General features: G+C 38.5%; 55 protein-coding genes, 2 tRNA genes, 3 pseudogenes and 1 other annotated feature (1 of these 61 only partly in view). Of the genes and pseudogenes, 40 read left to right on the top strand and 20 right to left on the bottom strand.

Translation table 11 applies throughout. From position 1 onward, the window contains the following. The 26 genes and pseudogenes from HMPREF0851_RS11160 to trpA all read left to right on the top strand — a co-directional run. Positions 1–428, top strand: the 3' portion of a protein-coding gene (locus tag HMPREF0851_RS11160) for a DUF3290 family protein (RefSeq protein ID WP_000675328.1). 28 nt of this gene lie to the left of the window's left edge; only the last 428 of its 456 coding nucleotides appear in the window; its start codon lies off the left edge, out of view; the stop codon is at positions 426–428. Further along, positions 425–1,060, top strand: a complete 636-nt coding sequence (locus HMPREF0851_RS11155) for a DUF421 domain-containing protein (protein WP_000174447.1) — start codon at positions 425–427, stop codon at positions 1,058–1,060. Before HMPREF0851_RS11160 ends, HMPREF0851_RS11155 begins: the two co-directional genes overlap by 4 nt. 206 nt (positions 1,061–1,266) lie before the next feature. Continuing rightward, positions 1,267–3,012: an ABC transporter ATP-binding protein gene (locus HMPREF0851_RS11150; RefSeq protein ID WP_000022580.1), complete on the top strand. Its 1,746-nt coding sequence runs from the start codon at positions 1,267–1,269 to the stop codon at positions 3,010–3,012. Further along, positions 3,002–4,744 (top strand): ABC transporter ATP-binding protein, encoded by a 1,743-nt coding sequence (locus HMPREF0851_RS11145; RefSeq protein WP_001180034.1) that lies wholly within the window; start codon positions 3,002–3,004, stop codon positions 4,742–4,744. The genes HMPREF0851_RS11150 and HMPREF0851_RS11145 overlap by 11 nt, the downstream gene beginning before the upstream one ends. Before the next feature lie 130 nt (positions 4,745–4,874). Then, positions 4,875–5,567, top strand: coding sequence for a sugar transferase (locus HMPREF0851_RS11140; protein ID WP_000922202.1), 693 nt, complete (start codon positions 4,875–4,877; stop codon positions 5,565–5,567). 42 nt (positions 5,568–5,609) lie between these two features. Then, a complete protein-coding gene (locus HMPREF0851_RS11135; protein ID WP_001134531.1) occupies positions 5,610–6,836 on the top strand; it encodes a DegT/DnrJ/EryC1/StrS family aminotransferase in 1,227 nt (408 codons plus the stop codon). 921 nt (positions 6,837–7,757) lie between these two features. Continuing rightward, a complete protein-coding gene (locus tag HMPREF0851_RS11130) occupies positions 7,758–9,836 on the top strand; it encodes a glycosyl hydrolase family 28-related protein (protein ID WP_000834745.1) in 2,079 nt (692 codons plus the stop codon). Then, the gene (locus HMPREF0851_RS15840; RefSeq protein WP_000239033.1) at positions 9,820–10,566 is read left to right on the top strand and encodes a protein phosphatase 2C domain-containing protein; all 747 of its coding nucleotides are present in this window, start codon (positions 9,820–9,822) and stop codon (positions 10,564–10,566) included. Before HMPREF0851_RS11130 ends, HMPREF0851_RS15840 begins: the two co-directional genes overlap by 17 nt. A 57-nt stretch (positions 10,567–10,623) precedes the next feature. Continuing rightward, positions 10,624–11,265 carry a phosphate signaling complex PhoU family protein gene (locus tag HMPREF0851_RS11125; RefSeq protein WP_000945320.1) on the top strand — a complete coding sequence of 214 codons (642 nt, stop codon included), beginning with the start codon at positions 10,624–10,626 and terminating at the stop codon, positions 11,263–11,265. A gap of 12 nt (positions 11,266–11,277) precedes the next feature. Continuing rightward, positions 11,278–12,753, top strand: a complete 1,476-nt coding sequence (galT, locus tag HMPREF0851_RS11120; protein WP_000848805.1) for a UDP-glucose--hexose-1-phosphate uridylyltransferase — start codon at positions 11,278–11,280, stop codon at positions 12,751–12,753. 12 nt (positions 12,754–12,765) lie between these two features. Then, positions 12,766–13,777: pseudogene (gene galE / locus HMPREF0851_RS11115) on the top strand (UDP-glucose 4-epimerase GalE). Between the two features lie 184 nt (positions 13,778–13,961). Next, a complete protein-coding gene (locus HMPREF0851_RS11110) occupies positions 13,962–14,621 on the top strand; it encodes a DUF1868 domain-containing protein (RefSeq protein WP_000793803.1) in 660 nt (219 codons plus the stop codon). Positions 14,622–14,645: 24 nt separating this feature from the next. Next, positions 14,646–15,713 carry an extracellular solute-binding protein gene (locus tag HMPREF0851_RS11105; protein ID WP_000738376.1) on the top strand — a complete coding sequence of 356 codons (1,068 nt, stop codon included), beginning with the start codon at positions 14,646–14,648 and terminating at the stop codon, positions 15,711–15,713. Between the two features lie 102 nt (positions 15,714–15,815). Beyond that, positions 15,816–16,826: an ABC transporter ATP-binding protein gene (locus HMPREF0851_RS11100; protein WP_000589131.1), complete on the top strand. Its 1,011-nt coding sequence runs from the start codon at positions 15,816–15,818 to the stop codon at positions 16,824–16,826. A gap of 11 nt (positions 16,827–16,837) precedes the next feature. Next, the gene (locus tag HMPREF0851_RS11095; RefSeq protein WP_001216174.1) at positions 16,838–18,529 is read left to right on the top strand and encodes an ABC transporter permease; all 1,692 of its coding nucleotides are present in this window, start codon (positions 16,838–16,840) and stop codon (positions 18,527–18,529) included. Between the two features lie 2 nt (positions 18,530–18,531). After that, positions 18,532–19,242 carry an MgtC/SapB family protein gene (locus HMPREF0851_RS11090; protein ID WP_001149044.1) on the top strand — a complete coding sequence of 237 codons (711 nt, stop codon included), beginning with the start codon at positions 18,532–18,534 and terminating at the stop codon, positions 19,240–19,242. Positions 19,243–19,402: 160 nt separating this feature from the next. Continuing rightward, positions 19,403–19,804 carry a hypothetical protein gene (locus tag HMPREF0851_RS11085; protein WP_000022332.1) on the top strand — a complete coding sequence of 134 codons (402 nt, stop codon included), beginning with the start codon at positions 19,403–19,405 and terminating at the stop codon, positions 19,802–19,804. A gap of 124 nt (positions 19,805–19,928) precedes the next feature. Then, positions 19,929–20,924 (top strand): LacI family DNA-binding transcriptional regulator, encoded by a 996-nt coding sequence (locus tag HMPREF0851_RS11080; protein ID WP_000410752.1) that lies wholly within the window; start codon positions 19,929–19,931, stop codon positions 20,922–20,924. A gap of 510 nt (positions 20,925–21,434) precedes the next feature. Beyond that, positions 21,435–22,613 carry a tryptophan synthase subunit beta gene (gene trpB, locus HMPREF0851_RS11075; RefSeq protein ID WP_000208447.1) on the top strand — a complete coding sequence of 393 codons (1,179 nt, stop codon included), beginning with the start codon at positions 21,435–21,437 and terminating at the stop codon, positions 22,611–22,613. Further along, positions 22,604–22,835 (top strand) — a binding site (T-box leader). It overlaps the preceding gene by 10 nt. A gap of 375 nt (positions 22,836–23,210) precedes the next feature. After that, on the top strand, positions 23,211–24,572 hold the full coding sequence (gene trpE / locus HMPREF0851_RS11065; RefSeq protein WP_000439612.1) for an anthranilate synthase component I: 1,362 nt from the start codon (positions 23,211–23,213) through the stop codon (positions 24,570–24,572). After that, positions 24,569–25,135, top strand: a complete 567-nt coding sequence (locus HMPREF0851_RS11060) for an aminodeoxychorismate/anthranilate synthase component II (RefSeq protein ID WP_000601915.1) — start codon at positions 24,569–24,571, stop codon at positions 25,133–25,135. The genes trpE and HMPREF0851_RS11060 overlap by 4 nt, the downstream gene beginning before the upstream one ends. A 10-nt stretch (positions 25,136–25,145) precedes the next feature. Further along, positions 25,146–26,150, top strand: coding sequence for an anthranilate phosphoribosyltransferase (trpD, locus tag HMPREF0851_RS11055; RefSeq protein ID WP_000658707.1), 1,005 nt, complete (start codon positions 25,146–25,148; stop codon positions 26,148–26,150). Next, positions 26,147–26,914 carry an indole-3-glycerol phosphate synthase TrpC gene (gene trpC / locus HMPREF0851_RS11050; RefSeq protein ID WP_000076526.1) on the top strand — a complete coding sequence of 256 codons (768 nt, stop codon included), beginning with the start codon at positions 26,147–26,149 and terminating at the stop codon, positions 26,912–26,914. The genes trpD and trpC overlap by 4 nt, the downstream gene beginning before the upstream one ends. After that, a complete protein-coding gene (locus tag HMPREF0851_RS11045) occupies positions 26,901–27,500 on the top strand; it encodes a phosphoribosylanthranilate isomerase (protein ID WP_000169866.1) in 600 nt (199 codons plus the stop codon). The genes trpC and HMPREF0851_RS11045 overlap by 14 nt, the downstream gene beginning before the upstream one ends. Beyond that, entirely contained in the window at positions 27,478–28,701 is a 1,224-nt protein-coding gene (gene trpB, locus HMPREF0851_RS11040; RefSeq protein ID WP_000331301.1) for a tryptophan synthase subunit beta, read from the top strand. Before HMPREF0851_RS11045 ends, trpB (HMPREF0851_RS11040) begins: the two co-directional genes overlap by 23 nt. After that, a complete protein-coding gene (gene trpA, locus HMPREF0851_RS11035; protein WP_001127019.1) occupies positions 28,694–29,470 on the top strand; it encodes a tryptophan synthase subunit alpha in 777 nt (258 codons plus the stop codon). Before trpB (HMPREF0851_RS11040) ends, trpA begins: the two co-directional genes overlap by 8 nt. On the opposite strand, the gene HMPREF0851_RS11030 is transcribed toward trpA, so the two are convergent. Next, the gene (locus tag HMPREF0851_RS11030; protein ID WP_000608384.1) at positions 29,442–30,101 is read right to left on the bottom strand and encodes a prepilin peptidase; all 660 of its coding nucleotides are present in this window, start codon (positions 30,099–30,101) and stop codon (positions 29,442–29,444) included. The genes trpA and HMPREF0851_RS11030 overlap by 29 nt on opposite strands. Positions 30,102–30,170: 69 nt before the next feature. Between HMPREF0851_RS11030 and HMPREF0851_RS11025 the strand changes: the two genes are divergently transcribed. Continuing rightward, entirely contained in the window at positions 30,171–30,626 is a 456-nt protein-coding gene (locus HMPREF0851_RS11025; RefSeq protein WP_000155396.1) for a GNAT family N-acetyltransferase, read from the top strand. Positions 30,627–31,047: 421 nt separating this feature from the next. Here the strand turns inward: HMPREF0851_RS11025 and HMPREF0851_RS11020 are convergent, their stop codons facing one another. From HMPREF0851_RS11020 to HMPREF0851_RS11000, 5 genes are all read right to left on the bottom strand, one after another. Then, positions 31,048–31,251 (bottom strand): CsbD family protein, encoded by a 204-nt coding sequence (locus HMPREF0851_RS11020; RefSeq protein ID WP_000109959.1) that lies wholly within the window; start codon positions 31,249–31,251, stop codon positions 31,048–31,050. Positions 31,252–31,281: 30 nt separating this feature from the next. Further along, positions 31,282–31,878 carry an Asp23/Gls24 family envelope stress response protein gene (locus HMPREF0851_RS11015; protein WP_000064108.1) on the bottom strand — a complete coding sequence of 199 codons (597 nt, stop codon included), beginning with the start codon at positions 31,876–31,878 and terminating at the stop codon, positions 31,282–31,284. A gap of 30 nt (positions 31,879–31,908) precedes the next feature. Further along, positions 31,909–32,079 (bottom strand): DUF2273 domain-containing protein, encoded by a 171-nt coding sequence (locus HMPREF0851_RS11010; RefSeq protein WP_000455064.1) that lies wholly within the window; start codon positions 32,077–32,079, stop codon positions 31,909–31,911. Between the two features lie 11 nt (positions 32,080–32,090). After that, positions 32,091–32,663, bottom strand: a complete 573-nt coding sequence (gene amaP / locus HMPREF0851_RS11005) for an alkaline shock response membrane anchor protein AmaP (protein WP_000030220.1) — start codon at positions 32,661–32,663, stop codon at positions 32,091–32,093. Between the two features lie 78 nt (positions 32,664–32,741). Further along, positions 32,742–32,966, bottom strand: coding sequence for a GlsB/YeaQ/YmgE family stress response membrane protein (locus HMPREF0851_RS11000; RefSeq protein WP_229294599.1), 225 nt, complete (start codon positions 32,964–32,966; stop codon positions 32,742–32,744). Positions 32,967–33,353: 387 nt separating this feature from the next. Here HMPREF0851_RS11000 and mgaSpn point away from each other — a divergent pair. Next, positions 33,354–34,823 (top strand): annotated as a pseudogene (mgaSpn, locus tag HMPREF0851_RS10995) (virulence factor transcriptional regulator MgaSpn). A gap of 525 nt (positions 34,824–35,348) precedes the next feature. Here mgaSpn and HMPREF0851_RS10990 read toward each other — a convergent pair. Beyond that, positions 35,349–36,494 (bottom strand): low temperature requirement protein A, encoded by a 1,146-nt coding sequence (locus tag HMPREF0851_RS10990; protein ID WP_000209243.1) that lies wholly within the window; start codon positions 36,492–36,494, stop codon positions 35,349–35,351. A gap of 805 nt (positions 36,495–37,299) precedes the next feature. On the opposite strand from HMPREF0851_RS10990, the gene HMPREF0851_RS10985 reads away from it, so the two are divergent. Together HMPREF0851_RS10985 and HMPREF0851_RS10980 are read left to right on the top strand one after the other, a co-directional pair. After that, a complete protein-coding gene (locus tag HMPREF0851_RS10985; RefSeq protein WP_001062781.1) occupies positions 37,300–38,589 on the top strand; it encodes a membrane protein in 1,290 nt (429 codons plus the stop codon). 9 nt (positions 38,590–38,598) lie between these two features. Beyond that, positions 38,599–39,687: an AI-2E family transporter gene (locus tag HMPREF0851_RS10980; RefSeq protein WP_001055024.1), complete on the top strand. Its 1,089-nt coding sequence runs from the start codon at positions 38,599–38,601 to the stop codon at positions 39,685–39,687. 140 nt (positions 39,688–39,827) lie between these two features. On the opposite strand, the gene HMPREF0851_RS10975 is transcribed toward HMPREF0851_RS10980, so the two are convergent. From HMPREF0851_RS10975 to HMPREF0851_RS10960, 4 genes are all read right to left on the bottom strand, one after another. Beyond that, positions 39,828–39,900, bottom strand: a tRNA-Lys gene (locus HMPREF0851_RS10975). A 62-nt stretch (positions 39,901–39,962) separates the two neighbouring features. Next, positions 39,963–40,478, bottom strand: a complete 516-nt coding sequence (locus HMPREF0851_RS10970; RefSeq protein WP_000672744.1) for a DUF308 domain-containing protein — start codon at positions 40,476–40,478, stop codon at positions 39,963–39,965. Between the two features lie 354 nt (positions 40,479–40,832). Further along, positions 40,833–40,905: transfer RNA gene (locus HMPREF0851_RS10965), tRNA-Lys, on the bottom strand. 264 nt (positions 40,906–41,169) lie between these two features. Further along, positions 41,170–42,441 carry a replication-associated recombination protein A gene (locus tag HMPREF0851_RS10960; protein WP_001113233.1) on the bottom strand — a complete coding sequence of 424 codons (1,272 nt, stop codon included), beginning with the start codon at positions 42,439–42,441 and terminating at the stop codon, positions 41,170–41,172. A 115-nt stretch (positions 42,442–42,556) separates the two neighbouring features. Here HMPREF0851_RS10960 and HMPREF0851_RS10955 point away from each other — a divergent pair, with 115 nt between their 5' ends. From HMPREF0851_RS10955 to HMPREF0851_RS10920, 8 genes are all read left to right on the top strand, one after another. Beyond that, positions 42,557–43,027, top strand: coding sequence for a DUF3013 family protein (locus HMPREF0851_RS10955; RefSeq protein ID WP_000257122.1), 471 nt, complete (start codon positions 42,557–42,559; stop codon positions 43,025–43,027). 18 nt (positions 43,028–43,045) lie between these two features. Further along, positions 43,046–44,113, top strand: coding sequence for a M50 family metallopeptidase (locus tag HMPREF0851_RS10950; protein ID WP_000719485.1), 1,068 nt, complete (start codon positions 43,046–43,048; stop codon positions 44,111–44,113). Between the two features lies 1 nt (position 44,114). Beyond that, positions 44,115–44,543 (top strand): NUDIX hydrolase, encoded by a 429-nt coding sequence (locus HMPREF0851_RS10945; protein WP_000401995.1) that lies wholly within the window; start codon positions 44,115–44,117, stop codon positions 44,541–44,543. Between the two features lie 137 nt (positions 44,544–44,680). Next, the gene (gene prmA, locus HMPREF0851_RS10940; protein WP_000451144.1) at positions 44,681–45,631 is read left to right on the top strand and encodes a 50S ribosomal protein L11 methyltransferase; all 951 of its coding nucleotides are present in this window, start codon (positions 44,681–44,683) and stop codon (positions 45,629–45,631) included. Between the two features lies 1 nt (position 45,632). Beyond that, a complete protein-coding gene (locus tag HMPREF0851_RS10935; protein ID WP_001188187.1) occupies positions 45,633–46,376 on the top strand; it encodes a 16S rRNA (uracil(1498)-N(3))-methyltransferase in 744 nt (247 codons plus the stop codon). 10 nt (positions 46,377–46,386) lie between these two features. After that, the gene (gene pepF / locus HMPREF0851_RS10930; protein WP_000435573.1) at positions 46,387–48,183 is read left to right on the top strand and encodes an oligoendopeptidase F; all 1,797 of its coding nucleotides are present in this window, start codon (positions 46,387–46,389) and stop codon (positions 48,181–48,183) included. A gap of 246 nt (positions 48,184–48,429) precedes the next feature. Continuing rightward, entirely contained in the window at positions 48,430–49,221 is a 792-nt protein-coding gene (locus HMPREF0851_RS10925; protein WP_000284159.1) for a DUF2785 domain-containing protein, read from the top strand. Positions 49,222–49,332: 111 nt separating this feature from the next. After that, positions 49,333–50,001 carry an MIP/aquaporin family protein gene (locus tag HMPREF0851_RS10920; RefSeq protein WP_000714854.1) on the top strand — a complete coding sequence of 223 codons (669 nt, stop codon included), beginning with the start codon at positions 49,333–49,335 and terminating at the stop codon, positions 49,999–50,001. A 56-nt stretch (positions 50,002–50,057) separates the two neighbouring features. Here the strand turns inward: HMPREF0851_RS10920 and queF are convergent, their stop codons facing one another. The 7 genes from queF to HMPREF0851_RS10890 all read right to left on the bottom strand — a co-directional run bounded on the left by queF (position 50,058) and on the right by HMPREF0851_RS10890 (position 53,606). Then, the gene (queF, locus tag HMPREF0851_RS10915) at positions 50,058–50,549 is read right to left on the bottom strand and encodes a preQ(1) synthase (RefSeq protein WP_000082586.1); all 492 of its coding nucleotides are present in this window, start codon (positions 50,547–50,549) and stop codon (positions 50,058–50,060) included. Positions 50,550–50,567: 18 nt separating this feature from the next. Next, positions 50,568–51,284 (bottom strand): 7-carboxy-7-deazaguanine synthase QueE, encoded by a 717-nt coding sequence (gene queE, locus HMPREF0851_RS10910; protein ID WP_000196462.1) that lies wholly within the window; start codon positions 51,282–51,284, stop codon positions 50,568–50,570. Then, positions 51,277–51,720: a 6-carboxytetrahydropterin synthase QueD gene (gene queD / locus HMPREF0851_RS10905; protein ID WP_000464578.1), complete on the bottom strand. Its 444-nt coding sequence runs from the start codon at positions 51,718–51,720 to the stop codon at positions 51,277–51,279. Before queD ends, queE begins: the two co-directional genes overlap by 8 nt. After that, positions 51,720–52,373, bottom strand: coding sequence for a 7-cyano-7-deazaguanine synthase QueC (queC, locus tag HMPREF0851_RS10900; RefSeq protein WP_000828772.1), 654 nt, complete (start codon positions 52,371–52,373; stop codon positions 51,720–51,722). Before queC ends, queD begins: the two co-directional genes overlap by 1 nt. A gap of 201 nt (positions 52,374–52,574) precedes the next feature. Continuing rightward, the gene (gene trxA / locus HMPREF0851_RS10895) at positions 52,575–52,889 is read right to left on the bottom strand and encodes a thioredoxin (protein ID WP_001029581.1); all 315 of its coding nucleotides are present in this window, start codon (positions 52,887–52,889) and stop codon (positions 52,575–52,577) included. Between the two features lie 15 nt (positions 52,890–52,904). Then, entirely contained in the window at positions 52,905–53,126 is a 222-nt protein-coding gene (locus tag HMPREF0851_RS0104125; RefSeq protein ID WP_000570246.1) for a DUF4649 family protein, read from the bottom strand. Positions 53,127–53,225: 99 nt separating this feature from the next. After that, complete coding sequence (locus HMPREF0851_RS10890; RefSeq protein WP_000221626.1) at positions 53,226–53,606, bottom strand: MarR family winged helix-turn-helix transcriptional regulator; 381 nt, start codon at positions 53,604–53,606, stop codon at positions 53,226–53,228. A gap of 280 nt (positions 53,607–53,886) precedes the next feature. On the opposite strand from HMPREF0851_RS10890, the gene HMPREF0851_RS10885 reads away from it, so the two are divergent. Together HMPREF0851_RS10885 and HMPREF0851_RS10880 are read left to right on the top strand one after the other, a co-directional pair. Next, positions 53,887–54,261, top strand: a complete 375-nt coding sequence (locus HMPREF0851_RS10885) for a CidA/LrgA family protein (protein WP_000781325.1) — start codon at positions 53,887–53,889, stop codon at positions 54,259–54,261. Further along, positions 54,258–54,953 (top strand): LrgB family protein, encoded by a 696-nt coding sequence (locus HMPREF0851_RS10880; protein WP_001288942.1) that lies wholly within the window; start codon positions 54,258–54,260, stop codon positions 54,951–54,953. Before HMPREF0851_RS10885 ends, HMPREF0851_RS10880 begins: the two co-directional genes overlap by 4 nt. Positions 54,954–55,154: 201 nt before the next feature. On the opposite strand, the gene HMPREF0851_RS10875 is transcribed toward HMPREF0851_RS10880, so the two are convergent. Beyond that, the gene (locus tag HMPREF0851_RS10875; protein WP_000946123.1) at positions 55,155–56,702 is read right to left on the bottom strand and encodes an ATP-binding cassette domain-containing protein; all 1,548 of its coding nucleotides are present in this window, start codon (positions 56,700–56,702) and stop codon (positions 55,155–55,157) included. Positions 56,703–56,983: 281 nt separating this feature from the next. After that, positions 56,984–57,671: pseudogene (locus HMPREF0851_RS15820) on the bottom strand (tyrosine-type recombinase/integrase); the annotation flags it as partial.

Below are 57,671 nucleotides of genomic sequence, written 5' to 3'. Positions count from 1 at the left end.
TTAGCCAAATCAGTCAGCAAAATGGCATCATGATTGGCTTTGGGATTGTGCTCCTAGCTATCACAGGATTTTTTGCTTTTAAGGCTTATCGTGATAAAAAGGGAACTAAGTTTCGTGAATTGGTCATGATTTTGGCCTTGACTTTGGTAGCCATGCTTTTGGTAACAATCTCAAAATACCAGACCAATCAAGCCTCTAACAATCAATTTCAAACCTCCCTTCATTTCATAGAGGTCATTTCTAAAGACTTGGGAGTGGATAAATCAGAAGTTTATGTCAATACTTCAGCTGCCACTGATGGAGCACTTATCAAGGTAGGTTCAAATTTCTATCGTGCCATGAACGGGAGCCAACCAGACAAGTATCTTTTAGAGAAATTAGAATTGCATCAAACAGACGCTATTGAATTGGTGGAGGTAAACAAATGACACTCAACTACATGGAAATTTTAATCAAACTGGCCTTGGGTCTTTTCTCGCTTGTTTTTGTTATCAATGTGACAGGAAAGGGGAATCTAGCACCTAACTCTGCTACAGACCAAATTCAGAACTATGTTCTCGGTGGTATCATTGGTGGGGTGATTTACAATAGTTCTATCAGCATTCTCCAGTATGCAGTGATTTTGATGATGTGGACGATTTTGGTCTTGACCCTCAAATGGCTCAATAACAATGTTCGTTTTGTGAAACGCTTGATTGATGGTAAACCGACTCTGCTCATCAAAAATGGGCAGATTGACCCAGAAGCCTGTCGTTCAGTTGGTTTGTCTGCGGCAGATGTTGCTCTCAAACTTCGTAGCCAAGGAATTTTCCAGATGAAGCAAGTTAAACGAGCTGTGCAAGAGCAAAATGGCCAACTCATCGTGGTCCAAATGGGAGATGAAAATCCTAAGTATCCAGTTGTGACTGACGGTGTGATCCAAGTAGATGTTTTGGAATCGATTGGTCGTAGCGAAGAGTGGTTGCTTGATAACCTCAACAAGCAAGGACATGACAATGTAGCTAATATCTTTATCGCTGAGTATGACAAGGGTGCCGTTACAGTCGTAACCTATGAATAAGAAAAACCTGGGGTCTTGTACTCTTCAAAAATCAAATTCAAACTGCGTCAACGTCGCCTTGCCGTATGTAGGTTACTGACTTCGTCAGTTCTATCTACAACCTCAAAGCAGTGCTTTGAGCAGCCTGCGGCTAGTTTCCTAGTTTGCTCTTTGATTTTCATTGAGTATTGGCCTCAGGTTTCCATTTGCCATCAGAAAGGGATTTTATGTCCATTATTCAAAAACTTTGGTGGTTTTTCAAGTTAGAAAAACGTCGTTATCTAGTCGGAATTGTGGCCTTGGTCTTGGTTTCCGTCCTCAATCTCATTCCCCCCATGGTCATGGGGCGGGTCATCGATGCCATTACTTCGGAGCAATTAACCCAGCGGGACCTCCTTCTTGACCTATTTTACTTGCTACTTGCGGCCTTTGGGATGTACTATCTGCGCTATGTTTGGCGGATGTATATCCTTGGGACTTCCTACCGTCTGGGACAGATTATGCGGTCTCGCTTGTTTGAGCATTTTACAAAAATGTCTCCAGCCTTTTATCAAACCTATCGGACGGGGGATCTGATGGCGCACGCCACCAACGATATCAATGCCTTGACTCGTCTCGCAGGTGGCGGTGTTATGTCTGCGGTGGATGCCTCTATCACGGCGCTGGTGACCTTGCTGACCATGCTCTTTAGCATTTCGTGGCAGATGACCTTGGTTGCCATTCTTCCCCTGCCTTTTATGGCTTATGCCACCAGTCGTTTAGGGAGAAAGACCCACAAGGCCTTTGGCGAATCACAAGCCGCCTTTTCCGAACTCAATAACAAGGTGCAGGAGTCCGTATCAGGTATCAAAGTGACCAAGTCTTTCGGTTATCAGGCGGACGAGCTCAAGTCTTTCCAGGCAGTCAATGAATTGACCTTCCAAAAGAACCTGCAAACCATGAAATACGATAGTCTCTTTGACCCTATGGTTCTCTTATTTGTTGGTTCATCCTATGTGTTAACCCTCTTGGTCGGCTCCTTGATGGTTCAGAAAGGGCAAATCACGGTTGGGAATCTAGTTACCTTTATCAGCTACTTGGATATGCTGGTTTGGCCTCTTATGGCCATCGGCTTCCTCTTTAATATTACTCAGCGAGGGAAAGTTTCCTACCAGCGGATTGAGGAACTTTTGTCTCAGGAATCACCTGTACAAGACCCTGAGTTTCCTCTAGACAGTATTGAAAATGGGCGCTTGCAGTATGCCATTGATAGTTTTGCATTTGAAAATGAGGAAACACTGACAAATGTTCACTTTAGTTTGGAAAAAGGGCAAACATTGGGATTAGTTGGTCAGACAGGCTCTGGGAAAACGTCCTTGATTAAACTCCTCTTGCGTGAATACGATGTGGATAAGGGAGCCATTTATCTAAACGGTCACGACATTCGTGACTATCGTCTGACAGACCTTCGCAGTCTCATGGGCTATGTCCCTCAGGACCAATTTCTCTTTGCGAGCTCTATCTTAGACAATATCCGCTTTGGAAATCCGAACTTACCTCTTTCAGCAATCGAGGAGGCAACGAAGTTAGCCCAAGTTTATCAAGATATTGTAGCCATGCCTCAAGAATTTGATACGTTGATTGGTGAAAAGGGAGTCAGTCTCTCAGGTGGTCAAAAGCAACGTCTGGCCATGAGTCGGGCTATGATTTTAGACCCTGATATCTTGATTTTGGATGATTCTTTGTCAGCCGTGGATGCCAAGACAGAGTATGCGATTATCGACAACCTCAAGGAGACGCGAAAGGACAAGACAACCATTATCACGGCTCATCGACTCAGTGCAGTTGTCCATGCAGATTTGATTTTGGTTCTGCAAAATGGTCAAATTATCGAACGTGGTAGGCACGAAGACCTGCTAGCCATGGATGGCTGGTATGCCCAAACCTACCAGTCTCAGCAACTGGAAATGAAGGGAGAAGAAGATGCAGAATAAGAAAGAACAATGGGCTGTATTGAAGCGCTTGGTGTCCTATCTTAAGCCCTATGGACTCCTGACCTTTTTGGCACTCAGTTTTCTCCTCGCGACTACGGTCATTAAAAGCGTCATTCCTCTGGTTGCCTCCCACTTTATAGACCAGTATCTCAGCAATCTCAACCAACTCGCTGTGACCGTTTTGCTGGTCTACTATGGCCTTTATATCCTACAAACTGTAGTTCAGTATGTCGGTAATCTTCTCTTTGCACGTGTGTCCTATAGTATTGTTAGGGATATTCGTCGCGATGCCTTTTCCAATATGGAGAAGCTGGGCATGTCTTATTTTGACAAGACGCCAGCAGGCTCCATTGTCTCTCGTTTGACAAATGACACCGAGACTATCAGTGATATGTTTTCGGGGATTTTATCTAGCTTTATCTCAGCAGTTTTTATCTTTCTGACAACGCTTTATACTATGTTGGTGTTGGATTTTCGTTTAACAGTTTTAGTCTTGCTCTTTCTCCCCTTGATTTTCCTTTTGGTCAATCTCTATCGGAAAAAATCAGTGAAAATCATTGAGAAAACCAGAAGTCTCTTGTCAGATATCAATAGCAAGCTGGCTGAAAACATCGAGGGAATCAGGATTATCCAGGCCTTTAATCAAGAGAAGCGCCTGCAGGCAGAATTTGATGAAATCAACCAAGAACACTTGGTCTATGCCAACCGTTCTGTAGCCTTGGATGCCCTCTTTTTGCGCCCTGCCATGAGTTTGCTGAAACTCCTAGGATATGCAGTTTTAATGGCCTATTTTGGCTATCGTGGCCTTTATCTGGGAATAACAGCAGGGACCATGTATGCCTTTATTCAGTATATCAACCGCCTTTTTGACCCCTTGATTGAAGTGACGCAAAATTTTTCGACCCTTCAAACGTCTATGGTGTCTGCAGGTCGTGTCTTTGCCTTGATTGATGAGAGGACCTATGAGCCTCTTCAAGAAAATGGACAGGCCGAGATCAAAGAAGGCAATATCCGTTTTGAACATGTATGTTTCTCTTATGATGGCAAACATCCGATTCTGGATGACATTTCTTTCTCTGTTAACAGGGGTGAAACCATTGCTTTTGTGGGTCATACAGGTTCAGGGAAATCGTCTATTATCAATGTTCTCATGCGCTTTTATGAATTTCAGTCAGGGCGAGTTCTCTTGGATGATGTGGATATCCGGGACTACAGTCAGGAAGAGCTGAGAAAAAACATCGGTCTAGTCTTGCAGGATCCCTTCCTCTATCATGGGACCATTAAGTCCAATATCGCCATGTACCAAGAAATCAGTGATGAGCAGGTACAGGCTGCAGCTAGCTTCGTGGATGCAGATTCCTTTATTCAAGATCTTCCTCAGGGGTATAACTCCCCTGTGTCTGAGCGTGGTTCGAGCTTCTCTACTGGTCAACGCCAGCTTCTTGCCTTTGCTAGAACAGTCGCCAGTCAGCCTAAAATTCTGATTTTGGATGAAGCGACAGCCAATATTGACTCTGAAACAGAAAGTCTGGTTCAAGCTTCTCTGGCTAAGATGAGACAGGGACGGACAACCATTGCCATCGCCCACCGTCTTTCTACCATCCAAGATGCCAACTGCATCTATGTCTTGGACAAGGGGCGCATTATCGAGAGTGGAACCCATGAGGAACTCTTGGCTCTAGGAGGAACCTATCACAAGATGTATAGCTTGCAAGCAGGGGCCATGGTCTAATACTCGTTGATTTTCATTGAGCATAAGAAGGAAATCCTTCAAATTACAGATTTCTTTCACCGCCTTTTCCATTTTGTGGTATAATGAAAAATGTTGACAAATAGTATAGTAAAAACAAAGGAGAAACAGCATGCTGAAATGGGAAGACTTGCCCGTGGAAATGAAATCAAGCGAGGTTGAGTCTTACTACCAGCTTGTCTCTAAAAGGAAGGGTTCGCTGATTTTTAAGCGTTGCTTGGACTGGGTTCTGGCCTTGGTCTTGCTGGTTCTGACCTCTCCCATCTTTCTCATCTTGAGCATTTGGATCAAGTTGGATAGCAAGGGGCCAGTGATTTACAAGCAAGAGCGCGTGACCCAGTACAACCGTCGGTTCAAGATTTGGAAGTTCCGTACCATGGTGACGGATGCGGATAAAAAAGGAAGTCTGGTGACTTCTGCTAACGATAGCCGTATTACCAAGGTTGGGAATTTTATCCGCCGTGTGCGCTTGGATGAACTGCCTCAGCTGGTCAATGTCCTTAAAGGCGAAATGTCCTTTGTCGGTACACGACCTGAAGTGCCACGCTACACAGAGCAGTATAGCCCTGAAATGATGGCGACCTTGCTCTTGCCAGCAGGAATTACCTCTCCAGCCAGCATTCACTACAAGGATGAGGATACTATCATCAGTCAAATGACGGAGAAAGGTTTGTCAGTTGACCAGGCCTATGTCGAACACGTCCTGCCTGAAAAGATGCGCTATAACCTTGCCTATCTCCGAGAGTTTAGTTTCCTTGGAGACATCAAAATCATGTTTCAAACCGTGTTTGAAGTGCTAAAATAAAGTAGTCATGAGAAAATGAGTACAGATAAAAGGAGCAAATCAATGCCAAATTACAATATTCCATTTTCACCACCCGATATTACGGAAGCAGAAATTGCTGAAGTAGCGGATACCCTGCGTTCTGGTTGGATTACAACAGGTCCTAAGACCAAAGAACTGGAGCGTCGCTTGTCTCAATACACACAGACACCCAAGACTGTCTGCCTAAATTCTGCGACTGCCGCTCTTGAGTTGATTTTGCGCGTCTTGGAAGTGGGACCTGGTGATGAAGTCATCGTTCCAGCCATGACTTATACAGCTTCATGTAGTGTCATCACTCACGTAGGAGCGACCCCTGTCATGGTGGATATCCAAGCAGATACTTTTGAGATGGATTATGACCTGCTGGAGCAAGCTATCACTGAAAAGACCAAGGTGATCATCCCAGTAGAGCTCGCAGGGATTGTTTGCGACTACGGCCGTTTGTTCCATGTAGTGGAGAAGAAACGTGATCTCTTTACCGCTTCAAGCAAGTGGCAAAAAGCCTTTAACCGTATTGTCATTGTTTCTGATAGTGCCCATGCTTTGGGATCTACATATAAAGGACAACCAGCTGGTTCTATCGCTGACTTTACTTCTTTCTCATTCCATGCTGTTAAGAATTTTACAACAGCCGAGGGAGGAAGTGCTACTTGGAAAGCCAATCCAGCGATTGATGACGAAGAAATGTACAAGGAATTCCAAATTCTTTCCCTTCATGGACAAACTAAGGATGCTTTAGCTAAGATGCAACTGGGTTCTTGGGAATACGATATTGTCACACCAGCCTACAAGTGCAATATGACCGATATCATGGCTTCGCTTGGTTTGGTACAATTGGATCGTTACGCTGGTTTGCTAGAACGTCGTAAGGACATTGTGGACCGCTATGATTGTGGTTTTGCAGGTTCTCGTATCCATCCATTGGCACACAAGACTGATACAGTTGAATCATGCCGCCACCTCTACATCACCCATGTAGAAGGAGCAAGCTTAGAAGAACGCAATCTTATCATCCAAGAATTGGCTAAAGCAGGAATTGCAAGTAATGTGCACTACAAACCGCTTCCTCTGTTGACCGCCTACAAGAATCTTGGCTTTGATATAGCCAACTATCCTAAGGCCTATGCCTTCTTTGAAAATGAAATTACGCTCCCTCTTCACACTAAATTAAGCGATGAAGAAGTAGACTATATCATTGAGACTTTCAAAACAGTTTCTGAAAAAGTACTAGTTTCATCAAAAAAATGACAAACTACAGTCAAGTAATAGTGATTCTGTTTCTAAAAAGTCTAATTGAGTGTAAAACTGTTGTTTTCAATTGAAAGTCCTATAGTAAAATGAAATAAAAACAGGACAAATCAATCAGGATAGTCAAATTAATTTCTAGCAATATTTTAGAAGCAAAGGTGTACTCTTATAGTTTCAATATACTGTATGGTTTGAAATGAGATGTGAGCAATTTGGTGTAGCATTTAGAATTTTTATTAGGCATCATTTAGAAAATGTAGTGTCTTGTTCTAGTTTTCAATTCACCCTATTTTTTGAAAGACGCGAGTTTCCACGAATGAGGTTGTGGAAACTCGCGTCTTTCTTTTTTGTTTTCAGAATATTGTTCAAAGTTTTGAGACTATTTTTCATGTTCTAGTCATTCTTTTGAAATAATCTATAAAACACGTGTCTGCAATGATTTATATGTCCTATTCCAGTATTTTAGAAGAACTGCGTCTATTTTTATAGAGCTTGAATCTAGCTTTTATAGAAAATCTATTTAAGAAATATATTGTATTGTTTTGATTTCAATCCGCTATATGAACGATATTCATGTAAATATACCTGGCGAATGCTTGCATGACAAGATATTTGTTCTTGTATTTATAAATTAGTATTTTACGAGATGTCAACATGCTTTAAATACAGTGAATAGGATATTTTTATGTTCAAGCTAAGAAAGATAGTAATCACTTTTGAATGGAAGGTTAAAGAATTATTAGAAGTATGGTTAGATATATAAATGGTCACGCTTTCACAATTTTGATATTTTATTGTGTTATTCCTTGACAATTTTGATTTAAAAATATATTATAAAGAAAATGACAGCGGTGTCATTTTCTGGTATGGAATTTATATGAATATTAAATTAGGACATAATATTTTTAATTGGAGGCTAATATGAAATCTTTTCAACAAAATGAGGTTTTCTCTATTCGTAAGTCTAAGGTGGGAGTTTGCTCAGTTCTCTTAGCGGTTTTATTTATTGGAACACAAAGTGTTTTAGCTAATGAAGTAGTTGGTGAAACTTCTTCGTCTAAAGATAATATGCAAATGAACTCTTTGTTGAGTAGCACATCTACATCATTATCTGCGGAACCCCATTCTGATACTCTCAGTCTTGATAACAATTCAAGTTTAAGTACTGATAATAATGGAGGAGTGAGTATTAATCAAAATAAACCTGATATAACAAATGATACTATGATTGGTAACATCTCTGGGATGGAAGTGAATACTATTTTAAGTACTAATCTGAACGAACACGTAGCTTTGAATGTTAAAGATTATGGAGCAATAGGTGACGGAGTTAATGATGATCGTCAAGCAATTCAAGATACAATAGATGCTGCAGCTAAAGGACTAGGTGGAGGAAATGTATATTTTCCTGAAGGAACTTATTTAGTAAAAGAAATTGTTTTTTTAAAAAGTCATACACACTTAGAATTGAATGAGAAAGCTACAATTCTAAATGGTATAAATATTAAGAATCACCCTTCCATTGTTTTTATGACAGGTTTATTTACGGATGATGGTGCGCAAGTAGAATGGGGCCCAACAGAAGATATTAGTTATTCTGGTGGTACTATTGATATGAACGGTGCTTTGAATGAAGAAGGAACTAAAACAAAAAATCTACCACTTATAAATTCTTCAGGTGCATTTGCTATTGGGAATTCAAATAACGTAACTATAAAAAATGTAACATTCAAGGATAGTTATCAAGGGCATGCTATTCAAATTGCAGGTTCGAAAAATGTATTAGTTGATAATTCTCGTTTTCTTGGGCAAGCCTTACCCAAAACGATGAAGGATGGGCAAATCATAAGTAAGGAGAGCATTCAGATTGAACCATTAACTAGAAAAGGTTTTCCTTATGCCTTGAATGATGATGGGAAAAAATCTGAAAATGTGACTATTCAAAATTCCTATTTTGGCAAAAGTGATAAATCTGGGGAATTAGTAACAGCAATTGGCACACACTATCAAACATTGTCGACACAGAACCCCTCTAATATTAAAATTTTAAATAATCATTTTGATAACATGATGTATGCAGGTGTACGTTTTACAGGATTCACTGATGTATTAATCAAAGGAAATCGCTTTGATAAGAAAGTTAAAGGAGAGAGTGTACATTATCGAGAAAGCGGAGCAGCTTTAGTAAATGCTTATAGCTATAAAAACACTAAAGACCTATTAGATTTAAATAAACAGGTGGTTATCGCCGAAAATATATTTAATATTGCCGATCCTAAAACAAAAGCGATACGAGTTGCAAAAGATAGTGCAGAATATTTAGGAAAAGTATCAGATATTACTGTAACAAAAAATGTAATTAATAATAATTCTAAGGAAACAGAACAACCAAATATTGAATTATTACGAGTTAGTGATAATTTAGTAGTCTCAGAGAATAGTATATTCGGTGGTAAAGAAGGAATTGTTATTGAGGATTCAAAGGGTAAAATAACCGTTTTAAATAACCAATTTTATAATTTATCCGGTAAGTATATATCATTCATCAAATCTAATGCAAATGAGAAAGAACCTGTTATACGTGATAGCGATGGTAATTTCAATATTGTAACGGAGAATGGGCTTTACAAAATTGTAACAAATAATTTAAGTGATAAAAACGAAAAAGAAAAAAACAAAGAGGAAAAACAATCTAATTCAAATAATGTAATTGATAGTAACCAGAAGAACGGAGAGTTTAACTCAAGTAAAGATAATAGACAAATGAATGACAAGATCGACAATAAACAAGATAATAAGACAGAAGAAGTAAACTATAAAATAGTTGGAGATGGCAGAGAAACTGAAAATCATATTAATAAATCTAAAGAAATAGTAGATGTAAAACAAAAATTACCAAAGACTGGTTCGAACAAGATTATGGAACTATTCTTAACAGTGACAGGAATTGGTTTACTTTTGACACTAAAAGGGTTGAAGTATTATGGTAAAGATAAATAAAATTTGTTCGATACAAGGAAGTTCTGTAGAAAATGAGGATACTGTAGGTTCACAAAATCAGTATTTTTGGATTATCGATGGAGCTACAGATTTATATAATTCTAAAGAGGAGATAGGTTATTCAGTCTCAGAAGTTGTACATATTTTATCAGAAAGTTTGTCGGTTAATTGTAAAGAATCAAAAACTCTTAAACAAATATTTGAAACTGCTTTACTCGAGGTTAAAGATGAAATCGGTTTAAACTCATATGAATTAACAGAGTATTATCGCTTACCAACATTTGCTTTTATATTTGCTAAACTTTCAGAAAAAAAGTTGGAGTATATGATGCTAGGTGACTGCGTCATGTTAGTAAACGAAATGGAAATAACTGATCATAGAGTAGATAACTTATTTGAAAAAGGAAAAAATGAGATAAAAGATTCAATTGGTACAAATAGTGCTTTAAATAAAAAAATTATTTTACAAAAAATCAGAAAATTATCTAATCAACCGAGTGGGTACTGGATAGATTCGTTGGATGAGAGATTTTTAGACCATGCTATTATTAATCAAATAGATGTTACTAGTGAACAAATTGTTTTAATGAGCGATGGCTTTTATGAATTCTATCAAAATAATCAAAATAAGACTTTTGAAGAGTTAATTAAGATGAGATTTAATTCTTCTGCTATTGATCCAATCTATGGAAAGAAGGATGATGCAAGTATTCTAGTTATTGATGTTTGATATATTGTTTAAAATATTAATTGTTACTATTGAACTTTGTTAAGAAGAGGTACCTAAATGTTAAGGTTATATTTAGAAAATGAAATTATAGAATTATCAAATAATTTAGAGACCATTTGGGTATCTGTGCTTGATAAATACGAGAAGTTATTTGAATATTTACCAAATGAAGAACGAGTAGAATTGATTAAAGAAGATTTAATCATAAATGAGTCAGTTCTAAATATTGATAAAAAAGGATATGAGTTAATTTGTTTACAACATCCTGTTTCATATGACTTAAGAAGAATTATTAGTGTAATAAAAATATCAACTGACATTGAACGTATTGGGGATAGAATTGTTGAAATTTTAAAAAATCTACAGATTATTCAAAATAATGAAATTTTGAAGAAAATTATTTCAGAAATAAAAATACTTCATGAAGTTATCGGACTGCATATGAATAGGGCTATATCTTGTTATAGAGAGGAACAATCTGGATGTTTAGATATGGTTGTTATACAAAAACAGAATGAGATAGAAGAGCTTAGTATAAATATTGAAAAGAAAATAATGAATTACATATTTGAAGATGATGGGAACGTTTCTGAAGTAATTGGTGCTTTAGATATTATTCATCACCTTGATAAAATTGCTCATACTACGCAATCAATTTATAAATGGATAATGTATAGAAAATATGGGAACATAAATTAGAAAGAAAAATATATGAAAACAATTATTGATAATTTTGTTGATAGAGTAATTGAATACGGAATGTATAATGAAATTGACAAAATATATGTGAAAAATAGAGTACTAGCGTTAATAGGTGAGGAGGGAACTGATCGCATTTCCGATGAAAATGACCTAAAACAAATAAAAGATTACTTAGTGGAAATCGCCTTAAAAAACGGTAAAATTAAAGATTTAATCGAGGAAAAGGAATGTTTAGGAGCAGAGTTAATGAATTTCATAGTTCCTTTACCTAGTCGATTAAATGATATTTTTTGGAGTTCATATGATATATCACCTCAAGAAGCAGTTGAAGAGTTTTATAAGTTAAGTAAAGATAGTGATTATATAAAAACTTCTGCTATTGCTAAGAATATTGAGTTTAGAGCATCAACTAAATATGGAGAGCTAGAGATTACGATAAATTTGTCAAAACCCGAAAAAGATCCAAAAACAATTGCTGCTGAAAAATTAGTAAAAGCAACTAATTATCCTAAATGTTTACTATGTATGGAAAATGAAGGATATCAGGGGCGAATAAATTATCCAGCACGTTCGAATCATAGAATTATTCGGTTGAAACTTGGTGACGAAGTATGGGGATTCCAGTATTCTCCTTACTCATACTTTAATGAGCATGCGATATTTTTGAATAGTCAACATGTACCAATGGCTATTACCTCTAAAACATTTGAACAATTATTGGAGATTGTTGATATTTTGCCAGGATATTTTGCTGGTTCAAATTCTGATCTTCCTATCTCAGGAGGCTCCATTCTTAGTCATAACCACTACCAGGGAGGGAAATATATTTTCCCAATGGAAAAAGCAAAATTTGAGAGTGAATTTTGTTTTAAAGACTTTGAGGATGTTAATGCTGGTATTGTAAAATGGCCAATGTCAGTAATTAGGTTACAAAGTGAAAATAAAAATCGCTTGTTAGATTTAGCTACTAAAATTCTAAACAAGTGGAGAGAATATTCAGATTTAGAAGTAGACATCATTGCAATGACTGCAGATGTCCCACACCATACGGTGACTCCTATTGCTCGTAAAGTGGACGGAAGATATGAATTAGATATTGTTCTAAGAGATAATCATACTACTGAACAATACCCAGATGGTGTTTTCCATCCTCATCAAGATGTACAACATATTAAAAAGGAAAATATTGGGTTAATCGAAGTGATGGGACTTGCGATTTTGCCACCTCGTTTGAAAACAGAGTTAGAGGAAGTTGAGAAATATCTTTTAGGAAAAGATAACGCAATTGCGGATTATCATTTAGAATGGGCCGTTCAATTGAAAGAAAAATATCCTGGACTTAAAGAGGAGGAGGTTCATAGCGTAGTTCAACATGAAGTAGGGCAAGTATTTGCGAGAGTTCTCGAAGATGCAGGTGTTTATAAGAATACTCAAACCGGACATGAAGCATTTATGAGATTTGTTAAATCGGTTGGAATTAATTAGGAGGAAGTAAAAATGGCAATATTGGTAACAGGCGGAGCTGGTTATATTGGTAGCCATACCGTAGTAGAATTACTAAATTTAGGTAAGGAAGTCGTTATTGTCGACAACCTTTCAAACTCAAGCATTTTAGTATTAGATCGTATTGAAGCAATTACAGGAATACGTCCCGTGTTTTACGAATTAGATGTTTGTGATAAACAAGCATTGAGAAAGGTATTTGAACAAGAATCGATTGATGCTGCAATTCATTTTGCAGGTTATAAAGCTGTCGGAGAATCCGTGCAAAAGCCTGTGATGTACTACAAAAATAATATTATGAGTACATTGGCACTTGTTGAAGTGATGTCAGAATTTAATGTTAAAAAGATTGTCTTTTCTTCAAGTGCGACTGTATATGGAATTAACAATCAGTCACCTCTAATTGAGACGATGCAAACAAGTGCGACAAATCCTTATGGGTATACGAAAGTGATGCTTGAGCAAATTTTAAAAGATGTTCATGTGGCAGATTCAGAATGGAGTATTGCGTTGCTTCGTTATTTCAATCCAATTGGTGCTCATGAGTCTGGTTTGATTGGGGAAGATCCCTCAGGAATTCCTAACAACTTGATGCCCTATATTGCACAAGTAGCGGTAGGTAAGCTGTCAGAGCTAAGTGTGTTCGGAAATGATTATGATACGCTTGACGGTACTGGTGTGCGTGATTATATCCATGTAGTAGATTTAGCAATAGGACATATAAAAGCTTTAGAAAAAGTATCTGAAAAAACAGATGTTTATATCTATAACCTAGGTTCGGGAGAAGGCACTAGTGTATTACAACTTGTAAATACATTTGAAAGTGTTAATAAGATCCCTATTCCTTATAAAATAGTTCCAAGACGTTCAGGAGACGTTGCAACTTGTTATGCAAATGCAGACAAAGCATATAAGGAATTAAATTGGAGGACAACAAAATCGATTGAAGACATGTGTAGAGATACATGGAATTGGCAATCAAAAAAATCTCAATGGCTATAATTGATGATACTGTCTATATGAGTGCTGTATTTTGGAAAAATCACTTAACCTTTTAATGAAATGCATATTTAATGAAAGATAAATTTTTAAAAAAAAATTTTTGAAAGCGCTTGACAAAGTAAACGGTTTCGTTATATAATATAAGCATGAATGACACCGGTGTCAAATATAAAAAAGAGGGTCTTTATATGAAAAACCTAACAAAAATTAAGTTCAAAGAAAATGGAGAATTTAATCATTTTCCAGGAAATACTGTTGTAGCAAATCTTTATAATAAACAAGATTTGATGGAAGTTGTTGATATTATTCAATCACGTTATAGAGAATTACCATTTATCGATAAGTTCACTTTAACTCCAAGGAATTCTATTCACATGACTGTAATTGAATTGTTGTGCCATGAAAATCGTGAAACGGAGTTTTGGAGCAGTAATCTTCCTTTAGATACACCTTTACAGAAAATACATGATTACTTTGCTAAACAACTTGAAATTTTTCCATTGTTAAATGAAGAAATTCTTATGCGTGTAACGGAAATGGGAAAACAAAACATACTAGTTGAACCTGCAGATGAAGCTTCTGCTAAGAGATTAGAAGAAATTCGTACTTATGTCTCAGAAAAAGCAGGTGTTCGTTTCCCTAATCATGATAGATATCAATTCCATATTTCAATTGGGTATCTTCGGATTCCTCTAACCGAAGAGGAGGAAGAAGAGTTTACTAAAGTTAGAGCGGAATTAACTGAAATTTTATTAGAGAAGATTCCAACTATTACTGTAAACCGTATTGACTATACTGTATTTGAAGATATGAGACAATTTGTTCCATATCACGAAAAATTTAAATAAAATAATAAAAAAGGAGAACTTATCATGAAAAAAATGAAAGTTTGGTCTACTGTACTTGCAACGGGAGTTGCTCTTACTACACTTGCTGCTTGCTCTGGAGGTTCAAATTCTACGACTGCTTCTTCATCTGAAGAAAAAGCTGATAAAAGTCAAGAATTAGTAATCTATTCGAACTCAGTCTCAAATGGTCGTGGTGATTGGTTAACTGCTAAAGCAAAAGAAGCTGGTTTTAATATAAAAATGGTTGATATTCCTGGCGCTCAATTAGCAGACCGTGTTATTGCCGAGAAGAATAATGCAGTTGCAGATATGGTATTTGGAATTGGTGCTGTTGATTCAAATAAAATTAGAGATCAAAAATTACTAGTCCAGTACAAGCCTAAATGGTTAGATAAAATTGATCAATCTTTATCAGATAAAGATAATTATTATAATCCTGTGATTGTTCAACCATTAGTTTTAATTGGAGCGCCTGATGTAAAAGAAATGCCTAAAGATTGGACTGAATTAGGTAGTAAGTATAAAGGTAAATATTCAATTTCTGGTCTTCAAGGTGGTACAGGACGGGCAATTCTAGCAAGTATCTTAGTTCGATACCTTGATGATAAAGGTGAATTAGGTGTTTCCGAAAAAGGTTGGGAAGCAGCAAAAGAATATTTGAAAAATGCATACACTCTTCAAAAGGGAGAAAGTTCAATTGTTAAGATGTTAGACAAAGAAGATCCAATACAATATGGAATGATGTGGGGTTCTGGTGCATTAGTTGGACAAAAAGAACAAAATGTTGTTTTCAAAGTTATGACTCCTGAGATTGGTGTACCATTTGTAACTGAACAAACTATGGTTTTAAGCACTAGTAAAAAACAAGCGTTAGCTAAAGAATTTATTGATTGGTTTGGTCAATCAGAAATTCAAGTAGAATATAGTAAGAACTTTGGATCTATTCCTGCAAATAAAGATGCCCTAACAGAGTTACCTGAAGATACGAAAAAATTTGTTGATCAAGTGAAACCACAAAATATTGACTGGGAAGCTGTTGGAAAACATTTGGATGAATGGGTAGAAAAAGCTGAATTAGAATACGTACAATAAGAAATAAGAGTTAATTTTTATGTCCAAGTCTCTCTATTATTTCTAAATTTATAGAAGAAATAAAGAGAGGCTTTTGGTTTAGTAATAGAGGGAGTTAGTGAGATGATTAAATTTGATAATATTCAAATTAAATATGGTGATTTTGTTGCAATTGATAATCTAAATTTAGATATAGATGAAGGGGAATTCTTTACATTTCTTGGGCCTTCAGGATGTGGTAAATCAACTACTTTGAGAGCATTGGTAGGTTTTCTAGATCCATCATCAGGAAGTATTGAAGTTAATGGAACAAATGTCACTCATTTGGAACCTGAAAAGCGTGGAATTGGTATTGTATTTCAATCTTATGCGCTATTTCCAACTATGACTGTTTTTGATAATATTGCATTTGGTTTAAAAGTTAAGAAGGTAGCTCCAGATGTTATTAAAGCTAAAGTATCAGCAGTAGCAGCAAAAATTAAGATCTCTGATCAACAGTTACAGCGTAATGTATCAGAATTATCTGGGGGTCAACAACAAAGGGTAGCATTGGCTCGTGCTCTGGTTCTTGAACCTAAAATTCTTTGTCTAGATGAACCATTGTCAAACCTTGACGCAAAATTACGTGTAGATTTGAGAAAAGAGTTGAAAAGACTTCAAAAAGAGTTAGGTATTACTACTTTATATGTTACTCATGATCAAGAGGAAGCCTTGACTTTATCTGATAGAATTGCAGTCTTTAACAATGGATACATCGAACAGGTCGGTACACCAGTAGAAATTTATCATAATTCTCAAACTGAATTTGTATGTGATTTTATTGGAGATATTAATGTTTTGACCGATGAAACAGTCCACGAAGTATTACTGAAAAATGCAAGCGTTTTCTTAGAAGATAAAAAAGGATACATTCGATTAGAGAAAGTTCGATTCAATCGTGAAACTGAACAAGATTTCATTCTAAAAGGGACAATTATTGATGTTGAGTTTTCTGGAGTTACAATTCACTATACAATAAAAGTTTCTGAAAGTCAGATTCTTAATGTAACAAGTATTGATAGTCAGGCTGCTATTAGATCTGTCGGAGAAAGTGTGGAATTATTTATCACACCATCAGACGTTCTGCAATTTTAAGGAGGTGCAGTATGCGTCATAAATTAAATTTAAAAGATTGGCTTATTCGTTTAGGGTTAATCTGGTTCTTAGTAACATTTATTATTTATCCAAACTTTGATCTAGTAGTGAATGTATTTGTAAAAGGAGGAGAATTTTCCCTTGATGCTGTACATCGTGTTCTAAAATCTCAGAGGGCACTTCAGAGTATTATGAACAGTTTTAAGTTGGCATTTTCACTCATTATTACAGTTAATGTCGTAGGTATTCTTTGTGTTCTATTTACAGAATACTTTGATATTAAAGGTGCTAAAATTTTAAAATTAGGTTATATGACCTCTTTAATTTATGGAGGAGTGGTTTTAGCGACTGGATATAAATTTGTCTATGGTCCTTATGGATTGATTACAAAATTTTTACAAAATATTATCCCTTCTTTAGACCCTAACTGGTTTATTGGGTATGGTGCAGTCTTATTCATTATGACATTTTCAGGAACTGCTAATCATACATTGTTTTTAACAAATACAATTCGAAGCGTTGACTATCACACTATTGAGGCTGCTCGAAATATGGGAGCAAAACCATTTACTGTTTTCCGAAAAGTAGTGTTACCAACCTTAATTCCAACTCTATTTGCACTTACTATTATGGTTTTTCTTAGTGGTTTATCTGCAGTAGCAGCACCCATGATTGTTGGTGGTAAAGAATTTCAAACTATAAATCCAATGATTATTACATTTGCAGGGATGGGGAATTCTCGTGATTTAGCTGCCCTACTTGCAATTATTTTAGGTATTGCAACTACAATTTTGCTTACTATCATGAATAAGATAGAAAAAGGTGGAAATTATATTTCTATCTCTAAGACTAAAGCGCCTCTTAAAAAACAAAAAATTGCGTCTAAGCCTTGGAATATCATTGCTCACATTGTAGCATATGGATTGTTCACAGTTTTCATGCTTCCACTAATTTTTATAGTATTATACTCATTTACAGATCCAGTTGCCATTCAAACAGGTAACTTAACATTATCAAACTTTACTTTAGAAAATTATCGCTTATTCTTTAGTAATAGTGCGGCATTCTCTCCATTCTTGGTCAGCTTTATTTATTCTATTATTGCTGCGACAACAGCAACAATTCTCGCAGTTGTATTTGCTCGTGTTGTCAGAAAACATAAATCTCGTTTTGATTTCTTATTTGAATATGGTGCTCTACTTCCTTGGTTACTACCAAGCACACTTTTAGCAGTAAGTTTATTATTTACTTTTAATCAGCCACAATTTCTTGTCTTGAATCAGATTTTGGTAGGTAGTTTGGTAATTCTACTTATTGCATATATAGTTGTAAAAATCCCATTTTCTTATAGAATGGTACGTGCTATTTTATTTAGTGTTGATGATGAGATGGAAGATGCAGCAAGAAGTATGGGTGCTTCACCTTTTTATACTATGATGAAGGTTATCATTCCATTTATTTTACCGGTTGTTCTCTCTGTTATTGCTTTAAACTTTAACTCTTTATTAACTGACTTCGACTTATCTGTATTTCTTTACCATCCATTAGCTCAACCACTGGGTATAACTATTCGTTCAGCAGGTGATGAAACAGCAACTTCAAATGCTCAAGCACTTGTATTCGTTTATACTATTGTATTAATGATAATTTCTGGTTCTGTTTTATACTTTACTCAGAGACCAGTTAGTAGAAAAAGGAAATAATAATGCAAGCAACAAGCTTAGGACTATCATATATCGAAATTGTATTAAGAATTGTACTTTCATTAGTTATTGGTGGTGTAATTGGTTTAGAGAGAGGAAGTAAATCTCAACCAGCAGGTATTCGTACACATAGTATTGTTTGTCTGGCTGCATGTTTAATTATGATGACTAATGAGTATGTATCTTATAAATTTGGTACAGGAGATCCTACACGCTTAGGTGCGCAAGTTATATCAGGTGTTGGTTTTCTTGGGGCTGGAACAATACTTATTACAGATAAAAAGAAAATAACTGGTTTAACAACTGCAGCCGGAATATGGGCTTCAGCTGGAATCGGTCTAGCTATTGGTGTTGGTTTTTATGAAGGAGCCATACTAGGAGCAATGTCTGTTTGGAGTGTTATAACTATGTTCCAACCTTTAAAAAAATATCTTCAAAGTCGTTCAAAGATAATCGAATTGTATATCGTTGTTAGATCTACAGAGGCATATAATCGGGTACTAGTATACTGTGCTGAGAATGGCATTAGAATGACTGATTCTAGAACTGCATTTGGAGATGTTAATTCAGAAAGAATTGAATATTTTGATGTTCCAGACAAAAAAATCGCGTCATTTATTACTCTGGAATTATCAGGTAGATTTGAGCACCTTAAACTAATGGAAGAAATTGCTAATATTGTTGGTGTGATTTATGTTGAGGAAATCAGCTAATCTAGGGATAAACAAAGGGACGGATTATTCTAGTCCTTTTGTTTTCTTTAAATAATAAGAAATATAAGGGCACATCTAAAAACTCAATTTCAATACTTTTAAACATTGATGTATCAACGTTTTCTGAGCAATAAAAATAGAAAATCGGTAGTTTTTAGAGGTGTCCATAATAATTTTTGAAGAAAAGGATCTAACTAATTTGAGAGTATATAAAGTGGATTTTGATGCAGGAAAAATAACTTATTTTGATGACTATAATCTCATACAGGTATACCACTTCCATTCATTTTATGATGTTTGTGAGATGGTGTTCGCTTGTCATTTACCATTTGAAGAAATGCTTAGAAATGTTATTGTTAAGGAGAAAGCTGTTCCCATATTAGAGTGTTATATTGAACAGATAATGAATACATTTCTAAATACAGAAGGATTTACTGAAAATGATTCCTTGGAATTTTCAGGTAGTGTATTTTCTTATCCGGTGATTTGTAATGCAGTTTACAAAATAGTACAAAACAGTGAATTGAATTGTAAAATTTATGTTACTAGTACTGAAAGTTAATGTAGATTTGGTGAAGTATTTCCTCCAGATGTAAACTAGATTAAAAGATTAGAATGTAATTTTCTTGTTAAAATAATTTAAATATTGTATAGTTATAGTGAAGGTTTATGACAGGAGTATTTTAATGGAAAAAGGGAAAAAGGTAACGATATATGATATTGCACGTTTGTCTGGTTTTTCTCCAAAGACAGTTTCACGTGTAATAAATGGAGGGAATAGAGTAAAACCTGAGACTTATAATGCCATAAAAAAAGTCATCGATGAGTTATCCTATATTCCAAATGCCTATGCTCAGAATTTAACGAAGAAAGAAACCACGAATATTTTAATATCTGTGAAGAAGATTGATTCTTTTCCTTTAATCTGGTTTCAAACACTTTTAGATAAAGTTTTACAAACTTGTAGACAATTTGGAGTAAATGCTATTGTTGAATATTTTGGAGAGGAAGATTCGATTAGTAATTCAATTATTTCAAGTATTGGTAGCCTTGTAGATGGAGTGATTGTCTTTTATGAGGGGGAGAATGATATTCGAATCCAATATTTAAAGAAAAATAATATGCCTTTCATTGTCTTTGGAGAGTCTCAAACACCTGGAGTAGTTTACGTATCTAACAATAACTTTCAAGCTACTTATGATATGATGAAAGTAGTTTTGGAAAAGAATTTTAAAGATATGTGGTTACTTATGGGAGGTGAGTCTTATGTAAATAAGGATCGAGAGAGAGGAGTGAGAACTTTTTTAAAGGATAATAATTATTCTATGGATTTGAAGGTAGTTTATGGTTTAACTACAATAGAGTCAGTTTATTCCTTTGCTGTGAATGATTTGTCTTTTGGAAATTATCCAGATATTATATTTGTTTCAGGCGATGAAAAAGTTCAGGGACTAATTCGTGCGTGTTACGAAAAAGGAATAGCGATTCCGGATAATATATCCGTTGTTGGATTTGATAATATTCCAATCTCACAGTATTACACTCCTGCTTTATCTACAATTTCTCCTAATTATGTTAAATTAGCTCAAGAAATGATTGAAGGGGTATTAGCAATTATAAAGGGGGAAAGTGTCACATCTGTTGAAGTTTCTACTAAACTTGTTAGGAGACAGAGTTTCTAGTATTGTTTAATTCTTGAAAATCCTAATGGAAAAGATGGAGTGTTCTAAAGTAAGTTCTGTTTAGCCTCCATTCAGTTTCTATTGAGTTGGATCCAATTTCTAACAAGTGGGACATTTTCACGTTCGATTTACTAAAGACATTATCACATTCGAATCACACATCTTTCAAAAAAATTGTAAAAAAGTCTTGACAAAGAAAAAACAAAGTATTAAAATAAGTTCAACAAATCAGAAAAGTAACTATTTTTGATCTTCAGGGAGCCTGTGGTGATTGTGAACAGGTGGTTGGAAGTAGTGAAAGTGGGCTGATTTTAAAAATGAATTTGAAACAATGAAAATTCGGTGCGCACACCTTACAGTGCAACTTGTTGTTAGACAAGGCAGAGATGTAAAGGGATAGTCCCTTTATAATTGAGGTGGCACCGCGTTACCAACGCCCTCACATGGAAGTATATTCTGTGTGTGGGCTTTTTTCATATCTTGAAATCAATACTGAAAGAGGAAAATTTTATGACAACTAAAGGTTATTTTGGACAATTTGGTGGTAGTTTTGTACCGGAGCCGATTCAGGCTTTGTTGGATGAGTTGGAAGTGACATTTGACAAATACAAGGATGATCCAGAATTTTTGGCAGAATTTCGCCATTACTTGAAGGATTATTCAGGTCGCGAAACACCGCTCTATTTTGCAGAAAGTTTGACAGAGCATCTAGGTGGTGCTAAGATTTATCTCAAACGTGAAGATCTTAACCACCTTGGCTCTCACAAACTCAATAACGTTTTAGGACAAATTCTTTTGGCTAAACGCATGGGCAAAAAACGAGTAATCGCAGAAACAGGAGCTGGTCAGCACGGGGTTGCGACAGCAGCGGCTGCAGCCAAGTTTGGTATGGCCTGTGATGTCTACATGGGAGCAGAGGATGTGGAACGTCAACGTCTCAATGTTTTCCGTATGGAGATGATGGGAGCAACTGTTCATGCAGTTGAAACAGGGACTCGTACCCTCAAAGATGCTGTTGATGCAGCCTTTGGAGCATGGATGAATGACTTGGAAGCCTTCTATGTTCTGGGATCTGCTGTGGGACCTCACCCATATCCAACCATTGTTCATGAGTTCCAAAAGGTCATCAGTGAAGAATCTCGCCGTCAAATCTTAGAAAAAGAAGGATGCTTACCAGACTACGTTATTGCTTGTGTAGGTGGTGGTTCCAATGCCATCGGTGCTTTTTCTCAGTATGTGGCTGATGAAGAAGTTAAATTGGTTGGGGTTGAAGCTGCTGGTCACGGACTTGATACAGACAAGCACGCAGCTACTATGACAAAAGGTAGTATCGGAATTGTCGACGGCATGAAGACTTATGCAGTCTTTAAGGAAGATGGAGAGCTAGCTCCAGTTTACTCTATCTCAGCTGGATTGGACTATCCAGGGGTTGGCCCAGAACACGCCTACTTTAAAGATTCAGGTCGCGTGGAATATGTGGCTGCGACAGACGAAGAAGCTGTTCAGGCTCTCCTCCTTCTCAGCAAGACTGAAGGGATTATCCCAGCGATTGAAAGTTCGCATGCTATCGCAGAAGCAGTTAAACGTGCACCGAAACTAAGTAAAGACGATATTATCATCATCAATGTCTCTGGTCGTGGAGACAAGGACGTAGCTGCGATTGCAGACTACCTAGAAGCTAAAAAATAATAGATGGAAAAATTACAGTTTTTTCTCTCACAGAGAGCTTGTGGTTGCTGGAAACAAGCAGAGAAAGCTGTAAGGTTGGGTCCATTTGAAACAAGAGAAAAAAACATAATTCTCAAGGGAGTGCCCTTTATCGCACAGCCTGTTACAGGAGGTATCTGAGACAGGAATGAGAGATAGGAGAAATCCTATAATTGAGGTGGCACCGCGAATTTCGTCCTCACGCAAGTTATTTTGCGTGGGGATTTTTATATGTCTATTATAGGTTCAGCTGTTTAGTTTTAAATTATTGTTCATTATTAAATAGATTGCTACAAAAAATTTGCGAACGAAGTGAGCTTTTAAAAGATATTTCCCGCCATAGTGGTATCCTATAGAAGCAAATATGCTTCTATAGGACGGAATTTTTGAGAGTAAAATAGTTCGGGGAACTATTTTAGCCTGAGCCTAGAAATGAATGAGCGAGGAGCTCAAAATTAGGTCTTTCATTTCCTGGATTGCTAAAATCATCCACTGGATAATTTTACCTCCCGTCCGCACTATTTAAGGGAAATAGAAAAAGATAAAAAATTAAAAAAAGGAACTGAAAGGGAAATTACAATGGAACGAATCATTCATGGAGATGTCTTATCACCAATCTTGGCTTATATGCGCCTAAAGGGGCAACACAAGGTTATCTTAGAGAGTATTCCGAGAGACAAGGAAACAGCTCGTTTTTCTATCCTAGCTTATAATCCAGTTTTTGAGATTAAGTTTGAAAATGGAGTCCTTTATCAAAATGGTCAAGCGATTGATCGTGATCCCTTGGATTTTCTTTATGAAGTAACTCATAAGAGCCAGCACCATTCAGACCTCCCTTTTGGTGGGGGAGCCATTGGTTTTGTTGGTTACGATATGATTTCGCTTTATGAAGAAATTGGTCAAATCCCTCAAGATACAATTGGAACGCCAGACATGCATTTCTTCGTCTATGAGAGTTACATTGTCTTTGATCACAAGAAGGAGAAAATCCATGTCATCGAGGATGCTCTCTATAGCGAGCGTAGTCAAGAAGATTTGGAAAAAGCCTTGAACCAAGTGCTTGAGGAATTACGCATTCCTGCTCTAAATGAATTTGAAGACTTGGATCTATCTCCGTTAGACTTCAAACCGCATATCGCTCCTCAGAAGTTTGAGGAAATGGTGGAAACTGCTCGTGACTTGATTCGTAATGGCGATATGTTCCAATGTGTACTTAGTCAACGCTTCTCAGCAGAGGTTACTGGAAATCCATTTGACTTCTACAGAAATCTCCGCGTGACCAATCCATCTAATTACCTTTATTTCTATGACTTTGGGGATTATCAAATCATCGGAGCAAGTCCAGAAAGTTTGGTTTCTGTCAAAAATGGCATCGTGACAACCAATCCGATTGCAGGTACGCGACCAAGAGGAGCTACGGATGAAGAAGACAAGGCTTTGGCGACAGACCTGCTTTCGGATGAGAAGGAAACAGCAGAGCATCGGATGTTAGTAGACTTGGGTCGTAATGATATTGGTCGCATCTCTGAAACGGCCAGTGTCCAAGTCACTAAGTATATGGAAGTGGAGCTCTTCCGTTATGTCATGCATTTGACCAGCGTGGTCAAGGGGCGTTTGCTTCCAGAACTCACTGCCATGGATGCTTTGAAATCTACACTTCCAGCTGGAACAGTGTCAGGAGCGCCAAAGATTCGGGCTATGAGACGCATCTATGAACTGGAAACGGAAAAACGTGGCGTATATGCAGGAGCAATCGGTTACTTGTCTGCGACGGGTGATATGGATTTCGCCATCGCCATCCGAACTATGATTCTCAAAAATCAAACAGCCTATGTGCAGGCTGGGGCAGGGATTGTCTATGACTCTATCGCCCAAAACGAATACCAAGAAACCATTAACAAGGCTAAATCTATGACTAGAATTGGAGAACTAAGACCATGATTTTATTGATTGACAACTATGATTCTTTTACCTATAACTTGGCGCAGTACATTGGGAATTTTGCAGAAGTTCAGGTTTTGAGAAATGATGATCCCAAGCTGTATGAAGAAGCTGGAAAAGCAGATGGTCTGGTCTTTTCTCCTGGTCCCGGTTGGCCTGTTGATGCTGGTAAGATGGAAGACATGATTCGTGATTTTGCTGGCAAGAAGCCGATTCTTGGGATTTGTTTGGGTCACCAAGCCATTGCAGAAGTCTTTGGTGGTAAGTTAGGTTTGGCTCCAAAAGTCATGCATGGGAAACAGAGCAATATCAGCTTTGAAGCACCATCTGTTTTGTATCAAGGTATCGAGGATGGCCGTGCGGTCATGCGTTACCACAGTATTTTAATTGAAGAAATGCCAGAAAACTTTGAAGTGACAGCTCGTTCAACTGATGACCAAGCTATTATGGGAATTCAACATAAAAACCTACCGATTTATGGCTTCCAGTACCATCCAGAGAGCATTGGAACGCCAGATGGCTTGTCTTCTATTCGGAATTTTATTGAGAAGGTTGTAAAGTGAGGAAACTAGGATGAAAGAGATTATTGAAAAACTAGCAAAATTTGAAAATTTATCAGGTGTGGAAATGACGGATGTCATTGAGCGTATCGTAACTGGCCGTGTAACGGAGGCGCAGATTGCTTCTCTCCTTTTGGCTCTTAAGATGAAGGGGGAAACACCTGAAGAACGCACAGCCATTGCCCAAGTCATGAGAGGGCATGCCCAACATATTCCAACTGAAATTCATGATGCCATGGACAACTGTGGTACAGGTGGGGACAAGTCTTTCAGCTTTAACATCTCCACAACTGCAGCCTTTGTCTTGGCTGGTGGCGGTGTTCATATGGCAAAACATGGTAATCGCTCGATTTCTTCTAAATCTGGTTCTGCAGATGTCCTCGAAGCCTTAGGCATCAATCTTGATCTCAAACCAGCTGAACTAGGTAAGGTCTTTGATAAAACTGGCATCGTCTTTCTCTTCGCTAAAAATATGCACCCAGCTATGAAATACATCATGCCAGCTCGTTTGGAACTAGGAATTCCAACAATCATGAACTTGACTGGTCCACTGATTCATCCAATGGCTTTGGAAACACAGCTTCTTGGAATTAGTCGTCCAGAACTTCTAGAAAGTACAGCTCAGGTTTTGAAAAATATGGGGCGCAAACGTGCTATCGTAGTTGCTGGACCAGAAGGCTTGGATGAAGCCGGCTTGAACGGAACAACCAAGATTGCTCTTCTTGAAAATGGCGAAATCACCTTGTCAAGCTTTACTCCAGAGGATTTGGGGATGGAGCGCTACGCTATCGAAGATATCCGTGGAGGCAATGCTCAGGAAAATGCAGAAATTTTGCTTAGTGTTCTTCAAAACGAACCAAGTCCATTCTTGGAAACTACAGTTTTAAATGCTGGTCTTGGTTTCTATGCTAATGGTAAGGTAGCTAGTATCAAGGAAGGAGTTGCCTTGGCTCGTCAAGTGATTGCTAGTGGCAAGGCCCTTGAAAAACTCAGACTGTTACAGGAGTACCAAAAATGAGTCAGGAATTTTTAGCACGAATCTTAGAGCAGAAGGCGCGTGAGGTCGAGCAGATGGAGCTGGAGGAAATCCAGACCCTGCGCCAGACCTATCGCCTGGCTGAATTTTTGAAGAATCACCAGGACCGTTTGCAAGTAATCGCTGAGGTCAAGAAGGCTAGCCCTAGTCTGGGAGATATCAATCTGGATGTAGATATTGTGCAACAGGCCCAGACTTATGAAGCGAATGGCGCAGTGATGATTTCGGTTTTGACAGATGAAGTTTTCTTTAAAGGGCATTTGGATTATCTGCGGGAGATTTCCAGTCAGGTAGAGATTCCGACGCTCAACAAGGATTTTATCATCGATGAAAAGCAAATCATCCGTGCTCGCAATGCAGGTGCGACAGTTATCTTGCTCATTGTGGCAGCCTTGTCAGAAGAACGTCTCAAGGAACTGTACGACTACGCGACAGAGCTTGGTCTAGAAGTCTTGGTGGAGACTCACAATCTATCTGAACTAGAAGTGGCCCACAGGCTTGGTGCTGAGATTATTGGGGTTAATAACCGCAACTTGACCACCTTTGAAGTCGACTTGCAGACTAGTGTAGACTTGGCCCAGCACTTTAAGGAAGGTCGCTATTACATTTCTGAATCTGCCATTTTCACAGGGCAGGATGCGGAACGACTAGCACCCTACTTTAACGGAATTTTGGTTGGGACAGCTCTCATGCAGGCAGAGGATGTGGCTCAGAGAATCAAGGAGTTACAGATTGACAAAGGTTAAAATTTGCGGATTATTGACCAAGGAAGCGGTGGTAACAGCCGTTTCAGCAGGGGCAGACTACATCGGTTTTGTCTTGGCACCTAGTAAGAGACAGGTGACCTTGGATCAGGCTGCTGAGCTGGCAAAGCTTATTCCTGCAGATGTCAAAAAGGTTGGTGTATTTGTTTCACCAAGTCGGGCAGAACTGCTAGAAGTCATTGACAAAGTTGGCTTGGACTTGGTTCAAGTTCACGGTCAGGTGGCAGATGATTTGTTTGAGAATTTGCCTTGTGCCAGTATTCAGGCTGTGCAGGTGGATGGAGAGGGTCATGTGCCCAATTCTCAGGCAGATTATCTACTCTTTGATGCCCCTGTGGCAGGAAGTGGCCAGCCCTTTGACTGGGCTCAACTGGATACGATTGGACTAACTCAGCCCTTCTTTATCGCAGGTGGGCTTAATGAAGACAATGTAGTAAAAGCAATTCAACACTTTACTCCCTATGCAGTAGATGTATCAAGCGGAGTGGAGACAGATGGACAAAAAGATCATGAAAAGATTAGAAGATTTATAGAGAGGGTAAAGAATGGCATATCAGGAACCAAATAAAGATGGATTTTACGGAAAATTCGGTGGACGTTTCGTCCCAGAAACATTGATGACAGCAGTTTTGGAGTTGGAGAAGGCTTATCGTGAAAGTCAGGCAGACCCAAGTTTCCAAGAGGAATTAAACCAACTCTTGCGCCAGTATGTGGGGCGTGAAACTCCTCTTTACTACGCAAAAAACTTGACCCAGTATATTGGCGGAGCCAAGATTTATCTTAAACGTGAAGACCTTAACCATACAGGGGCCCACAAGATTAACAATGCCTTAGGACAAGTTTTGCTTGCCAAACGCATGGGTAAAAAGAAAATTATTGCTGAAACAGGTGCTGGTCAGCACGGTGTGGCAACTGCAACAGCTGCAGCCCTCTTTAACATGGAATGTACCATCTACATGGGTGAGGAAGATGTCAAACGCCAAGCTCTCAATGTCTTCCGCATGGAGCTTTTGGGAGCCAAGGTTGAGGCTGTGACAGATGGTTCGCGCGTGCTCAAGGATGCGGTCAATGCAGCCCTTCGTTCATGGGTGGCAAATATCGATGATACCCACTATATCCTTGGTTCTGCCTTGGGGCCTCATCCTTTCCCAGAAATCGTTCGTGACTTCCAAAGTGTCATCGGTAGGGAAGCCAAACAACAGTATCGCGATATGACAGGTCAAGACTTACCAGATGCCCTAGTAGCCTGTGTTGGTGGTGGGTCGAATGCTATCGGGCTCTTCCATCCATTTGTAGAAGATGAGTCGGTAGCCATGTATGGGGCTGAAGCGGCTGGACTTGGTGTGGATACGGAGCACCACGCAGCTACCTTGACCAAGGGTCGTCCTGGTGTCCTTCACGGTTCCCTCATGGATGTGCTCCAAGATGCTCATGGTCAAATTCTTGAAGCCTTCTCTATCTCAGCAGGTTTGGACTACCCTGGTATCGGTCCAGAACATTCTCATTATAACGACATCAAGCGTGCCAGCTATGTTCCTGTGACTGACGAGGAAGCCTTGGAAGGATTCCAACTCTTGTCTCGTGTGGAAGGGATTATCCCAGCCTTGGAATCTAGCCATGCAATCGCCTTTGCGGTGAAATTGGCCAAAGAACTCGGACCAGACAAGTCCATGATTGTCTGTCTATCAGGTCGTGGTGACAAGGATGTGGTTCAAGTCAAAGACCGCTTGGAAGCAGATGCAGCAAAGAAGGGAGAAGCTCATGCCTAAGACATTAACAGAAAAATTGAACGCTATAAAAGCAGCTGGAAAAGGAATTTTTGTTCCCTATATCATGGCTGGAGACCACGAGAAAGGTTTGGATGGTCTCGGTGAAACAATCCACTTTTTAGAAAATTTGGGTGTCTCTGCTATTGAAGTAGGCATTCCTTTTTCAGATCCTGTTGCAGATGGACCTGTTATCGAAGAAGCAGGCTTGCGCAGTCTAGCCCACGGGACTTCGACAGAAGCTTTGGTTGAAACCTTGAAAACCATTGAAACAGAGATTCCACTGGTCATTATGACCTACTTCAACCCCCTCTTTCAGTACGGTGTGGAGAACTTTGTCAAAAATTTGGCAGATACAGCGGTTAAGGGTTTGATTATCCCAGACCTGCCTCATGAGCATGCTAACTTTGTAGAGCCTTTTTTGGTAGACACAGACATTGCTTTGATTCCTTTAGTAAGCTTGACCACAGGGATTGAGCGTCAGAAAGAGTTGATTGAAGGGGCAGAAGGATTCGTCTATGCAGTTGCCATCAATGGGGTAACAGGGAAATCTGGCAATTATCGTGCAGATTTGGACAAGCACTTGGCACAATTGCATCAAGTGGCTGACATTCCAGTCTTGACAGGATTTGGCGTATCTAGTCAAGCCGATGTAGAACGCTTCAATGCGGTATCAGATGGCGTTATCGTTGGTTCGAAAATTGTAAAAGCTCTCCATGAAGGAGAGCCAATTCAGGACTTTATCAAACAAGCAGTAGCTTACCAAAAATAATCACACAAGTAGCGAGTAAGAGGAAAGGCACAAAAGGAAGTCTTTCCTTTTTCTTTTTCAGGAGAAAGGCTAGAATCCCCGTCGCAGAAGCAAACTGAATCAAGATAAGTAATTCGGTTACGCTAAAGACGAGAGCGCAAGAAGCTAAAAAGAGAAAATCCCCTGCGCCCATGCGAATATCGATAAAATGAGCTAAAATTCCAAGAGCAAGGAAGAAGACCATGACCAGATTCCAGCCAGAGGAAGCCATGAGGATTAGGTGGAAAGTCATCCAGACCAGTAAGGGATATTCCTGATGGTGAAAGTCGTAGATGCCCAAGGTCAAACCAGCAGTGATTAGGATGACTTGACTCAAGGAAAGCAATTCCCAAGACCAAGCCAGAAAGAGGAGCCCTAAGCCTAGTTCCAAAAGGGCATACCAGACGGGATAAGGAGCCTTGCAGTAGCGACAGCGAAAGCGATTGAGCACCTGCGAGAGAATCGGAATCAAATCTAAGGGGCGCAAGCGAGCCTGACAGGAATCGCAGTGACTGGCTGGGCTGATAATGGATTGCTCTGGGAAACGGTCAATAACCAAACCAAGAAAGGAAGCGAGAATGCTCCCGACAAGAAAAAAATAAATATTAATCATACTTATCTATTCGTAAAAAATAGGAGAAGTAGTATAATGGAGAAACATAGATAAGATGGTGAGGCAAAGATGACAATTCGTTTTGAAGAAAAGTTAAGCGTAGAAAATGCTCAGCGCGTATGCCAATGGTCCAACTCCCTTGGCAAATCCTTTCAAGAACAATGGATGGGAACAATAATTCCTTTTCCCTTGACAATTCAAGTTTTGCAAGATTTGGATGGAATCTTTTCTATATTTGATGGACAAGAGTTTGTGGGGCTTATCCAGAAAATCAGGCAAGAAGACAGCAATCTTCATATTGGAAGATTTTTTATCAATCCCCAGAAACAGGGGCAAGGCTTAGGTAGCCAGGCTTTAAGGAAATTTGTTAGTTTGGCATTTGAAAATGAAGACATAGATACTATTTCTCTAAATGTCTACGAGGCAAATCAAACAGCTCAGAATCTTTACCAAAAAGAAGGATTTGAAATCGTTCAAATGGTTGAAACACCTATACGAAAATACATCATGAAAAAGAGGAGGTAGAAATCAAACAGCCTTGAAATCAATGTTGACTGCAATTGTGAACCTGAATCAGCCCCTCAAAAGGGACTGTATATAAATGAACGTTACCAGTGTTTAAAAACTAAAAAATATCAGGCACTTTTATCTTCCAAGGGTAGATAAATTTTCGCTAAACGTAAGATTGATATGAAATCTGTCTTTGGGCAGATAAAGGTTTGTTTGGGTTATAAGAGATGTTAGCTGAGAGGTGAGCGTAAAGTGAGAATTGACATGGGATTCGTACTCATGGTCAACAACCTGCTGAAATATAATAAGAGAAAGAGGCAAAATTAAAAAGCTAGAGTTCCGCAATTGGAAATCTCTAGCTTTTTGTTTTCTGAGAATCATCTTGACTCAGACTCTTTTGACTAATGTTACTAAAAAGATAAAGTAACTTTTAGCCTTATTTATTGTCGCCACTCAATATGTTTTTAACACCATCGATAGCGCCTTCTACAGCGTCTTTGGCATCTTCAGCAACTTCTTTTACTTTAGAAACAACTTTTTCAGCTGTTCCTTCTTTTTCCATTTTTTCATCACCGATGGCTTTACCAACACCTTCTTTAATAGAACCCTTAGCTTGATTTAATTTTTCTTCTACTGACATGATAATTTCTCCTGTTATATTTATTTTATCTTAGTTTACACGAGTTTTTTCGTGAGATACTACACCAGTTGCTGCACCTTTAACAGCTTCTACACCTTCGCTAACTTTTTCTTGAACAGTTGAGAAACCAGATTTAGCTTTTTCGAATTGTTCTGAAGCGAATTCTCCTGTTGATTCAGCAACGTCAGATACGCGATCTTGAAGGCTTACTGAGTCTGCTTCATGTTGTTCTTTAGTTTTGATGTCGACAACGTTTACGTTGATTTCAACAACTTCCAAGTCAGTCATTTTAGCAACTTCTGAAGATACGATTTCTCTGATTTCTGAATATAAAGCTGGAACATTTTTTTGGTACTCAGCAATAATGTTTAAGTCAACTGCGACTTGTGTTTTACCAACTTCTACGTTAACACCACTTGTTACGTCATCGCTGTTAACGATTTTTTCTTTAAGATTTGAGAAGAAACCACCGTCGATTCCCAAAAGACCTGAAACGTTTTCTAGTGACAGACCAATGATTTTTTGGATAACTTTATCTTCGTAAGTAAGTTCCCCTTTGATTTCGTGAGCTACAGCAGTAGCATCTTTCTTTTCTACGTTAGTGTTAATGTTTTTTTCGTTTGACATATGAAACTCCTTTAATTAAATTAGTAATTTTTATTTATCTATATAGTTTTTTTCGATATATAATCCAGCTGCAACTCCCAGTGCTCCTAAAATCAATACAAATATTGTTTTGAAGAAGCCAAAGGAGATAATCAAACAAGCGAGAAATACGCCTATGAGACCTGCGATTATTGGATATCGATATTGTTTAAGCCATTCCATTTTTTACTTCCTTACTTCACACGACTAACAGTCTTTTTGTTTTGAGGTTTTGGTTTAGGCTGGTAGTCTTTTACTAGAACTTCTAGTTTAACCTGACGCTCAATACCAAAAAATTGCTTCAATCCATTAGTTATTTCATTTTGAATTAGTTGGCATCTGTCAGCGATGTTGTCCGAAGGAAGAATTTTACCTTCTACATGAACGAAACATTTATTTTTTCGTAAATTTACATGAACAGTTGGGTTCTTGATCAATCCATGATCACTTACCAAACTTCTAACAAAACCTTCGATTGCAGAATTCTTTAATTTTAATGTATCGTTTTTAGTTTCAAGTTGAATTTCCAAATAACGTCTGGGATAAAACAACACAACTAACATCGATAACAAAACTAAAGTTGATAGAGCCACTATCCCCCAGAATATATATCTAGAGAGATAAAATTCAACGAAATGATTCTGTCTCCAGCTAAATAGCTGAATGCCTAGATCACTAACTTGATGATAATCTATCAAAACAGGAAGGAAAATTGTCAAGATTAAAATACAGAAAATAATGAAACATATTTTCTTTGCTTTTGACATATACAATCCTTTCGATTTAACATTTAAACTATTTTTACCCGTCTAATCTATTTAAAAATAGTTTATTACTACAAGTAATTATTTTTTACCTGTAAAGAATGATACTACAGTAACAACAATTGCTGCTCCTGCAATAGATGGGATCAAAGCCATTCCAGCGATGGATGGGCCCCAACTACCTAAAAGGGATTGTCCTACAGATGACCCGACTAAACCAGCGAATACATTTGCGACGATTCCCATAGAACTACCTTTTTTAGTGATTCTACCTGCTACAAGTCCAATAAGACCTCCAGCAATGATAGATCACAACATTGCTTACCCTCCTTTTCTATTTTAATATTAAAAAATAAATCAATTACTTTGATTATCGCTATTATATAATTTTAATATAAAAAATCAATTATTTTGATTATTATATAATTTTAATATAAAAAAATCAAATTCTTTGATTGTTGCTATCATATAAATTTTTAAAAATAAAAATATAATCTTTCGACTTGAATTTGATTCTGTATTCACGCCCTCAATAGACGGTAAAATAAGAAAATTGTTTATATATTGCCTCCGTAGTATTATTATACGAAATAAAGGATTTTAGTAAAAGTCGTTATATCATGCTATACCTATTCTTTGTGGTATAATTGCAAGAGGTGAAATCCGATAATTTATAAAGAGAGAAAGACATTCATGAGAGATTTATTATCTAAAAAAGTCATAGGCAATTAGAATTATTATTTGAACATAAACGTTAGTTTCATCGTTCTGAACTAGCAGAGTTATTAAATTGTACAGAACGTGTAGTCAAAGATGATCTATCCCATGTTAAATCTGCTTTTCCTGACTTGATTTTTCATTCTTCGACTAATGGTATACGCATTATTAATACCGATGATAGTGATATTGAAATGGTTTACCATCATTTCTTTAAGCATTCAACTCATTTTTCGATTTTAAAATTTATCTTCTTTAATGAAGGTTGTCAAGCTGAAAGTATTTGTAAAGAATTCTATATCAGTTCATCTTCGCTCTATCGTATTATTAGCCAAATCAATAAAGTGATTAAAAAGCAATTTCAATTTGAAATCAGTCTGACCCCTGTTCAAATCATTGGAAATGAGAGAGACATTCGTTACTTTTTTTGCACAATATTTTTCAGAAAAATATTATTTCCTAGAATGGCCATTTGAAAATTTTTCATCAGAGCCCCTATCTCAATTGTTAGAATTGGTTTATAAGGAAACAAGCTTTCCAATGAATTTGTCAACTCATAGAATGCTAAAGCTGCTCCTGGTTATTAATCTATATCGAATAAAGTTTGGTCATTTTATGGAAATAGAGAAAGATTCTTTTAACGACCAAAGTTTGGATTTTTTAATGCAGGTAGAAGGAATAGAAGGTGTTGCTAAGAATTTTGAATTAGAATACAATATCTCTTTAGATGAAGAAGTTGTTTGCCAATTATTTGTGTCTTACTTTCAAAAAATGTTTTTCATAGATGAAAGTCTCTTTTTGAAATGCGTAAAAAAGGATAGCTATGTTGAAAAATCTTACCATCTATTGAGTGATTTTATTGATCAGATTTCAGTCAAGTATCAGATTGAGATTGAGAATAAGGATAATCTGATTTGGCATCTGCATAATACTGCACATCTGTATCGTCAGGAGTTGTCCACTGAGTTTATTTTATTTGATCAAAAAGGGAATACAATCAGGAATTTTCAAAATATTTTCCCTAAATTTGTTTCAGATGTAAAAAAAGAGCTTTCTCATTATTTAGAGACTCTTGAAGTTTGTTCTAGTTCAATGATGGTAAATCATCTATCTTATACCTTCATCACTCATACCAAACATTTGGTGCTTAATCTACTACAAAATCAGCCAAAGCTGAAGGTTCTGGTTATGAGTAATTTTGATCAGTATCATGCAAAATCCGTTGCAGAGACACTTTCTTATTATTGCAGCAACAATTTTGAACTTGAAGTTTGGACTGAATTAGAATTATCAAAGGAATCTTTAGAAGAATCGCCTTATGATATCATCATTTCTAATTTTATTATTCCTCCGATTGAAAATAAGAGACTGATCTATTCAAATAATATAAACACGGTCTCACTCATATCTTTGTTAAATGCCATGATGTTTATTCGATTAGATTAGTAACCTAAAATAAAAAATGCTATTTCGCGTTTTGAACTGTACCTCAAAAGTTAGACAGAAAAAATCTAATTTTTGGGGTGTTTTTATTAAGAAAAGACCTTCAGTCATTTAAGTAAAATGTACATCTAGAGTCATAGTCCTCTAAAACTCTTGCTTTTTTTGTAGAAGATACGAAAAAAACCTTGATTCCAAGGCTTTTCCTGTTGTATGTAGATGCCCCCTACATGGATTTGTAAGAACTTTTCATATTGAAAATAAACAAAAATGTTGAAATATAGCTGATTTTAGGGAAATACTTTTAGGTGTTTTCAATGTCAGGATTTAAAAATGGGGCAAAAGTGGGGCAAAAACGAATGACTCGTATTTGGTTTGAAAACCTATAATACCTAATGATTATGCTATTCTAGATATATAGTTTTGTTATAAATAAATGTCAGTGCGAGATCAAATTGGAGGATAAAATGGAAAAACAAATTAATGAAAAAAAAGCCTTGGTTCCCAAAGCTTTTTAATCTTATAAACTCATTAAAACAACTCCCAGTAAGGTGTGGAATGTTTTTTAGTCTGTGTCATATAAAAATAAATAGAATGAATAGCTATAGCTAGAGCTAAAATGGTTGTAATACTTACTACTATTATAGGATTAGAAGCAAAGATTAAAGAGAGAATCAAGGCAGCCAGATAGAGTGTAGCTTGGACACAGTAGTAACTTTTCGAATAGCGAAGATAGTGTTTGTTATAGGGCCCATTTGCTAGGACAGCAGCTTGGAAGAGGCCAATTCCGATATAAAAGAAGCTGGTTGCAAAGAGAAGATTAGTTTCAGGATTCAGAAGAAAACTCATCGAAACGGTCATCATAAGAAGTCCAATGAAAATAGGATAGTGACTGTAAATTAGAAATAGTCCCTTTTGATTAGATTCTTCATCAATAGCATGGTCGAATTGACCAAAATAAAACAAGAACAGAGAAAGCATAATAATGAAATAAAGAACCGAATAAATCGAGAAATTCTCGATTGTAAAGAAGTTAGCTAGCTCCATAATCATCTCTCCAAACGTAATAATGACAAGAAGGGAGATGCGCTCGATTAAATGGGGGAGATTTACCTGGTAATGCTTATCTTTACTAAGCAAGATAATTGGCATAATAAATGTTAGCAGAATACTAGCAAATAAGATAGGGACTCCAACGTAAATAGGAAGAGGAGCTACTAGATAGACTCCTAAACTTCCTAGACCTGTTATCCATAGAAAACCTTTGATACTTTCCCGATTAACATTATCGGTTGATTTTCTAAAAAATTCAACCAAATATTGTAAAAATAAGGTAAAGGTTAATGTACCAATAGCCCAACAGAGATAATGAAAATATTGTTGCCAATCAGGTCCAATCATATTGGCTATAAAGAGTAAAAGTCCCATTTTGATAAACATGATTACCATGTTAAATAAAGAGTTCTTTCCATAGCGATTGGTATAGACGGTTTGAATCATCCAGGAATCGGTGAGAAACAAGACAGCTATGAAAAAATCAAAGAAAGAATTCCAAGTCAAAATACCGTTATGAAGATGGTCAATTAAAGTAGTTACTTTTGAAATTGCAAAAACAAAAACTAAGTCATAAAAAAGTTCTGAAAATTCTACACGTTTATGTTTAATAAGAGTTGTCATCTTAAGACCTTTCTATTTTAGAAGTACGATTTATTATAACAGAAAATGGTAATGAGAGAAAAGGATATGCTTAAATAACTTCATGTGACGCGAATGAACTGCGCCACAAAAGTTAGGTTTTTTCTGTCTAACTTTTGGGGTGCAGTTCAGAAGGGGTGTTTTTTCTATCGTTTTTTAGTGCTAAGACTACACAAAAATGCCTTGTAAATCAAGGCTTTTTCCTGTTGTATTTAGATGCCCCCTACAGGGATTTGGAAAGGACTTTCATATTGAGAGCAATTAAAAATATTGAAATATAAGTGATTTTAGGTATTTTCAATGTCATGATTTAAAAATGGGACAAAAGTGGGGCAAAAACCATACAGATTCTAAACTGTATGGTTCTTTTTTTATCTAACCAAGAAAGGTTAAAACTTATTAAAACAAATGCAATCAACTGTTGAAAACTTTTTAGTCCGTGTAATATAAAAACAAGTAAAAAGTTGAACTATAGGGAATATTGTGTCATAATAGGTAATAGATGAATAATTAATAGATTGGAAATAATGCTTTCTTACCTTAACAAGTTGAATTGGTTATACATTTTTTCGTCGCAATTGTGTCTATCTCTCGAGTTTAGCTAGTTTTTATAAGCTCTGGCTTCTAATCAATATAACAAATTTTAGAAGTGCATAAGACAAGATGGTGACATTACTACAGTCATTTCTAGTCACCATATGTTGCTGGCACAGGCTGTTTGTAGTGTTGGCTATTTACTAGTCAGTTTAATCGGAGTGTTTAATTTTTATTGTTGAAAGGTTTTTATATGGCGAAAATTCTATCTTTAGGTCTGACAGGTAAGAAATTACTTGCTCAGGGGTTCTTGTTTGTTCTGCTAGGTCTCATCTTGATGGTCACGGGGACTTGGTTGCCAGTAAAGGTTATTCGACTGGTTCTGTTTTTAGCTTGGATAGCAACGGTCTTAGATTTAGTATTACGTATTTTCAAAAAAAGTCAGTCAACGGACACCTTGGGAGTTGCACTGGTTAAATTGTTAGTGCTGGGATATTTGCTTGGCTCCAATCTTGCGACGGATGTGCCGATTTATATTTTGGCTCTTGTGATTGGAGTTTATCAGATTTTTCATGCTAGTATTAACCTTGTCACCTATGTTCTCTACCGCAAAAACAAAATTCGACCTCGTTTTCGTCTCTTACTAGATGGACTCGTACTAGTTTTTCTTGGTGGGACTAGTCTTTTGTCCTCTACAGGAAATTCTGTCTTTCAACTCTTTGTATTAGGGGCTTATTTTTTCCTTTATGGTCTGTCCAATATCCGTGACGGTTTCTTATTTGAAGGGGAAATTGGGAAAAACCATCTCAAACGTCGTATTAGAATTAGCTTACCTATTGTCCTAGCCGCTCTCATCCCTGCAAGAACTTTAGCAAAAATCAACAAATTCATGCAGGAAAATGCTGATGAGAGAGAGGATATCCATCTTGGAATGGTGAAGTCTGGTAAGACAGCGGAGCTTGAAATTTTTGTTCATACAGCTGAGACCTCTCTGTTTTCGGCAATTGGTCATGTGGATATCTGCTATCAAGGCCGTGTTATTTCTTATGGCAACTATGATCCGTCTTCTGAGACCTTATTTGGCATGGTAGGAGATGGTGTCTTATATTTCTGTGATCGTGACAAGTACATTGACCTATGTAAACGTGAGAGTCAAAAAACGCTTTTTGGTTATGGGATAGATTTGACGCCTGAAATGGAAAAAGCAGTTCAGAAAAAGTTGGCTGAATTGAAACAACTGACGATTCCATGGGAGCCAAGTGCAGATAAAATCATGACAGGTGATGGTAAGGAAGACTACACCTACGCTTATAAAATCAGACATGAGACAGATGGGGAACTTTATAAATTTATCAAATCTAAGTTTAAATCCTACTTTGTCTTATCTACAAACTGTGTGCTCTTGGCTGATACCATAGTCGGTCAGGCTGGCACCGATATCCTCTCACCCAAAGGATTTATCGCACCAGGAACTTACCAAGCTTACCTTGACCGAGAGTTTGAAAAACCAAATAGTATAGTCGTATCTAAACATGTTTATTAAGGAGAATTTATGAATTTAGTAAAAAAATACACCCCATTAATACTTTTTATAGGGCTGGTTACTCTTGTAATTCTGAATGCATCAAGCTTTATATCAGGGGCAGTATCTCTCTTTGAAGTAACTTCTACCTTGATTTATGGTGCTGTCATTGCTTTTGTGCTCAATGTTCCCATGAAAAAAATTGAAGAATTCCTAGTTAAAATGAAGGTAAAGGCAGGGTTGCGCCGTCCGATTGCTATGGTGCTTGTTTTCCTATCTCTTATCTTAATCGTGATCTGTCTTTTGGTTTTGGTGCTTCCAACCCTTGCTCAGACTATTAGTCAGCTGGGAGCAGTCCTTTCAACAGTCCTGACTCAACTTGGGAAATTGCTAGACAGCTCGGAATTTGTAACCAAAGACATGCTGTCAACTATCGTATCAGGAATTCAGGGACAGTCTAGCTCTATTAGTCAAGCTTTGATAACCTTCTTATCCGGTCTGACTAGTAATATAGGAAATATTTTTTCAAGTATAATGAATGCCTTTCTGATTATAGTATTTACCTTTTTATTTTTATCCAGTAAGGAACATCTGGCAGCGATGACGAGTAGACTTCTAAAAGTTATATTTCCAGAGAAAGTGGTGACAAAGTTAACTTACATTGGACAAGTAGCACTAGAGACTTATGACCAATTTTTGATGAGTCAGCTGATTGAAGCAGTCATCATAGGAGTTATGATAGCGGTTGGCTACAGCCTGTTTGGACTACCTTATGGGGTAATGACAGGTATATTTGCAGGAGTGCTATCGTTCATTCCTTATGTAGGGCCTATGATTGCTTGTGTTGTGGGAGCGATTTTTATCTTCACAGTGAGTCCTACTCAAGCCTTACTTTCTCTTCTTCTATATCAAGTTATACAGCTGATTGAAGGAAACCTTATTTATCCTAGAGTTGTAGGTCAATCTATTGGTTTGCCAGCTATTTTCACGCTTGCGGCTGCTAGTATTGGAGGCAATCTCTTTGGCTTACTTGGGATGATATTCTTTACACCGATATTTGCTGTTATCTATCGATTGGTTAAGGAATTTGTCGTTGCAAAGGAAAATCAGCTAGATTAAGAAAAACTAAATTTAATAAGATATACTGAGAAGAGAGTGAGAGATTCTCTTCTCTTTTATTTTTAAATACTTTTCTACAAAAAGCTATTAGACGTTAAAAAAAGCCTTGGTTTCAAGGCTTATTTCTGTTGATTTAGATGTGCCCCCTGCAGGGCTCGAACCTGCGCCCCATAGCTTAAGAGTCTACTGCTCTACCAACTGAGCTAAGGAGGCAACAGAAAAAGCTGAGAATGTAACTTCCCAGCTATTTTAATATGCCCAAAATGGCAGCTAGATTATTTACGAAAGGCATCAAGGATATAGGTGAAACCAACAATTAAAAATGCAAAGGCAACGACATAAACGACAAAGACACTTGTAGCTACTGGATTGAACAAAATCACTAGACCTAGTAAAAATGCAAGCAACGCTATCCACATGATATGGTTGCCAATAATAGGGAAAATCAATCCCAGACGATTGCCTTTAAAGAAAACTATAATGGCTTCTACAATTAACCAAATTCCTAAAATAGTTGGAATGACAACTGGCAGCGTCACAAAGCCATAGGCAACGAGGTAAAGAGCTAAGAGAAGATTAACAATCCCTTGGAAAAGATGAGCTGGTGAGCGAAGCTCTTTTGGTACAGAGAAATAGCCTAAAATAGCTGCTATAGAAGAAACCAGTAAACCAAATGCAATCCACCAGCTGTAAGCAACAAGATTAGCTACTGGGTTTGTAAATAGGAAAAGTCCTAAAAGGACAAAAACAACTCCTGCAAGGAATAGCGATAAACGATTAGAAAATTTCATTTCAATACCCCCTATATAGTATAGTATAGTTTGATAATAAAAATATTATACACCTTTTTAGAGGAAATATCAATAAACAAAATGGAAAATTTGGAAGTTTCAGTCTGATTTATGAAAAGAAAATCAGTTTTTATTATTTTGAAAATAAAAAGAGAAGATAAAATTTGTCTTCTCTACATGAAAATATTGTATGGCATCAAAGCAAAAGTAACTGGCTTTACACTATTTGTAAAGATGTAATTTGATTCAAAAAGAAAAGATAGATTTAAAATGTGGGACAAATGATGGGGTAAATCAGTTATAGACAAGCAAAAAAAGCCTTGATTTACAAGGCTTTTTCCTGTTGTATTTAGATGCCCCCTACAGGGATCGAACCTGTGACCCACGGATTAAGAGTCCGCTGCTCTGCCAGCTGAGCTAAGGAGGCAAAGAAAAAAGCTGTATTGGTGCCGAAACTTCACGGTTTGTATTGAACCCGCGCAATTAAGCAGGTGGGCAACTCGCTCTAACTGAAGCTGTTTCCGTGTGAGACGGCCTACATGCTGTTAGAAGACTTTTGTTTCCCTAATAATACAAAAAATAGTCGGTCAACACTTAAGTGTGAAGTCGTACACCACAGCGTTTCTATGTTTATATAATACCACTTTTTCAAAAAAAATCAAGAGGAAAGTGCAATTTTTTGAAAAGGATTTCAGATTTTTCGCAAACGGTCGATAGCTTCCTTTCTTTGAGCCAAAGCCCGTTCATATTTACCAGTATCTTCTGCTTGGAAATAGTGATGATTACGAATTTTTTCTGGTAGATAGTCTTGCTTGACCCAATTTCCAGGATAGTTGTGTGGATAGAGATAGTCTTGGGCATTCCCTAGTTCCTTGCTTCCGCTGTAGTGTCCATCACGCAGGTGTCGCGGAATAGGCAAGTGCCCTGATGTTTTGAGGTCAGCAAGTGCCTTATCCATAGCTACATAGGCTGAGTTGGATTTTGGAGAAAGGGCCAAATCAATCACGACATTGGCAATGAGAATGCGGGCTTCTGGGAACCCAATCTTCTGGGCAGCATCCAGAGCAGTCACGGTATGAATCTGGGCTTCAGGGTTGGCCAAACCGATATCTTCATAGGCGATAACGGTCAAGCGACGAGCGAGACTTGGCAGATCCCCAGCCTCAATCAAGCGGGCAGCATAGTGAAGACTGGCATCAACATCTGAGCCACGGATAGACTTTTGCAGGGCAGATAGAACATCATAGTGACCGTCTCCATCCTTGTCCATAGTGATGTAGCTTCTCTGAAGACTATTTTCCATGATGTCTAGAGTGATATGGCGAATGCCCTTATCATTCTCAGGGGTAGAAAGAACAGCCAAATCCAGTGAGTTAAAGGCAGAGCGCAGGTCTCCGTTTGTAGAGGTTGCGATGAAGTCCAGCGCATCCTCATCTAGTTCTACTGGAAAATCAAAACCACGCTCAGGGTTACTTAGAGCTATCTGTAGAGCCTCTTTGACTTCTTGGTTAGACAGAGGTTCCAACTCAAAAATTTGAACGCGACTGCGAATGGCAGGAGTGACAGAGAAGAAAGGATTTTCAGTTGTAGCGCCAATCATGATGACCAGTCCACTTTCCAAGAGAGGCAAGAGGAAGTCTTGCTTGGTTTTATCTAGTCTATGAATCTCGTCAAGGAGTAGTACAAGTCCACCTGAAAATTTAGCCTCTTCCGCAATTTCTTGCAGTCGCTTTTTACTATCAACTGTCGCATTGAAAGTTCGAAAGGCATACTTAGTAGTCCCAGCGATGGCTGAAGCAATACTGGTCTTGCCGATTCCAGGAGGTCCATATAGAATCATGGAGGACAGGCGGTTGGCTTCCACCATGCGACGGATGATTTTTCCTTGTCCGACCAGATGTTCCTGACCGATGACCTGATCGATGGTTTTAGGGCGCATGCGAAGTGCGAGATTGTCTGGCATAGCAGTCCTTTCTAACGTGGATTTTCTGATGTATATGTGGTAAGATGGTAGTATCTATTTTAGCATATTTCCGAGCAATCGGGGCGATTAAAGAGTCGCATAGAAAGAGGACAAAATGGCAACATACGGATTTTTAGATGTTTTAGAGGAAGAGTTGGAGAAGAATTTTCCCTTTGACTTTGAGATTAGTTGGGACAAGCGTAACCACGCGGTTGAAGTGAGTTTTCTATTGGAAGCGCAAAACGCTGCAGGTGTGGAGATGGTAGATGAAGACGGAGAGGTTTCGTCAGATGACATTCTCTTTGAGGAAGCAGTGCTTTTTTACAATCCTGCCAAATCAACAGTCAATGAGGAAGACTATTTGACGGTTATTCCTTACCTACCTAAAAAAGGTTTTTCTCGTGAATTTTTAGCTTATTTTGCTCTATTCCTTAAAGACACTGCCGAGGTTGGACTAGATGCCCTCATGGACTTTTTGGAAGACCCAGAAGCAGAAGAATTCGTCATGGAATGGAACCAAGAAGTCTTTGAAGAAGGAAAAGTTGGCTTGGAAGAGGGAGAATTTTATCCTTATCCGAGATATTAGGAGTTGGTTGGAGATTTTATGAAGAAAATTGGGATTTATTTGGTTTATGTGCTAGCTGTTGTCTTTATTATGCTAGCTTTTGCTTGTGGAACCATCGCATTTGCAGAGTTGGGCTATTCTGCATTATTAGTTTTTAGTTTTGGTTATGCTTTTGCTTTTCTAAGCATGTATGTAATCTTGATTCTTCATGAGCTTGGTCATGCATTTTGTGGTTATCTGACAGGCTATCGTCTGGTGGCTTTTGGGTTAGGACATTTTATTTTGACCAAAAAGTTAGGCAGGTTTCATCTTAGTAGAACAGCCATTCTGAAAAATGTTGGTGCTCAGTATATTGGTTTAAAAGAGAATGAAAGTGATCAAAGAATCATCTTGATGCTTTCAGGAGGCTTGATAGTTCATCTTTGCTTGATATTATTGGCAACACTTTTTGGTTTTTTGACAACAAACTGGTATTTTGCAGGCACTTGGATTTGTCTAAATTTATCTCTTCTTCTTTTCAATGTTCTGCCAGTCGGCATCACCGATGGAGCAAAAATTTGGGAATTGCTACAACACCCTGAAAATACGAAATACGCCTACCTGATGTTGAGGCATTCTGCCCAGACCTTACTAGCTCCTCAAGAATATGATTTAAAAGACTTTATCATGCCTGTTGATGAGGATGTGAGAGGGAGTTTTGCAGAAAGTGTTCAGACTCTTCAGGGGTTGGTATTCATATTGGATGATAATATAGAGCTTGCAAAGCAACAGTTTCAGTCTGTGCTAGAGAAAACAAATAATCCAATGTCTAAAACTAGTTCTCAATTATACCTTCTTCAAATTGCTCTGATAGAAGGAGATAATAAGAAAGCGGAAGAATATGCAAGTATTCGAGGGGTCAAATCCTTTTTATCTATAAAAACAGCAGATATGCAGGTCATTCAAGCCTGGTATCAATTTAAGGTAAAGAAAGATGTAGTTCAAACTCACAAGGCTATGAAGATTGCTAGACAGAAAATGAATAGCAGCCGGATGTTACGGGATGAGAAACGCTATTATGAAAACTGGTTAGCCGAGCTGGAAAAGGAATTAACCGAAGGAGTCTAATATGGAAATAGAGATTTCTGATTTCACAGGCTGTAAGATTGCTTTGTTTTGTGGGGATAAGCTTCTGACTATCCTACGCGATGATAAGGCAAGCATTCCCTGGCCCAATATGTGGGAACTGCCAGGTGGTGGACGAGAGGGTGATGAAAGTCCTTTTGAGTGCGTGGAGCGTGAAGTTTTTGAGGAACTGGGAATTCATCTGACTGAGGATTGTCTGCTTTGGAGTAGGGTTTATCCAAGTATGCTTTTTGCGGATAAACAATCTGTATTTCTAGTCGGTCAGTTGACACAAGACCAGTTTGAGAGTATCGTATTTGGAGATGAAGGACAGGGCTATCAGCTCATGAATGTTGAGGAATTTCTTAGTTCTAGTCAAGTTGTACCTCAGTTGCAAGAGAGATTAAAAGATTATTTAAAAGTAAGTGATTAGAAAGGATGGTTCAGTTACATTTCTAAACTGAACCCGCCCTAAACACGGTGCCAAAAAGATAAACTTCTCTTAGACACAAACGTCTTCAGAGAGTTTCCTATTTTGGTTTTGTGTTTTACGGGCTTGGTATCTTAATGATGGAAACATGGCAAGAGTTAAAAGTTACAGTCAAGCGTGAGGGGGAGGAATTGGTTTCCAATCTCTTGATTGAGCTGGGAGCACAAGGTGTTGCGATTGAAGACAGTATGGACTATGTGGGAAATGTTGACCGCTTCGGCGAGATTTTCCCAGAGGTTGAGCAGCAAGAAGAAATCGTTGTGACAGCCTACTACCCTGACACGGTGGATGTAGCAGTGGTTGAGGCGGACTTGCAGGCTCGCTTAGCAGAATTAACGGATTTTATGGATTTGGGAGAGGTCAAAATGGGTACGACTGCCTTGGCTGAGGAAGATTGGGCAGATAACTGGAAGAAATATTATGAACCAGCTCGTATCACTCATGATTTGACCATTGTGCCATCATGGACGGACTATGAAGCAACAGCGGGAGAAAAGATTATCAAGCTAGATCCAGGGATGGCCTTTGGGACTGGAACACACCCAACAACCAAGATGAGTCTTTTTGCCTTGGAGCAGGTTCTTCGTGGTGGAGAAACGGTGCTAGATGTGGGGACTGGTTCAGGGGTTCTCTCCATTGCTAGCTCGCTACTTGGTGCCAAGGAAATCTTCGCCTATGACCTAGATGATGTAGCAGTTCGTGTTGCTCAGGAAAATATTGAACTTAACCCTGGCATGGAAAACATCCATGTAGCAGCAGGAGATTTGCTTAAGGGTGTTGAGATTGAGGCAGATGTGATTGTAGCTAATATCTTGGCGGATATTCTCATCCATCTGACGGAGGATGCCTATCGCTTGGTCAAGGATGAAGGCTACCTCATCATGAGTGGAATTATCAAGGACAAGTGGGACATGGTGCGCGAGTCGGCTGAATCAGCTGGATTTTTCCTTGAGACCCACATGATTCAAGGGGAATGGAATGCCTGTGTCTTTAAGAAAACCAAGGATATTTCCGGTGTGATTGGAGGCTAGCATGCAGCAGTATTTTGTTAAAGGCAGTGCTATCTCCCCTGTCACCATCGAGGACAAGGAAACCAGCAAGCATATGTTTCAGGTTATGCGCTTGAAAGAAGATGATGAAGTGACCTTGGTCTTTGATGATGGCATCAAGCGCTTGGCGCGTGTGCTGGATGTGGAAGCTCGTCAGTTTGAGTTGGTCGAAGAATTAGCTGACAATGTGGAATTACCAATCCAAGTGACCATCGCATCTGGCTTTCCCAAGGGGGACAAGCTGGAGTTCATCGCTCAAAAAGTAACTGAACTGGGTGCTAGCCAAATCTGGGCCTTTCCTGCCGACTGGTCAGTTGCCAAGTGGGATGGCAAGAAATTGGGTAAAAAGGTTGAAAAACTAGAAAAAATTGCCCTTGGAGCAGCAGAACAAAGCAAGCGTAATGTTGTTCCAAGTATCAAGCTTTTCGAGAAAAAAGCAGATTTTCTAGCTCAGTTTGACCAGTTTGACTCTATCATAGTGGCCTATGAAGAATCAGCAAAAGAGGGAGAAGCCGCTGCGCTCTTACAAACAGTCGCTGGTCTTGAAAAAGGAGCCAAACTGCTCTTTATCTTTGGTCCAGAAGGTGGTCTGTCACCAGCGGAAATTGAAAGTTTTGAAGCTAAGGGAGCCGTTTTGGCAGGCCTAGGTCCTCGTATTTTGCGAGCAGAAACAGCACCACTTTACGCCTTATCAGCCCTTAGTGTTTTATTAGAATTAGAGAAATAAGAGGAAGAAAATGGAACAAAAACACCGTTCAGAATTTCCAGAGAAGGAACTTTGGGATTTAACAGCCCTATATCAAGACCGTGAGGATTTCTTACGTGCGATCGAGAAGGCTCGTGAAGACATCAATCAATTTAGCCGTGATTACAAGGGCAATCTTCATACTTTTGAGGATTTTGAAAAGGCCTTTGCAGAATTGGAACAAATCTACATTCAGATGAGCCATATTGGAAACTATGGTTTTATGCCTCAGACAACGGACTATAGCAATGACGAATTTGCCAATATTGCTCAAGCTGGGATGGAATTTGAAACAGATGCTAGCGTAGCCTTGACCTTCTTTGACGATGCCTTGGTGGCAGCAGACGAGGAAGTCTTGAATCGTTTGGGTGAATTGCCTCACTTGACGGCAGCTATTCGTCAGGCCAAAATCAAAAAAGCCCACTATCTAGGGGCTGATGTGGAAAAGGCCTTGACCAATCTGGGTGAAGTTTTCTACAGTCCGCAGGATATTTACACCAAGATGCGAGCTGGGGACTTTGAAATGGCTGACTTTGAAGCCCATGGCAAGACTTACAAAAATAGCTTTGTGACCTATGAGAATTTCTACCAAAATCACGAGGACGCGGAGGTTCGTGAGAAATCCTTCCGTTCTTTCTCGGAAGGGCTTCGTAAGCACCAAAATACAGCTGCGGCAGCCTATTTAGCCCAAGTCAAGTCTGAAAAACTATTGGCAGATATGAAGGGTTACGACTCAGTCTTTGATTATCTTCTGGCTGAGCAAGAAGTGGACCGTGCCATGTTTGACCGTCAGATTGACCTCATCATGAAGGATTTTGCGCCAGTTGCTCAGAGATACCTCAAGCATGTTGCCAAGGTGAATGGTCTTGAAAAGATGACCTTTGCAGACTGGAAATTGGACTTGGATAGCGCCCTTAATCCTGAAGTGAGCATTGATGATGCCTACGATTTGGTCATGAAGTCAGTCGCACCTTTGGGGCAAGAATATTGTCAGGAAGTTGCTCGCTATCAAGAAGAGCGCTGGGTGGACTTTGCTGCTAACAGTGGCAAGGATTCTGGTGGTTATGCAGCGGATCCATATCGCGTACACCCTTATGTCCTCATGAGCTGGACAGGTCGTTTGAGCGACGTTTATACCTTGATTCATGAAATCGGGCATTCTGGTCAATTCATCTTTTCAGACAATCACCAAAGCTACTTCAACGCCCACATGTCGACCTACTATGTTGAAGCACCGTCAACTTTCAATGAATTGCTTTTAAGTGACTACTTGGAGCACCAATCTGACGACCCTCGTCAAAAACGCTTCGCTCTTGCCCACCGCTTGACAGATACCTACTTCCATAACTTTATCACTCACCTCTTGGAAGCAGCCTTCCAGCGTAAGGTTTACACACTGATTGAAGAAGGAGAAACCTTCGGAGCAAGCAAACTCAACAGCATTATGAAGGAAGTTTTGACGGATTTCTGGGGAAATGCTATTGAAATCGATGATGATGCGGCTTTGACTTGGATGCGTCAAGCTCACTATTACATGGGCTTGTATAGTTACACCTACTCAGCTGGACTTGTGATTTCGACTGCAGGTTACCTCCATCTTAAAAACTCAGAAACTGGAGCTGAGGACTGGCTCAATCTCCTTAAGTCAGGTGGTAGCAAGACACCACTTGAGTCAGCTATGATTATCGGTGCTGATATTTCAACAGATAAACCACTCCGTGATACAATCCAATTCTTGTCAGACACAGTTGACCAGATTATCGCCTACAGTGCCCAGTTGGGAGAGTAAGGGGATAGAGAGGTTGTTCTAGAATGATGTTTATGGGCTTGTTAAGTGTCATTCTATTTGTCTTAGTTGTAGCTATTTTCAAAAATTCCGTTGAAGGTTGTAGTGTTAAATTTGAACTTGCTGTAGAACTGGTATTGATAGTTGTTTACTTCATTTTATATTAGATTGTATTTAATTAAGAATTCAATATTGAGTCATTTAAGGCTGGCTTTTTGATAAGTTGCTAGAAATGTAGAGGTATCGAGTATGTATCAAGAGTTACTTAGAAAAATAACAGAAGAAAAACCAAGTTATCATCAGGAAGAAATCCAGTGGTTGCTTGATCATTTGGGAGATCCTTCTTCAGAAATTCGTGATGACCTTGTTTTTACAAGCTTTACTAGGGGGATTCAGGAAGAGCTATTTACACAGGAACAATTCCAGTTTATTGCTGAAGCGGTTTCATCTGATGGAGGACTAGATGAAGAGATTTATGAGATAGGTCTGTCAACACTTGAACGTTCTTTTAGAGCGCTTATTTATGCAAATCTCTTATCAGCTGATGGTAATGAACACTCTATTTTTTATCAAGTGCTGCAAACTCATATCAGAAATACGATGCTCAATCAAGGTTTGTATTATCTTTCAAAAGAAAAGGATACAACGGGTTTTTCAAGTCAGTATGGTTGGGTTCACGCTTTTGCACATGGAGCCGATTTACTGACAGAGGTGGTTTGTCATCCAGACTTTCCTAAAAACAGAGTTCATGAAGTATTTGATATACTTGGCCAACTATTTAAAAGAATTTCGATTCGTTTTACAGATGATGAGGATTGGCGTTTAGCGAGAGTGATCTATGAACCTATTTTACAAGGGAAGTTGGAGCAAGAGCAAGTAGCTTCTTGGATAAAAACTGTTGATTTCCCGATAGAAGAAAGGGAAGATTTTTATAAATTTTCTAACTTCAGATCCTGTTTGTTGGAAGTCTATGTTCAACTTGACCAGAGAAATAGTTTACAAGATGACTTGAAACAAGCTATCCAGTCTTTTCAATACTAAGGACAAGTGAGTTGTTTCATGATTTTCAAGAAAATTTCCAATCAATTTTCTTGAAACCCTTTCCTACTTTTGATAGACTAGTACCTAGTTTTTGAAAAAAGGAGAAAGAAAATGAAAAAATTTGTTGCTGAGTTAATCGGTACGTTCATGCTTGTGTTCGTCGGAACAGGAGCTGTTGTTTTTGGAAATGGTCTTGATGGCCTTGGTCACCTTGGAATTGCTTTTGCCTTTGGTCTGGCAATCGTAGTCGCAGCCTACTCAATCGGAACTGTTTCAGGTGCTCACTTGAACCCAGCTGTTTCGATTGCTATGTTTGTAAACAAACGTTTGTCATCTTCAGAGCTTGTAAACTACATCCTTGGACAAGTAGTTGGAGCCTTCTTAGCATCTGCTTCTGTCTTCTTCCTCTTGGCTAATTCAGGGATGTCAACTGCTAGTCTTGGTGAAAATGCCTTGGCAAACGGTGTCACTGTCTTTGGTGGTTTCTTGTTTGAAGTCATTGCAACTTTCTTGTTTGTCTTGGTTATCATGACCGTGACATCAGAAAGCAAGGGCAATGGCGCGATTGCTGGTTTGGTAATCGGTTTGTCCTTGATGGCAATGATCCTTGTGGGATTGAACATCACTGGACTTTCAGTTAACCCAGCACGTAGCTTGGCACCAGCTGTTTTGGTAGGTGGTGCAGCCCTTCAACAAGTTTGGATTTTCATCCTTGCGCCAATCGTTGGTGGTGTTCTTGCAGCCCTTGTTGCTAAAAACTGCTTTGGAACAGAAGAATAATTGAAACTCAAAAAGCCTTGCTCCTTATCTTGAGGAACAGGGCTTTTTGTATGAGTTTAACGGTTGTCAATTTTCTCTGGATAAAGGTCGTGTTGGAAAAGGCGTTGTTCTGCCAAGCCTTCATACTTGGTTGCAGGCTTACCGTAGTTGTAGTAAGGGTCGATTGAAATGCCACCGCGAGGAGTGAATTTTCCCCAGACCTCTAAATAGCGAGGGTCTAGCAAGTTGACCAAGTCTTTCCCGATAGTGTTGATACAGTTTTCGTGGAAATCTCCGTGATTTCGGTAACTAAAGAGGTAGAGTTTGAGGGATTTTGACTCAACACAGAGCTTGTCAGGAATGTAGGAAATATAAATCGTCGCAAAGTCTGGCTGAGCAGTGATCGGACAAAGTGAGGTGAATTCAGGACAGTTAAATTTGATGAAATAGTCATTTTCCACATGACGATTGTCAAAGGATTCCAGGACTTCTGGTTGATATTCGAAAATGTAGTTGGTTTCTTTGTTGCCGAGGAGGCTGAGGTTTTTCATTTCTTCTTGTTGTGACATAATTTTTTCTTTCTAATCTTAAACACCACGTTGGTTGTCGTAGAGGAGGGTATGGAGTTGAGGAAGGACGCGGACATTGCCCCAGCTGTCGTCGGTAGCGACACGTTCCCAGAGTTCTTTGAGACGGTCCAGTTGGTCTTGGACAATATTGCCTGTGGCCTTGGGTTCAGGATTTCCTGCCGATAAGAAAAGAACATCTGGTTGGTAACGTTCTTGTATGCCTCTGGCAAAGGCTAAATCCGCATCATCAAAGACAGGAATTTTAAAGGTGACCTTGTCTGGATCCAGTTGAGAAACGATAAAGTCAAGGGTTTCAAAGTTGACTTCCATCTTGGATGATGGAGGTTTGGGACTCAGGGTGACTTGGTCAATGTCTTTTAACCAATTTTGCCAGCGAGAACCTTGGGTTTCAACAGCCAGAGTTACACCACGTTCCTTGAGTTTAGTGACCAATTCGGCCATGTTGGCTGCTAGGATAGCAGGATTTCCCCCAGATAGGGTGACGTAGTCGTAGCTTCCTAGTTTATCCAAGGCAGCAATGACTTCGTCAGCTGTCATACGAGTTGGTTTTTCAGAACCATCCCAAGTAAAGGCAGAATCGCACCAGTCGCAGTGGTAGTCGCAACCAGCAGTGCGGACAAACATGGTTTTCTGCCCGATAGCACGACCTTCGCCTTGAAAGGTTGGGCCAAAAATTTCTAGAACTGGTAGTTTGAGGACACGTTCCCTAGTCATCTAACCACTCCCGTCTAAACTCTGCAAAGGCAGTCGGAGTCTCATAGAGGCGAACGTATTCCAAACGGAGACCGCGCTCGTCTGGCAACTCTTGACTCATGGTTTGGAAAATCCAGTAAACCATATTTTCAGCAGTCGTGTTCATATAGGGAAGAGTTTCATTGAGATAGCGATGATCCAAGTGGGGCTCTAAGTAGTTCTTGTAGACCGCTTTGATGTCTCCGAAATCGTAGGTCATGCCCCGTTCATCTAAAAATCCACTGACAGCAATCTGCAAATGATAGGTGTGGCCGTGCAGGGACTTACATTTTCCCTCATAGTGAAAGAGGTGGTGGGCAGCATCAAAGGTAAATTCTTTTGATACCAAGGTTCTGTGAGGATTGTAGACCAGAGACTCCCCAGTTTCTTGTTTGATTTCTTTGGGTGCAAAAAACATTAGGCCTCTCCTTTCTGTGAGAGATAAACATCTAGACCATGCTGACGTAGGTGGCAGGCTGGGCAATCTCCACAGCCGCTTCCAATAATCCCGTTGTAGCAGGTTAAGGTCTTTTCACGAACATAGTCAAAGGCACCGAGTTGGTCGGCTAACTCCCAAGTTTCAGCCTTGTCTAGCCACATGAGAGGTGTTTGGATAACGAAGTCGTAATCCATGGCAAGATTGAGGGTGACATTGAGGGATTTGACAAAGACATCCCGACAATCGGGGTAGCCTGAAAAGTCTGTTTCACAGACACCTGTCACGATGTCTTTCATGCCCCGTTGTTTGGCAAGAATTGCCGCAAAGGATAGAAAGAGGTGGTTGCGACCATCAACAAAGGTATTGGGAACCTCTCCCTCTTTTTGCTTGATTTCCAGATCAGAGGTCAGGGCATTTTCAGTGATTTGCCCCAGCAGCGACATATCTAGGATGTGATGACGAATACCCTGTTCCTTAGCAATTTCTCTAGCCACTTGAATTTCGAGGTGATGGCGTTGGCCGTAGGCAAAGGTGACGGCTTCAACAGTTTCATAGTGTTCTTTAGCCCAAAAGAGGCAGGTTGTAGAATCTTGACCGCCACTAAAGACGACCAAGGCAGATTGACGTTTCATAGTACTCCTTCCGAAATGGGAAATGTTCAGAGCACGCAAAAAGCTCCCTTGAGGGAGCTAAAAAATACCAAGTCAAGGTTTTTTTTAGCGATGGCATGTCCCAAACATCGTAATATTCTACCTACAGTCTAGCATATTTTTTGAAAAAAGGCAAAGGGCAAGAAAAAAGAGACCAAAGAAAGTACTTGGTCTCTAGTGTGATTAGCTCAATTCAGCAACGATGGCCTTGATTTGTTCTGCTGTGTGTACACCAGCAACTTGTTTCACTACTTGGCCGTCTTTTTTGAAGAGAAGAGTTGGGATAGACATGATTCCAAAAGCACGAGCTGTATTTGGATTTTCATCAACGTCCATTTTAACGATTTTCAAGACATCTTCTGAAAGTTCTTCAGACAATTTATCCAAGATTGGTCCTTGCATACGACATGGACCACACCAAGTTGCCCAGAAGTCTACCAAGACCAAACCGTCTTTTGTTTCTTGTTCGAATGTTGCATCTGTAATTGCTTTTGCCATTGTATTTCTCCTTTTTTAGTTATATTGGCTTAAATCTTGTTTCATGAGATAGAAGAAGACATCTCCGTAAGTCCCATGGTAGTCCAAATCATGACCGTTGTAAGTTAATTTTTGGACAGGGTAGTAGTCTGCGACGCCGATAAGGCAAGCTTGTTGTGAACGATCAAAGTCTTCATAAGATTCGAAGGTTACAGTTCTTGCGTTCTTGCTGGCATCTAGATAGGTAATTTCAATCATGTTTAAAACTCCTTTGTTTGATGATGATTTTATTTTACTCCTTGTAAAAGAGAATGTCAAGAAAAATGATTGCGCACGCAACTTTTTTCTAAAATCATCTTAAATCAAGAAATCCAAACCAGTTTCCAAGCTTGCTTCGACAGCCTTTTGTAGAGAGGCCAGTGTTTTTTGGCCATCACTTGTCAGGCAGATAAAGCTAGAGCGTCTATCTTGATCACAACACCTGCGACTAAGCAGACCGCAATTTTTAGCTTCCAAGCGAGCTACCATCCGAGAAACAGCGCTCGGGCTCAGATGAAGCTTATCCGGCAGGTCAATCTGGCGTAGAGATTTTTCTTGAGCCAAGTCCAGATAGTAGAGTAGGTAGAACTCTTTCAAGGTCAGACTTTGGTCACTCTGCTGGGCGATGGTCTCTTCCAAGAGACTTTCGATTTCTTTCTGACGCCGATTGAAATCAAACCATTTTTCCAAATAGGTCATAGTATCTCCTTTCTTTTTAGAGTTATCAATAGAAGAAGGTCCATTAACGGACAATCTCTGCATCACAAGATGATTGCGCATGCAATAATTATACTACTTTTCAAGAGAGCTGGCAAGAAGGACGCTGGCATCTCTTATCCTAAATCATGCCTGTTTTCACTAGTTTTAATTGTCTGTATCCCCTTTCCTTTCTAATTTTCATTATCTCTTGTGTGTTTCCTTGAAATTTTCTGAAAAAAGAGTAAACTGGTATGCAGAAGTCTATTTCGTGGAGTTTAGGATGAAATTATATGTTCAATTAATGATTCTCTTTGTGATTTCTCTAATCGGAGAGGGGATTTCCAGTTTCTTTCATTTGCCCATCCCAGGCAGTATTATCGGTTTGATTATTCTCTTTCTAGCCCTACAATTCAAGTGGCTGAGAACCAGGCATGTCAACATGGTGGGGAATTTCTTGCTGGCCAATATGACCATTCTCTTTTTGCCGCCAGCAGTGGGAATCATGGAAAAGTTTGATGTGATTGCTCCTTATCTCTTGCCCATTGTTTTGATTGTCTTTTTTGCAGCTGTTATCAATATTATCCTCATAGCCTTGGTAGTTCAGTTTATCAAGAGACGGTTTGAGGGAGATTATGAGAAAGGAGATGCCAAATGAGTGAATTTGTTTCCAATCCCCTGTTTGGGCTTGCCCTGTCTATCTTAGCTTATCTAGTGGGAATGCTGATTTACAGACGCTTTCCCCATCCATTGACAACGCCCTTGCTTTTGTCAGCTATCTTTATTATCATTTTTCTAAAAGTGACGGGTATTTCTTACCAAGATTACTACCAAGGTGGGGTTTATTTGAACAACTTGATTGTCCCATCGACTGTTGCTCTAGGGATTCCGCTTTATAAGAGTTTTCACTTGATGAAGCACCATGCTCGGAGTATTCTCTTTGGTAGTTTGTTAGCAGTAATTGTCAATACCTCTTTCACAGCCCTTGTGGCAAAAATCTTTGGAATGGACTTTTTCCTAGCCATTTCTCTCTTTCCTAAGTCAGTAACAACCGCCATGGCAGTGGGAATCACAGAAAAATTGCAAGGTCTGACGACTGTGACCTTGGTGGTTGTAGTGGCGACTGGGATTTTAACCAGTGTCATCGGCCCAACCCTTTTGAAGTGGTTGAAAATTGACGACCCAGTAGCTGTTGGTCTTTCTCTTGGAGGAACAGGCCACGCAGTTGGAACGGGAACAGCCTTCCGATACGGCTCTGTAGCAGGAGCCATGGGTGGTTTGGCTATCGGTGTCACCGGTATTCTCTATGTCTTTGTCAGCCCTATAGTAGCCAGTTTGATATTGAGTTAATATTCTTCGAAAATCTCTTCAAACCGCGTCAATGTCGCCTTGCCGTATATATGTGACTGACTTCGTCAGTCTTATCTACAACCTCAAAACCATGTTTTGAGCAACCTGCGGCTAGTTTTCTAGTTTGCTCTTTGATTTTCATTGAGTTAAAAAGCAAGGAATTCGGATTCCTTGCTTTTTAAAATCGTATGTTATAGAGTATTACTTTTCTTTGCTTAAGTGAATGACTTGGTCGTAGTGTTTTAAGTCTTCTTCCGTGTAGTGGTGAATGACTTCAATGACTGTCTGTGGTAGGGAGAAGAGCAAGTCGCTAATCTTTCTGCTATTTTCCAAGTCAAGATTGGCCTTAATCTCATCAGCTAAGATGAGTTGGCTATCGTGGTAGAGGGCGCGAGCAATTTCTAGGCGTTGTTTCTCGCCACCAGATAGACTATCATTGCTGAGCGTTCGATTTTTCAAATGTTCTAATCCTGTTTTTTTGAGGATATGATTTAAAGTCTCTTGTTTTTTATCCAGTCCTAGAAGGATATTGTCTTCTAGAGAGAGCGTGTCAAAGTAATGGCTATCTTGGAGGATATAGGAACTAACACTCGTGATTTCTTGACGAGACAGGTTTTGACCAGCAAAGCTAATCTGTCCACTTGTCGGTGTCTCTTCTCCATGAACGATATTGAGTAGAGTTGTCTTACCAGAGCCACTTTCCCCGATAATGGCAATTTTTTCTCCTTGCTTGATGTGTATGGAAATCGGAGATAAGAGGATATTCCCATCTTTTTTTAGGGAGATGGTGTCAAGTTGGATAGGGAAAATGTTTTCTATGCTTCTAGGCGAGATGGAGTCAGACTGACCTAAAAGTTTTTGGTATTTGTTGAGAAGACTTCGAGTTGCTTTTCGGGTGTTGGTAAAATAAGCCAACTCTTGGAATTGATAGCCGATATTATGGGAAACCAGATAGATGGCCACAAAACTCGCTGCATCTAAATAATTATAGTAGGTCATAAAGCCACCGATGACGATTGGTGTGACAGAACAAAAGGCATCGATGCTATTGATCAAGAGACTATTTAAAGTTCGTTGCTTTTCATAGTTAATTTCGGTATCTAGACTGGTTTGTAATTGCTTTTGATAGCGAGCAAAAAAGTAGTCTTGCCCCTGATAATGGCGAATTTGTTGGCTACCGCCAATAAAATTTGTCAAGCTTGCTAAGTAGCTCTGGTTAACAGTTGACCGCTTTTCAGAAAGTGAATCCAAACGCTTTGATCCGATAGCACTGCAGAGTACAGGAAAGGAGTAGAAGAGGATGAAAATCAAGCCCAGGTAAAAATTGGTCCATAGGGCATAGAGAATGGACACAGTGGTGAAGCCAAGAGAAGAAATGATGATGACCGTTGGCTCAATATAACTTTCTTCTAGTTGCTTGACGTCGTTTTCTAGGTCAGATAAAATATCCTTTTCATCAATCTCATAACTGTTTAAAAATCGCTTGAAAATAGCACTCTTGATTCCATATTTGAAATCAGTAATCAAACGGGCGTAGTAATAGCGTTTCCCAGCCAAACCTATTAAGAGGATGAGATTACCAAGGATTCCTAAAATCAAAACTTTCCAAAGAAGGCCTAGTTCTTGATTGGTAAAACTAGCAACAATATTCTGAACAAGGGCTGGTGTGATAATCGCTTCCAGCCAAGTAATGGTAATAGAAAAGAAGTAAAGTACGAGGTGCTTCTTGGTAACAAATCTTCTCAGCATAAAGAATTGCCCTCCTTATCTATATACATGTAATCCGTTTTAAAGATATTATACTCCTTTTTATCAAATACTTCATTTGTTACTCTAAAAGTTTTTAAAGTTGGGATATGAAACAGATTGAATCTACAATAGTACACTACGGTTGCTAAAACATTTCTAGAAATTAATTTACACCCTAATATATTTGTGCATATTTTGTTTCAATCTACTATACTATTAATGTTTATTAGAATATAGTAAAACAATTATAAATATATGAAATAAGTGTGTTTAATGAGTGTTCATTTTTTTTCAGAATGAATCGCTGATACAGGATTAAAAGAACTAAGTATTTCTTTTTGTTTTGAATGAGATACGTGAGTATAGATTTGTGTGATTGATATAGAACTATGTCCAAGAATTTGTTGAATATATCGAATATCTACATCATTATCTAGAAGCATTGTCGCAAAGCTATGTCTAAACATATGCGGTGTAATAGTTCTAGAAAAGTTATTTTGTTCAACGATTCTTTTTATAACTAAACGTACACTTTGATCTGACAATGGCTTAAGTGAATGTTTCCCTGGAAACAGGAAATCATTGGATTCATTTCTTGTTTTATTTATATATGTTTCTAATAAATTGAAGGTTGTTTGATCTCCTAAAAATAGGATACGTTCTTTCTTACCCTTTCCTATAATATGGAGTGTCTTATTGGAAAGATTAATGTCTTTGAGACGAATGTGGCAAAGTTCAGAAATTCTGATGCCTGTTGAAAGTAAAAGTGAAATAATCAGTAGATTTCTTTCAGCGTGTTGTTTTTGATAATCAGTTTTAGATACAATTACTTTCTGTTCTAAATATATAAAAAATACTTTTCAGAATGTCATGCGGAATCGTTTTAGGCAATACTTTTTCAGTTCTAAAATTGAAAAGCGCAAATTGATTGAAGGGATTCTCTTCAATTATGTTCTGGTATTTTAGATT

The sequence above is a fragment of the Streptococcus sp. M334 genome (assembly GCF_000187745.1).
Lineage (GTDB): Bacteria > Bacillota > Bacilli > Lactobacillales > Streptococcaceae > Streptococcus.
Note: the sequence above shows the minus strand (reverse complement) of the source record. Positions and strands in the feature narration are given on the sequence as shown.

Bases quoted from the DNA above. Each gene is read 5' to 3' on its own strand.
- pepF (WP_000435573.1), top strand. From the start codon at position 46,387: ATGGAACAAAAACACCGTTCAGAATTTCCAGAGAAGGAACTTTGGGAT.
- HMPREF0851_RS11030 (WP_000608384.1), bottom strand. From the start codon at position 30,101: ATGATTAATATTTATTTTTTTCTTGTCGGGAGCATTCTCGCTTCCTTT.
- queC (WP_000828772.1), bottom strand. From the start codon at position 52,373: ATGAAACGTCAATCTGCCTTGGTCGTCTTTAGTGGCGGTCAAGATTCT.
- HMPREF0851_RS15840 (WP_000239033.1), top strand. From the start codon at position 9,820: ATGGTAAAGATAAATAAAATTTGTTCGATACAAGGAAGTTCTGTAGAA.
- HMPREF0851_RS10885 (WP_000781325.1), top strand. From the start codon at position 53,887: ATGAAATTATATGTTCAATTAATGATTCTCTTTGTGATTTCTCTAATC.
- trpA (WP_001127019.1), top strand. From the start codon at position 28,694: ATGCCTAAGACATTAACAGAAAAATTGAACGCTATAAAAGCAGCTGGA.
- HMPREF0851_RS11025 (WP_000155396.1), top strand. From the start codon at position 30,171: ATGACAATTCGTTTTGAAGAAAAGTTAAGCGTAGAAAATGCTCAGCGC.
- HMPREF0851_RS11060 (WP_000601915.1), top strand. From the start codon at position 24,569: ATGATTTTATTGATTGACAACTATGATTCTTTTACCTATAACTTGGCG.
- trpC (WP_000076526.1), top strand. From the start codon at position 26,147: ATGAGTCAGGAATTTTTAGCACGAATCTTAGAGCAGAAGGCGCGTGAG.
- HMPREF0851_RS11080 (WP_000410752.1), top strand. From the start codon at position 19,929: ATGGAAAAAGGGAAAAAGGTAACGATATATGATATTGCACGTTTGTCT.
- HMPREF0851_RS11090 (WP_001149044.1), top strand. From the start codon at position 18,532: ATGCAAGCAACAAGCTTAGGACTATCATATATCGAAATTGTATTAAGA.
- HMPREF0851_RS11125 (WP_000945320.1), top strand. From the start codon at position 10,624: ATGTTAAGGTTATATTTAGAAAATGAAATTATAGAATTATCAAATAAT.
- HMPREF0851_RS10990 (WP_000209243.1), bottom strand. From the start codon at position 36,494: ATGACAACTCTTATTAAACATAAACGTGTAGAATTTTCAGAACTTTTT.
- HMPREF0851_RS10875 (WP_000946123.1), bottom strand. From the start codon at position 56,702: ATGCTGAGAAGATTTGTTACCAAGAAGCACCTCGTACTTTACTTCTTT.
- HMPREF0851_RS11145 (WP_001180034.1), top strand. From the start codon at position 3,002: ATGCAGAATAAGAAAGAACAATGGGCTGTATTGAAGCGCTTGGTGTCC.
- HMPREF0851_RS11010 (WP_000455064.1), bottom strand. From the start codon at position 32,079: ATGGAATGGCTTAAACAATATCGATATCCAATAATCGCAGGTCTCATA.
- HMPREF0851_RS10960 (WP_001113233.1), bottom strand. From the start codon at position 42,441: ATGCCAGACAATCTCGCACTTCGCATGCGCCCTAAAACCATCGATCAG.
- HMPREF0851_RS10945 (WP_000401995.1), top strand. From the start codon at position 44,115: ATGGAAATAGAGATTTCTGATTTCACAGGCTGTAAGATTGCTTTGTTT.
- HMPREF0851_RS10955 (WP_000257122.1), top strand. From the start codon at position 42,557: ATGGCAACATACGGATTTTTAGATGTTTTAGAGGAAGAGTTGGAGAAG.
- HMPREF0851_RS10970 (WP_000672744.1), bottom strand. From the start codon at position 40,478: ATGAAATTTTCTAATCGTTTATCGCTATTCCTTGCAGGAGTTGTTTTT.
- HMPREF0851_RS10980 (WP_001055024.1), top strand. From the start codon at position 38,599: ATGAATTTAGTAAAAAAATACACCCCATTAATACTTTTTATAGGGCTG.
- HMPREF0851_RS11100 (WP_000589131.1), top strand. From the start codon at position 15,816: ATGATTAAATTTGATAATATTCAAATTAAATATGGTGATTTTGTTGCA.
- trpD (WP_000658707.1), top strand. From the start codon at position 25,146: ATGAAAGAGATTATTGAAAAACTAGCAAAATTTGAAAATTTATCAGGT.
- HMPREF0851_RS11095 (WP_001216174.1), top strand. From the start codon at position 16,838: ATGCGTCATAAATTAAATTTAAAAGATTGGCTTATTCGTTTAGGGTTA.
- HMPREF0851_RS10985 (WP_001062781.1), top strand. From the start codon at position 37,300: ATGGCGAAAATTCTATCTTTAGGTCTGACAGGTAAGAAATTACTTGCT.
- trpB (WP_000208447.1), top strand. From the start codon at position 21,435: ATGACAACTAAAGGTTATTTTGGACAATTTGGTGGTAGTTTTGTACCG.
- HMPREF0851_RS11105 (WP_000738376.1), top strand. From the start codon at position 14,646: ATGAAAAAAATGAAAGTTTGGTCTACTGTACTTGCAACGGGAGTTGCT.
- trpB (WP_000331301.1), top strand. From the start codon at position 27,478: ATGGCATATCAGGAACCAAATAAAGATGGATTTTACGGAAAATTCGGT.
- HMPREF0851_RS10925 (WP_000284159.1), top strand. From the start codon at position 48,430: ATGTATCAAGAGTTACTTAGAAAAATAACAGAAGAAAAACCAAGTTAT.
- HMPREF0851_RS10950 (WP_000719485.1), top strand. From the start codon at position 43,046: ATGAAGAAAATTGGGATTTATTTGGTTTATGTGCTAGCTGTTGTCTTT.
- prmA (WP_000451144.1), top strand. From the start codon at position 44,681: ATGGAAACATGGCAAGAGTTAAAAGTTACAGTCAAGCGTGAGGGGGAG.
- galT (WP_000848805.1), top strand. From the start codon at position 11,278: ATGAAAACAATTATTGATAATTTTGTTGATAGAGTAATTGAATACGGA.
- amaP (WP_000030220.1), bottom strand. From the start codon at position 32,663: ATGTCAAAAGCAAAGAAAATATGTTTCATTATTTTCTGTATTTTAATC.
- queF (WP_000082586.1), bottom strand. From the start codon at position 50,549: ATGTCACAACAAGAAGAAATGAAAAACCTCAGCCTCCTCGGCAACAAA.
- queD (WP_000464578.1), bottom strand. From the start codon at position 51,720: ATGTTTTTTGCACCCAAAGAAATCAAACAAGAAACTGGGGAGTCTCTG.
- trxA (WP_001029581.1), bottom strand. From the start codon at position 52,889: ATGGCAAAAGCAATTACAGATGCAACATTCGAACAAGAAACAAAAGAC.
- HMPREF0851_RS10890 (WP_000221626.1), bottom strand. From the start codon at position 53,606: ATGACCTATTTGGAAAAATGGTTTGATTTCAATCGGCGTCAGAAAGAA.
- HMPREF0851_RS11020 (WP_000109959.1), bottom strand. From the start codon at position 31,251: ATGTCAGTAGAAGAAAAATTAAATCAAGCTAAGGGTTCTATTAAAGAA.
- HMPREF0851_RS11135 (WP_001134531.1), top strand. From the start codon at position 5,610: ATGCCAAATTACAATATTCCATTTTCACCACCCGATATTACGGAAGCA.
- HMPREF0851_RS0104125 (WP_000570246.1), bottom strand. From the start codon at position 53,126: ATGATTGAAATTACCTATCTAGATGCCAGCAAGAACGCAAGAACTGTA.
- HMPREF0851_RS10880 (WP_001288942.1), top strand. From the start codon at position 54,258: ATGAGTGAATTTGTTTCCAATCCCCTGTTTGGGCTTGCCCTGTCTATC.
- HMPREF0851_RS11110 (WP_000793803.1), top strand. From the start codon at position 13,962: ATGAAAAACCTAACAAAAATTAAGTTCAAAGAAAATGGAGAATTTAAT.
- trpE (WP_000439612.1), top strand. From the start codon at position 23,211: ATGGAACGAATCATTCATGGAGATGTCTTATCACCAATCTTGGCTTAT.
- HMPREF0851_RS10920 (WP_000714854.1), top strand. From the start codon at position 49,333: ATGAAAAAATTTGTTGCTGAGTTAATCGGTACGTTCATGCTTGTGTTC.
- HMPREF0851_RS11150 (WP_000022580.1), top strand. From the start codon at position 1,267: ATGTCCATTATTCAAAAACTTTGGTGGTTTTTCAAGTTAGAAAAACGT.
- HMPREF0851_RS11015 (WP_000064108.1), bottom strand. From the start codon at position 31,878: ATGTCAAACGAAAAAAACATTAACACTAACGTAGAAAAGAAAGATGCT.
- HMPREF0851_RS10935 (WP_001188187.1), top strand. From the start codon at position 45,633: ATGCAGCAGTATTTTGTTAAAGGCAGTGCTATCTCCCCTGTCACCATC.
- HMPREF0851_RS11155 (WP_000174447.1), top strand. From the start codon at position 425: ATGACACTCAACTACATGGAAATTTTAATCAAACTGGCCTTGGGTCTT.
- queE (WP_000196462.1), bottom strand. From the start codon at position 51,284: ATGACTAGGGAACGTGTCCTCAAACTACCAGTTCTAGAAATTTTTGGC.
- HMPREF0851_RS11130 (WP_000834745.1), top strand. From the start codon at position 7,758: ATGAAATCTTTTCAACAAAATGAGGTTTTCTCTATTCGTAAGTCTAAG.
- HMPREF0851_RS11140 (WP_000922202.1), top strand. From the start codon at position 4,875: ATGCTGAAATGGGAAGACTTGCCCGTGGAAATGAAATCAAGCGAGGTT.